The organism is Ewingella americana ATCC 33852, from assembly GCF_000735345.1.
GTDB lineage: Bacteria > Pseudomonadota > Gammaproteobacteria > Enterobacterales > Enterobacteriaceae > Ewingella > Ewingella americana.
The window spans coordinates 1-57671 of record NZ_JMPJ01000059.1 but is presented as its reverse complement, the minus strand read 5'-3'; the positions used below and the strand labels follow the sequence as shown (position 1 = coordinate 57671).

General features: G+C 53.3%; 43 protein-coding genes, 1 tRNA gene and 2 pseudogenes (1 of these 46 running past the window's edge). 32 read left to right on the top strand and 14 right to left on the bottom strand.

Features of this window, described 5'->3' with window-relative positions; translation table 11 throughout:
• Both GEAM_RS12505 and GEAM_RS12500 read left to right on the top strand, forming a co-directional pair.
• On the top strand, positions 1–424 hold the 3' portion of the coding sequence (locus tag GEAM_RS12505) for a multidrug/biocide efflux PACE transporter (RefSeq protein WP_034791973.1). Its footprint begins 80 nt before the window's first position; 424 of the gene's 504 nt are visible here — the last part of the coding sequence; its start codon lies off the left edge, out of view; it ends in the stop codon at positions 422–424.
• Between the two features lie 95 nt (positions 425–519).
• On the top strand, positions 520–1218 hold the full coding sequence (locus GEAM_RS12500; RefSeq protein ID WP_034791971.1) for an aspartate/glutamate racemase family protein: 699 nt from the start codon (positions 520–522) through the stop codon (positions 1216–1218).
• A 4-nt stretch (positions 1219–1222) separates the two neighbouring features.
• Here the strand turns inward: GEAM_RS12500 and GEAM_RS12495 are convergent, their stop codons facing one another.
• A complete protein-coding gene (locus tag GEAM_RS12495; RefSeq protein WP_034791969.1) occupies positions 1223–2488 on the bottom strand; it encodes an ion channel protein in 1266 nt (421 codons plus the stop codon).
• A gap of 309 nt (positions 2489–2797) precedes the next feature.
• Here GEAM_RS12495 and glk point away from each other — a divergent pair, with 309 nt between their 5' ends.
• Complete coding sequence (gene glk / locus GEAM_RS12490) at positions 2798–3763, top strand: glucokinase (RefSeq protein ID WP_034791967.1); 966 nt, start codon at positions 2798–2800, stop codon at positions 3761–3763.
• Positions 3764–3807: 44 nt separating this feature from the next.
• Here glk and GEAM_RS12485 read toward each other — a convergent pair whose 3' ends face one another.
• Both GEAM_RS12485 and GEAM_RS12480 read right to left on the bottom strand, forming a co-directional pair.
• Positions 3808–4545 carry a LytR/AlgR family response regulator transcription factor gene (locus tag GEAM_RS12485; protein WP_034791965.1) on the bottom strand — a complete coding sequence of 246 codons (738 nt, stop codon included), beginning with the start codon at positions 4543–4545 and terminating at the stop codon, positions 3808–3810.
• Complete coding sequence (locus GEAM_RS12480; RefSeq protein WP_034791963.1) at positions 4526–6229, bottom strand: sensor histidine kinase; 1704 nt, start codon at positions 6227–6229, stop codon at positions 4526–4528. The genes GEAM_RS12485 and GEAM_RS12480 overlap by 20 nt, the downstream gene beginning before the upstream one ends.
• 138 nt (positions 6230–6367) lie before the next feature.
• Here GEAM_RS12480 and GEAM_RS12475 point away from each other — a divergent pair, with 138 nt between their 5' ends.
• From GEAM_RS12475 to GEAM_RS12465, 3 genes are all read left to right on the top strand, one after another.
• Complete coding sequence (locus GEAM_RS12475; protein ID WP_246867340.1) at positions 6368–6937, top strand: GNAT family N-acetyltransferase; 570 nt, start codon at positions 6368–6370, stop codon at positions 6935–6937.
• A 116-nt stretch (positions 6938–7053) separates the two neighbouring features.
• Positions 7054–8268, top strand: coding sequence for an alanine transaminase (gene alaC / locus GEAM_RS12470; protein WP_034791959.1), 1215 nt, complete (start codon positions 7054–7056; stop codon positions 8266–8268).
• A 125-nt stretch (positions 8269–8393) separates the two neighbouring features.
• The gene (locus GEAM_RS12465; RefSeq protein WP_034791957.1) at positions 8394–8759 is read left to right on the top strand and encodes a helix-turn-helix domain-containing protein; all 366 of its coding nucleotides are present in this window, start codon (positions 8394–8396) and stop codon (positions 8757–8759) included.
• A gap of 89 nt (positions 8760–8848) precedes the next feature.
• Here the strand turns inward: GEAM_RS12465 and GEAM_RS12460 are convergent, their stop codons facing one another.
• The gene (locus GEAM_RS12460) at positions 8849–9097 is read right to left on the bottom strand and encodes a CsbD family protein (protein WP_034791956.1); all 249 of its coding nucleotides are present in this window, start codon (positions 9095–9097) and stop codon (positions 8849–8851) included.
• A gap of 245 nt (positions 9098–9342) precedes the next feature.
• On the opposite strand from GEAM_RS12460, the gene GEAM_RS12455 reads away from it, so the two are divergent.
• Positions 9343–9780 carry a nuclear transport factor 2 family protein gene (locus GEAM_RS12455; protein ID WP_034791952.1) on the top strand — a complete coding sequence of 146 codons (438 nt, stop codon included), beginning with the start codon at positions 9343–9345 and terminating at the stop codon, positions 9778–9780.
• 146 nt (positions 9781–9926) lie between these two features.
• Here the strand turns inward: GEAM_RS12455 and csgG are convergent, their stop codons facing one another.
• Genes csgG through csgD form a run of 4 tightly spaced genes read right to left on the bottom strand, consistent with a single transcriptional unit; the run spans position 9927 to position 12274 of the window.
• Positions 9927–10760 (bottom strand): curli production assembly/transport protein CsgG, encoded by an 834-nt coding sequence (csgG, locus tag GEAM_RS12450; RefSeq protein ID WP_034791993.1) that lies wholly within the window; start codon positions 10758–10760, stop codon positions 9927–9929.
• 58 nt (positions 10761–10818) lie between these two features.
• Positions 10819–11223 carry a curli production assembly/transport protein CsgF gene (gene csgF / locus GEAM_RS12445; protein WP_034791951.1) on the bottom strand — a complete coding sequence of 135 codons (405 nt, stop codon included), beginning with the start codon at positions 11221–11223 and terminating at the stop codon, positions 10819–10821.
• Positions 11224–11232: 9 nt separating this feature from the next.
• Complete coding sequence (csgE, locus tag GEAM_RS12440; protein ID WP_034791991.1) at positions 11233–11619, bottom strand: curli production assembly/transport protein CsgE; 387 nt, start codon at positions 11617–11619, stop codon at positions 11233–11235.
• Between the two features lie 4 nt (positions 11620–11623).
• Entirely contained in the window at positions 11624–12274 is a 651-nt protein-coding gene (gene csgD, locus GEAM_RS12435; RefSeq protein ID WP_034791950.1) for a biofilm master transcriptional regulator CsgD, read from the bottom strand.
• Between the two features lie 900 nt (positions 12275–13174).
• Between csgD and GEAM_RS22755 the strand changes: the two genes are divergently transcribed.
• From GEAM_RS22755 to GEAM_RS12390, 9 genes and pseudogenes are all read left to right on the top strand, one after another.
• Positions 13175–13702, top strand: a complete 528-nt coding sequence (locus GEAM_RS22755; RefSeq protein ID WP_072009897.1) for a hypothetical protein — start codon at positions 13175–13177, stop codon at positions 13700–13702.
• A gap of 51 nt (positions 13703–13753) precedes the next feature.
• Positions 13754–14191 (top strand): curlin, encoded by a 438-nt coding sequence (locus GEAM_RS12420; protein ID WP_034791947.1) that lies wholly within the window; start codon positions 13754–13756, stop codon positions 14189–14191.
• An 82-nt stretch (positions 14192–14273) separates the two neighbouring features.
• Positions 14274–14603: a curli assembly chaperone CsgC gene (gene csgC, locus GEAM_RS12415; RefSeq protein ID WP_034791946.1), complete on the top strand. Its 330-nt coding sequence runs from the start codon at positions 14274–14276 to the stop codon at positions 14601–14603.
• A gap of 382 nt (positions 14604–14985) precedes the next feature.
• Positions 14986–16698, top strand: coding sequence for a ShlB/FhaC/HecB family hemolysin secretion/activation protein (locus tag GEAM_RS12410; protein WP_034791944.1), 1713 nt, complete (start codon positions 14986–14988; stop codon positions 16696–16698).
• 17 nt (positions 16699–16715) lie between these two features.
• Positions 16716–25271, top strand: coding sequence for a two-partner secretion domain-containing protein (locus tag GEAM_RS23005; protein ID WP_167333535.1), 8556 nt, complete (start codon positions 16716–16718; stop codon positions 25269–25271).
• Positions 25272–25280: 9 nt separating this feature from the next.
• Entirely contained in the window at positions 25281–25484 is a 204-nt protein-coding gene (locus GEAM_RS12400; protein WP_034791942.1) for a hypothetical protein, read from the top strand.
• A 254-nt stretch (positions 25485–25738) separates the two neighbouring features.
• A pseudogene (locus tag GEAM_RS23560) lies at positions 25739–26035 on the top strand (VENN motif pre-toxin domain-containing protein); the annotation flags it as partial.
• A gap of 105 nt (positions 26036–26140) precedes the next feature.
• Positions 26141–26719, top strand: a complete 579-nt coding sequence (locus tag GEAM_RS12395; protein WP_419471230.1) for a toxin C-terminal domain-containing protein — start codon at positions 26141–26143, stop codon at positions 26717–26719.
• 4 nt (positions 26720–26723) lie between these two features.
• Entirely contained in the window at positions 26724–27161 is a 438-nt protein-coding gene (locus tag GEAM_RS12390; protein WP_034791940.1) for a hypothetical protein, read from the top strand.
• 40 nt (positions 27162–27201) lie between these two features.
• On the opposite strand, the pseudogene GEAM_RS22705 reads toward GEAM_RS12390, so the two are convergent.
• A pseudogene (locus GEAM_RS22705) lies at positions 27202–27333 on the bottom strand (SymE family type I addiction module toxin); the annotation flags it as partial.
• Positions 27334–27712: 379 nt separating this feature from the next.
• On the opposite strand from GEAM_RS22705, the gene GEAM_RS12385 reads away from it, so the two are divergent.
• The 3 genes from GEAM_RS12385 (at position 27713) to GEAM_RS12375 (ending at position 29835) form a co-directional block, all read left to right on the top strand.
• Positions 27713–28267, top strand: coding sequence for an Ail/Lom family outer membrane beta-barrel protein (locus GEAM_RS12385; RefSeq protein WP_034791938.1), 555 nt, complete (start codon positions 27713–27715; stop codon positions 28265–28267).
• A gap of 120 nt (positions 28268–28387) precedes the next feature.
• A complete protein-coding gene (locus tag GEAM_RS12380) occupies positions 28388–28924 on the top strand; it encodes a hypothetical protein (protein ID WP_128124458.1) in 537 nt (178 codons plus the stop codon).
• Positions 28925–29046: 122 nt separating this feature from the next.
• Complete coding sequence (locus GEAM_RS12375) at positions 29047–29835, top strand: hypothetical protein (protein ID WP_034791930.1); 789 nt, start codon at positions 29047–29049, stop codon at positions 29833–29835.
• 98 nt (positions 29836–29933) lie between these two features.
• Here the strand turns inward: GEAM_RS12375 and pbpC are convergent, their stop codons facing one another.
• Both pbpC and GEAM_RS12365 read right to left on the bottom strand, forming a co-directional pair.
• The gene (gene pbpC / locus GEAM_RS12370; protein ID WP_034791928.1) at positions 29934–32291 is read right to left on the bottom strand and encodes a penicillin-binding protein 1C; all 2358 of its coding nucleotides are present in this window, start codon (positions 32289–32291) and stop codon (positions 29934–29936) included.
• A 3-nt stretch (positions 32292–32294) separates the two neighbouring features.
• Positions 32295–38279, bottom strand: a complete 5985-nt coding sequence (locus GEAM_RS12365; RefSeq protein ID WP_034791926.1) for an alpha-2-macroglobulin family protein — start codon at positions 38277–38279, stop codon at positions 32295–32297.
• Between the two features lie 435 nt (positions 38280–38714).
• Between GEAM_RS12365 and GEAM_RS12360 the strand changes: the two genes are divergently transcribed.
• Together GEAM_RS12360 and chiD are read left to right on the top strand one after the other, a co-directional pair.
• Positions 38715–45218, top strand: a complete 6504-nt coding sequence (locus tag GEAM_RS12360) for an autotransporter outer membrane beta-barrel domain-containing protein (protein ID WP_051899497.1) — start codon at positions 38715–38717, stop codon at positions 45216–45218.
• 149 nt (positions 45219–45367) lie between these two features.
• The gene (gene chiD / locus GEAM_RS12355; protein WP_034791924.1) at positions 45368–46621 is read left to right on the top strand and encodes a chitinase ChiD; all 1254 of its coding nucleotides are present in this window, start codon (positions 45368–45370) and stop codon (positions 46619–46621) included.
• 236 nt (positions 46622–46857) lie between these two features.
• Here the strand turns inward: chiD and GEAM_RS12350 are convergent, their stop codons facing one another.
• Positions 46858–47229 (bottom strand): VOC family protein, encoded by a 372-nt coding sequence (locus GEAM_RS12350; RefSeq protein ID WP_034791922.1) that lies wholly within the window; start codon positions 47227–47229, stop codon positions 46858–46860.
• A gap of 179 nt (positions 47230–47408) precedes the next feature.
• Between GEAM_RS12350 and GEAM_RS12345 the strand changes: the two genes are divergently transcribed.
• On the top strand, positions 47409–48041 hold the full coding sequence (locus GEAM_RS12345; RefSeq protein WP_034791920.1) for a hypothetical protein: 633 nt from the start codon (positions 47409–47411) through the stop codon (positions 48039–48041).
• Between the two features lie 202 nt (positions 48042–48243).
• On the opposite strand, the gene GEAM_RS12340 is transcribed toward GEAM_RS12345, so the two are convergent.
• Together GEAM_RS12340 and GEAM_RS12335 are read right to left on the bottom strand one after the other, a co-directional pair.
• A tRNA-Arg gene (locus GEAM_RS12340) sits at positions 48244–48318 on the bottom strand.
• A gap of 90 nt (positions 48319–48408) precedes the next feature.
• Positions 48409–49329: a formate/nitrite transporter family protein gene (locus GEAM_RS12335; RefSeq protein ID WP_034791982.1), complete on the bottom strand. Its 921-nt coding sequence runs from the start codon at positions 49327–49329 to the stop codon at positions 48409–48411.
• 182 nt (positions 49330–49511) lie between these two features.
• On the opposite strand from GEAM_RS12335, the gene ccmA reads away from it, so the two are divergent.
• From ccmA to mlaA, 10 genes are all read left to right on the top strand, one after another.
• Positions 49512–50138 (top strand): cytochrome c biogenesis heme-transporting ATPase CcmA, encoded by a 627-nt coding sequence (ccmA, locus tag GEAM_RS12330; protein ID WP_034791918.1) that lies wholly within the window; start codon positions 49512–49514, stop codon positions 50136–50138.
• A gap of 22 nt (positions 50139–50160) precedes the next feature.
• Complete coding sequence (gene ccmB / locus GEAM_RS12325) at positions 50161–50820, top strand: heme exporter protein CcmB (RefSeq protein WP_034791915.1); 660 nt, start codon at positions 50161–50163, stop codon at positions 50818–50820.
• A 276-nt stretch (positions 50821–51096) separates the two neighbouring features.
• Positions 51097–51831: a heme ABC transporter permease gene (locus GEAM_RS12320; RefSeq protein ID WP_034791913.1), complete on the top strand. Its 735-nt coding sequence runs from the start codon at positions 51097–51099 to the stop codon at positions 51829–51831.
• Entirely contained in the window at positions 51831–52109 is a 279-nt protein-coding gene (gene ccmD, locus GEAM_RS12315) for a heme exporter protein CcmD (protein ID WP_034791911.1), read from the top strand. Before GEAM_RS12320 ends, ccmD begins: the two co-directional genes overlap by 1 nt.
• Positions 52106–52600, top strand: a complete 495-nt coding sequence (gene ccmE / locus GEAM_RS12310) for a cytochrome c maturation protein CcmE (protein WP_034791908.1) — start codon at positions 52106–52108, stop codon at positions 52598–52600. Before ccmD ends, ccmE begins: the two co-directional genes overlap by 4 nt.
• The gene (locus GEAM_RS12305; RefSeq protein ID WP_034791906.1) at positions 52597–54570 is read left to right on the top strand and encodes a heme lyase CcmF/NrfE family subunit; all 1974 of its coding nucleotides are present in this window, start codon (positions 52597–52599) and stop codon (positions 54568–54570) included. The genes ccmE and GEAM_RS12305 overlap by 4 nt, the downstream gene beginning before the upstream one ends.
• Positions 54567–55118: a DsbE family thiol:disulfide interchange protein gene (locus tag GEAM_RS12300; RefSeq protein WP_034791904.1), complete on the top strand. Its 552-nt coding sequence runs from the start codon at positions 54567–54569 to the stop codon at positions 55116–55118. The genes GEAM_RS12305 and GEAM_RS12300 overlap by 4 nt, the downstream gene beginning before the upstream one ends.
• Entirely contained in the window at positions 55115–55639 is a 525-nt protein-coding gene (locus GEAM_RS12295) for a cytochrome c-type biogenesis protein (protein ID WP_034791897.1), read from the top strand. The genes GEAM_RS12300 and GEAM_RS12295 overlap by 4 nt, the downstream gene beginning before the upstream one ends.
• Positions 55636–56847: a c-type cytochrome biogenesis protein CcmI gene (ccmI, locus tag GEAM_RS12290; RefSeq protein ID WP_034791895.1), complete on the top strand. Its 1212-nt coding sequence runs from the start codon at positions 55636–55638 to the stop codon at positions 56845–56847. The genes GEAM_RS12295 and ccmI overlap by 4 nt, the downstream gene beginning before the upstream one ends.
• Before the next feature lie 32 nt (positions 56848–56879).
• The gene (gene mlaA, locus GEAM_RS12285; RefSeq protein WP_034791886.1) at positions 56880–57644 is read left to right on the top strand and encodes a phospholipid-binding lipoprotein MlaA; all 765 of its coding nucleotides are present in this window, start codon (positions 56880–56882) and stop codon (positions 57642–57644) included.
• Positions 57645–57671: the final 27 nt, after the last annotated feature.

Genomic DNA, 57671 nt, shown 5'->3' with positions numbered 1-57671 from the left:
AGCCTTAGCGGTAATGATTTCCGCGCCGATCGCTGCATGGTTGTTGAACAAGTCGATGTTTGAAATGGGCACCTTGGCGATTTTACTCTCCACCACGGCAATGCTGTGGAACATCGTTTATAACTCGATTTTCGATCGCCTGTGGCCGGTCAGCCGCGTGGCGCGGACCCTGAAAGTGCGTGTCTGCCACGCCTTAGGCTTTGAGGGCGGCTTTATATTGATGGGTCTGCCGATTGCCGCAGGCTGGTTGGGCATTTCGCTGCTTAACGCCTTTATGCTGGAAATCGGCTTCTTCCTGTTCTTCCTGCCCTACACCATGTTCTACAACTGGCTGTATGACACCTTGCGCCAACGCATTGTTGAGCGCCGGGCAGCTCGCCTCGCGGATCAAGCCGCTGAGAAAGTCTGCTCTGCAAAACAGTAATTTTCTGCTCACCGGGCGCGCCTTCGTTTGTCAGCGAAGGCGCGCTCAGTTATGTTTTACCCTCACGCAAAACAGAGTCGGCAGGGGAACAGCAGATGAAAACCTTAGGATTAATTGGCGGCATGAGTTGGGAATCCACCGTGCCTTACTACCGCACCATCAATGAACACGTCAAACGGCAGCTCGGCGGATTGCACTCTGCGCGGCTGTTCCTGCACAGCGTCGACTTCTACGATATTGAAAAACTTCAGGCCCAAGGGGATTGGCAGCAGGCTGGGCAAATTCTCGGCGATGCCGCACAGGCGCTGGCGCGCGCCGGGGCTGAGATAATTGTGGTCTGTACCAACACCATGCATAAAGTGGCGGATGACATTGAGCGTATTGGCGGCCTGCCGCTGCTGCATATTGCCGACGCGACGGCGGAAAAGATCAAAGCTCAGGGGCTGAAGCGCATTGGCCTGCTCGGCACCAAATTCACCATGGAGCAGGATTTCTATCGCGGCCGCTTGCAGGATAAACACCAGATTGAGGTGCTGACCCCGAACGAGGCTGACCGCAACATTGTGCATCGCATCATCTATGAAGAGCTTTGTCTGGGGGAAATCAGCGACGCGTCCCGTGAAGAGTATCGCCGCATCATGGGCGAGCTAGAGCAGCAGGGCGCGGAGGGGATTATTCTCGGCTGCACCGAAATCACACTGCTGGTGGGCCAGCAGGATGCCAGCGTGCCGGTGTTTGACACCACCGCCATCCATGCACTGGCGGCGGCGGAGTTCGCGCTTTCTGACCAATAAGCCTTTATTCGGCTTCTTTATTCTCTTTGCGAGCAGGCAGATATTTGCTGACCAGCATTAGCGGTTTGCCTGCCAGCAGCAGCCACGCTGGCAGCATCACAATGCACAGCAGCGGCAGCAGTTTCAGGCCCGGCACCACGGCGGCGGCCATAAACAGGCTTAGCCAGCCGTCGCGGGTGACCACCAGTACCATGCCCATCACGGCGCAAGACACGGTGACCGCAGCAGGCACGTCGGGCGCGTATTGATGCAGCATCAGCCCAAGAGAAACCCCCACGAAAACCGCCGGGAAGATGCGCCCGCCCCTGAAGCCACAGGCGGCGGCGACGACTAGCGCGGCAAGCTTGGTCAGGGTTATCGCCAGCATCGAGCTAATTTCAAATAGCTGGTCAGATTCCGCCAGCTGTTTCATCTCATCCAGCCCTTTAAACAGAGTAATTTCCCCGCCAATCAGCGCCAGAAGGCCTAACACAAAGCCGCCAAGGCCAAGCATCAGAACCGGGTTTTTGATGCTGTGGAACAGGCGATGCACGTGTGGGAATAGCCAGACGGCGACCATGCCGATCGCAATCGCAATCAGCACCACCACCGAGCCGCTGAACACATCCACTAGACGCGATGCGTCGTAAGGGTCGATATTCAAAGAGAAATCTGGCTCGAAGAACTGATCGGTAGTCAGCGCACCCGCGCCCGCAGCGACCAGTGGCGCAAACAGCCTGTCCCACAGCGGAACGTCTTTATCTCCGCCGAGCATTTGCGAAAAAATCAGCGCGGCGGCGATAGGTGTGCCGAACAGCGCGCCGATGGTGCCCGCGGCGGCTAAAATCACCCAGTCCATGGTCGGTACTTTCGGCAATAAATAGCGCCCGGCGGTGGCGACCAGCGCGATATTAATCACCGTGATAGGGTATTCCGGCCCGAGACTCACACCGCCGGCTAGCCCCAGCATCAAGGCCAATGCCAAGCCCGGCAGGGCGTTCAGCGCAACCGGCGGGCCAATCAGCGATTCGGTGGCGGGATCTGGCCCAGCGTGGCCCGGCATATACTTAATGATTGCGCCAACGCCGAGGCCAGTTAGCGTCAGCATAAATAAGGTCCAGCTGGCGGAGCTGGTATCAATATGCAAAGCGGAAGGAATGTGTTGCCAGAGCAGGGTTTGCAGCGCGCCTGCCAGCATCATGATAGCGACCAGAATCAGGCTGGATAAGATGCCAATGAGCAACGCGGGCAGAGTAAAAACCAACATCGTTTTCGCACGGGGATGCAGCATGCACATATCCTTTTATGATGAGCTGCACTCGCTCGACGCTTCAGCACAGGCTTTGTATCGCAATGATGGCTAAGAATTTGGGCATAAGCGACATTATTTTAGATGCCGTGCCGCATAAATGCGCGTTGCCTCAAATGGGCGTTGCAGGCTATAGCAATTACCGCTATTTTGCCCACATTATTCTGTAAACTTTTATAGTCCTGCAAGCGGGTTTTAACCAGCCTCAACGATTGATAATAACGGTATTTATCGTTTTTACCCGGCCTCCAGACCAGACAGGATTGAGAATCTACTTTTTCGGAGAAGAAAATGACCAAATACTCCTTGGTGGGGGACGTCGGCGGTACTAACTGTCGTCTTGCACTGTGCGCGCTCGACAGCGGAGCCATCTCGGCTTCTAAAACCTTTTCTGGCTTGGATTACCCAAGTTTAGAAGACGTAGTGCGTGTCTACCTTGAGCAGCAAGAGCACGAAGTAAAAGACGCCTGTATTGCCATTGCCTGCCCGATCACCGGCGACTGGGTGGCAATGACCAACCACACTTGGGCATTTTCAATTGCCGAGATGAAAGCCAACCTGAAGTTGGATCATCTGGAAGTGATCAATGACTTCACCGCCGTTTCCATGGCGATCCCGATGTTACAGGAGCAAGACCTGTTGCAGTTCGGCGGCAAAAAGCCGTTAGACGGCAAACCGGCGGTGATTTTTGGCGCGGGCACGGGGTTGGGCGTCGCCCACCTGATCCACGCCGACAAACGCTGGCTGAGCCTGCCGGGCGAGGGTGGTCATGTTGATTTCGCGCCAAACAGTGAAGAAGAGGACATCATCCTCGAGCAGCTGCGCGCCGAAATGGGCCACGTTTCCGCCGAGCGCATTTTGTCTGGTCCGGGGCTGGTGAATCTGTACCGCGCGATTGTGAAAGCCGATGGCCGCGTGCCGGAGAATTTCGCGCCGAAAGATGTTACCGAGCTGGCGCTGAGTGACGAGAATCTTGACTGCCGCCGCGCACTCTCGCTGTTCTGCGTGATCATGGGTCGCTTCGGCGGCAATCTGGCGCTGAACATGGGCACCTTCGGCGGCGTGTATATCGCCGGTGGCATCGTGCCGCGCTTCCTCGAGTTCTTTAAGGCTTCCGGTTTCCGCGCCGCCTTTGAAGACAAGGGCCGTTTCAAAGACTACCTACATGACATTCCTGTCTATCTGATCACTCACGATCAGCCGGGGCTGCTGGGATCGGGTGCTTATTTACGCCAGTCGATGGGCATGACGCTGTAATCTGCCTCTCTTTTCTCCCCCGGCCTCGGGGGAGAATATTTACGTTAAAAGCGCATTAACGTTCTGAATTCCTTCACTTTGCTGCGACTCACCGGCACTTCGAAATCCAAATCGCTTAATCGCAAAATATAGGTGTTGTTGAACCACGGCACGATTTCGCGGATTTTCGACAAATTCACACAATATGAGCGATGACAGCGGAAGAAGTGCTCTTCCGGCAGGCGATTGCACAGCTCGGTGATATTCATCGGCATGGTGAATTCTTCTTTGCGGGTATAAACCTGCGTCACCTTCTCCTGCGCCGCCGCGTAATAGATGTCATTGATATCAGTGACAATGATCCGCTCATCTTTAATCAAATTGATGCTGTGGCTGGCGCGATTGCTGCTCGGCGCTGGCTGGGTTAGTGCCTGTTTGTCGCGTTTAAAATGCATCTCCAGTTTTTGCAGCATGGTGACAATCCGCGACTCGTGATAAGGCTTGAGAATGTAGTCGAAAGCCTCGATTTCATAAGCCTCGGCGGCATGCTCTTTATAGGCGGTGATGAAGATAATGTAAGGCTTGTGCGCGAACTTGCTGATGTTCTGCGCCAGCAGCACGCCGTCGAGCGACGGAATGTTGATATCAAGGAAAATCGCATCAACTTCATGGGTTTGCAGATACTTCAGCACGTCCAGCCCGTCGTCAAAGCTGGCTTCGATTTTGATTTCACTGTGCGCATTAATCAGATAACTCAGCTCCTCCTGTGCGAGGACTTCGTCTTCAACGATGATGGCTTTCATTAGCATTTTCCGAGGTGATCAAAAATGAAATTTCCGTGCCCGGCTCAAGGCGGCGGATGGTTAACCCGTGGCCATACAGCAGTGAAACGCGATGATGCACGTTGAGCAGGCCGATTTTATTGCCGGGCATTTCATTTGCCGCTACCCGGTCAATGGTTTCCTGATTTATGCCGTGTCCGGTGTCTTTAATCGACACTCTAATGTTACTGCCCTGACGCTTCACCGCAATCACCACCACGCCTTTACCGCTGCACGGCTGAATGCCGTGAACAATGGCGTTTTCAACCAAAGGCTGAATTAACAGGCTGGGGATCTGCACCGAGATATCGTCATCAATATCATAGATAACCGTCAGCTTGCTGCCAAAGCGCGCTTGCTCAATGGCGATGTAATCCTGCACCTGATGCAGCTCTTTACGCAGGTCAATCAGTTCGTCATTCAATTCCAGATTGTAACGCAGATAGCGCGACAGATTGATGATCAGCTGGCGCGCGGTGTCAGGCCGGGCGCGGATTGAAGAGGAAATAGCATTCAGCGCATTAAACAGGAAGTGCGGATTGATTTTGCTCTGCAGGGCGCGCATTTCGGCTTTATTGGCCATTTCGCGCAGTTGCTCAGCGCGCGACACTTCCATCTGAGTCGAGATAATTTGCGACAGGCCGACTGCCATCACTTTTAGCGAATAGGTGATGCGGTGGGCGTGGCAGTAATAGATTTTTAGCGAGCCGGTCACCACGCCGCTCTCCCACAGTGGGATAATGATCAGCGAGTGGATCTCCGGCGTGCGGTCCACTTCATCATTGTTCTTAATGGTGATTTGCCCCGACTCCAGCGTCGCCTTGGTGATATCGCTGATGATCTCGTGGCCGATGTTGTACTGATCCGCGCCCACGCCGACATAGGCCAGAATATTTTTGGTATCAGTAATGGCGACGGCGTCGGCGTTGATATCTTCGCGAATAATACTGCAAATCTTTTCCAGCGACCGGGCGTTGATATTTGGCCCTTCAATGTGGCGGAAATAGGGCAGGGTTTTATTGGCGATGTCCAAGGCCAGTCGCGCCTGACGGGCGGCAATCACCTCTTTTTCGTCGGCCACGCTTTGCACCAGCAGGATAATCAGGCCAATCGAGCTGGCTCCCAAAATCAGCGGCGCGGCGATGCTCATGACGATATCCACCCCCAGCGAAAACGGCTTCGCCATCAGCAAAATCAGCACCATGGTCAGGGCTTCGCACAGCATTCCGGCGGCGATACCCACTTTCCAATGGTTAGCTTTTTTCACTTTCAGGTTGATATAACCCGAGGTAAAACCGGCCACGATGCTGGTTATCAAGCAGGGCAGCGAGGTGACACCATGGATATCAATAAGATAGCGGTGCGAGCCGGAAATCAGGCCGGTAATAATCCCCACCCAAGGCCCAAACAGGATGCCGCCGGACATAATGGCGATGGTGCGCACGTTAATCAGCGAGCCTTCGACATTAATCCCCGACAGGGTGCCGAAAATGGCAAACAGCGAAAAAATCGCGGTAGCGGCGGCGAGTTCCAGCGCCGTGTGGTTATGGCTCTCTTTCTGTAGCAGCTTGCGAAACAGGCGGGTACGGGTGAGGAAGAACAGACAGATTAACATCAGGGCTGCACGGTCAAAGACCGCCAGCAACATTTCAAACACTTGTGGCACGGCAAGCTCCCTGTTTTGCGGCTTGGCCTATTATAACAGGGAATTATCCTAGGGAATGAAATGCACTAAAACCATAAATGGTATGAATAACCAATAATTCAATTGTAAGCTGAGTCGGTACCTACCCAGAGGAAAATAATGATGAAAACTCTGACCCCGTTACAGCTCACCAGCCCGCGTCTGGTGATGCAACCGATTGAAAATGAAGACTGGTGGCTGTTCCAAAAGCTATACCAAACGCCAGAGGTAATGCGCTTTATTGGTGATATCGACTCGCCGGCGCAAATCCGCAATCGCTTCGAGCAGCGCCTTGGTCACTGGGATCGCTATGCCGATTTTTGGCTCTGTCTGGTGATCCGCGAGCGCCAAACCGGCGCGGCAGTAGGGCTGACCGGCTTCTTCCCCGACTGGCGGCCTTATCAGCAAGGCGAAGTCGGCTTTATCATTTCTCCCGAGTATCAGGGCAAGGGCTTCGCAGTGGAATCACTAAAAGCCGTGCTGGATTTTGCTTTTGATACCTGCGGCTTTCATCGCCTACAGGCCAACGTGCTGGAGGGCAATTTCGCCTCACGCAAGGTGCTGGAGAAGTGCGGATTCAAGCTCGAAGGCTGCCTGCGCGACAGTTACCGCATCGGCGAAAAGTGGCATAACGACTGGCTGCTGGGAATTCTGGCCGATGACCCGCGCGGTGAATTGCGTGTTGATTAAAAATAGGTCGTCTGGGGTATCGACAGTTTTTTCTGCCTGAGATATGTTCTTGGAAGGCCGCATCGCGGCCAGCGTCGCTCGGACGGTCCGGGCGCTCACGTATCCTTGAGGAATTTATGGCTGACTCCAGTTCTCCACGTCGTTTTTCGCGTATCGATCGTCTTCCCCCTTATGTTTTTAACATTACCGCTGAATTGAAAATGGCTGCGCGACGTCGCGGCGAAGACATTATTGATTTCAGTATGGGGAACCCTGATGGCGCAACCCCGCCGCACATTGTTGAGAAAATGGTGCAGGTGGCCCAGCGCGAAGATACCCACGGTTACTCCACGTCACGCGGTATTCCGCGCCTGCGCCGTGCGATTTCCCGCTGGTATGCCGACCGCTATCAGGTAGAAATCGATCCAGAAAGCGAAGCCATTGTGACCATTGGCTCGAAAGAGGGGCTGGCGCACCTGATGCTGGCGACCTTGGATCACGGTGATACCGTGTTGGTGCCAAACCCAAGCTATCCGATTCATATCTACGGCGCGGTGATTGCCGGTGCGCAGGTGCGCTCGGTGCCATTAACCGACGGCGTGGATTTCTTTGCTGAACTGGAACGCGCTATTCGCGAAACCATTCCGCGCCCGAAAATGATGATCCTCGGCTTCCCGTCTAACCCGACGGCGCAGTGCGTCGAGCTGGATTTCTTCGAACGCGTAGTCGCGCTGGCGAAGCAGTACAACGTGCTGGTTATCCATGACTTGGCCTATGCCGATATTGTGTATGACGGCTGGAAAGCGCCTTCTATTATGCAGGTGCCGGGCGCGAAGGACATCGCGGTCGAGTTCTTCACCCTGTCGAAAAGCTACAATATGGCGGGCTGGCGCATCGGCTTTATGGTCGGTAACCCGGAGCTGGTCAGCGCGCTGGCGCGAATCAAAAGCTACCACGACTATGGCACCTTTACCCCGTTGCAGGTGGCAGCGATTGCCGCGCTGGAAGGGGATCAGCAGTGCGTGAAAGATATCGCCGAGCAGTACCGTCAGCGCCGCAACGTGCTGGTTCGCGGCTTGCACGAGGCGGGCTGGATGGTGGATAACCCGAAAGCCTCGATGTACGTTTGGGCTAAAATCCCTCCCGCTTACGCACACTTAGGTTCGCTGGAATTCGCCAAACGCCTGCTGGCCGACGCCAAGGTTTGCGTCTCGCCGGGCATTGGTTTCGGTGACTACGGCGATACCCACGTGCGTTTCGCTCTGATCGAAAACCAGGATCGCATCCGTCAGGCGGTGCGCGGCATTAAAGCCATGTTCCGCGCAGATGGCGTGATCCCGGCTAAATCTTAATAAACTCTTCGGTTCGCACAAGGCGCCGCAATCATGCTGCGCCTTTTTTATTTCTGGAATGTTTCTTCCAAAACGCACTCGAAACGCTTATCTTAGTCCCATATTGGGAGTAGGGGAGTGAAACCATGACCATTCATCCGATTCGAAATGAGCAAGATTATCAAGCGGCGCTTAAAGTCGTTTCACCTCTCTTTGATAATGAACCAGAGCCCGGCACGCCTGAAGGGGATTTCTTTGAGGTGATGATCACCTTGATTGAAGCTTATGAACTCAAGCATTTTCCAGTCGATCTGCCTGATCCGATTGAGGCGATCAAATTTAGGATGGAGCAGTCGGGCCTGACTGCCAAGGATTTACAGCCCGCGATTGGGCGTACCAATCGGGTTTACGAGGTGCTCAATGGTAAACGTAAACTCACGTTACCGATGATTTGGAAGCTGCATACTTTGTTTGGCATTCCTGCTGAAAGCCTCATCAAACCCATCAATTAGCAGCCCAAAACAACAAAACCCGGCATTGGCCGGGTTTTTTTATGGCATTAGGTTATGCCGTGCTCATGCTTATCGAGCAAACAAGCTGATTATTTACGGCCTGTCAGTTTCGCCAGCAGGAAACCTACACCGGCTGCGATAAGCAGGGCCGGGACTGGGTTATCTGTGGTTTGGCGTTTCACCGTATCTACGGCATCGTTCACCGCGTAGGAAGCCTGAGAAAGGTTTTTGCGGACTACGCCCTCGGCTTGCAGACCACGGTCTTCTGTTGCACGACCAAACTCTTCCTGACCTTTGCCAACCAGCTCTTCAGCTTTATCTTTCGCTTTATCAAACATAAGCAGTTCCTTTTGTCTGGAGGACGGGCAACATGCCAGCCCAACGCACTTCAATTTATACAAAACGCACTTTAATTCATAAAAGCGTCATACCTCATTAACTGTAGACCATGAATTGAAGAGAACAGGGGCCGATTTGCTGAGAGTTATCTTAAATCTTGTGGGAAACCAGCAAAACCCAAGCGAGTCACTAGTCTTAGACAGGTGGTCTTAGATTTCACTCGTTGAGTGATAAGAGGGGGAAAATGACACAGGACGCGCTAAAAAAAAGTCGCATTGAGATAGTGAAGCAGTTTTACAGCAAGCTGGATCAGGCAGATGCGACACTGCTGGACCTGTTTACCGACGATACTGAGGTGTTTTTCCCAAAATTTGGTACGGCGAAGGGAAAATCATCGCTGGGCGAGTTGGGTAAATGCTTCGCGCTGGAAATCGATAAAATCCAGCATATGCAGGATAAGTTTCGCTTTATCACCGATGGCGACACGCTGGTGGTCGAGGGGCAGATGCGCGGCGTGATGCAAAGCGGCGAACGCTGGCCTACGGCCGAGGCGGGCAGTCACCACTTCTGCGCGGTATTTGAATTTAATCAGTTATTGATTCAGCGGCTGAGTATTTATCTCGACCCGGATTTTAATCTGGAAGATAAAAAACGGGTCAATAATTACCAACAATCTGAATAACATTCCGAGTAAAAACTGAGCAAAAAAAAGAAAGGAAACCCGCCTCAATCGTTGGGTTTCCTTTCGCCAACTATTGCCAAAACCCGGCGTCATCACGCTACAGGGGATCCGATTTTCTGGGATAACGTGAATCAACGGCTCCGAATTCAAGAGGCAATAGGGACAATCAGGTTCTTATACTTTTCGAGCACCGGCGCTTTGGCATCCTGCGGATTTTGCAGTTGCCACAAGTTGCGGCTGATACCGTCATTCACCAGATAAATTACGCCGGTTTCAATCGCCGACATCAGACAGAGCATCACAGGTTCATTGGTGGTGTAGCCTAATTCTCCTTCCAGTAATCGTTGATAATCCACAAACCGGAACACCCCGGCCTGCACCTCATAGGACAAAATGGTTTTGCTGGTATTAACAGACGACAGAACTTCCCCGGTATTGACGTCGACAGCGCGCAGGTTCACAGCTATCTGGTCTAACTGGTACTGCGTGCTGGCCCCGATACCGAAGTATCTGGCACCTACGCCGCCGGATTTCACATTGCTTTCGTAGCCAATGATTGACCCTTCAATCAAAATATTCGCCGCCACCAGTGAGGAGAGGGCGCGGGCGTTGTTCTCCGCCACGCTGCCATTTTCCTGCGCGGCGCGGATGATCTTGCGTTCATTCAACAGGTTCTGTAGCCCCTGGCGCTCTAAAGGAATAAACCATTTGGAATCCTTGAGCGCCGACACCAGCATGGCGGTGGCGCTTTGCGGCACGGCAGTCGAGAAGTTACTGGCCGGATAAGGTTTGAACTGGCCGGTTTCATCCTGAATGTTGTAAACCGAGACAAATATTTTGCCGCGCGCTGGAGGCAAGTTCGTCAGGTCCTGATAGCTCTGGGCGCGAGGTAGCAAGGTCGGTTTTGCTGCCTGATTGGGTGGTGCAGTCAAACAGCCCGTGAGGGCAAAAATCATCAGAAGTAAAAACAAGCTGCGCATAGTGGTCTTCCCGCTGGTGTTATTGGCAATAAGTTTGGGGTGAAATTTATTTTGGTTTTTAATTAGAGCCACTGATGCCCTGAACCTGGATGGTCGAAATCTTCCCGGTTTTGCGGTCGGTGACGTTCATCACCAACTGACCGTCGGTGTTTTGCACATCAACAATAAAATCTTGGGTCACCATCCGTCCCGGCTTGCCCTGATTCACATTGCCCATCAGGGTGCCCAGCAGCTGTGACTGCAGAGCAGAGGTGAAGTTGTCCAGCGCCGACGGGTTATAGGCATCGAAGTTATAGCCGTTCGGATCTTTATAAGAGTTCTGCGCATTGGCCGAATTCAGCAAAAAAGCGCCATTGTTTGGGTTGCCGCCAAAGTTGGGGTTCACAAACTGATGCACCATATTTCCCGCCCACGTGAGAGGGGAGAGAAGTAACAACGATAAAAGCGCGACAGATATTTTCACGGTGTGCTCCTAGAATTCATCGCCGGTGAGGTCACCGGTGCCTAATAAGGCTTTGTCGATTTGGCGGCGTGACAGGGCTTCATGCACACTGGCCACGGCGGTATCGACCTCTTTGCTAAAATTGCGCCGGTTAGGAAACAGCAATATTTGGTACAGCGTGTCTTGCCCAACCTTGATGCTTATCCAGCTTCCCCAGCGGGCGCTTGGCCGCTCGCTGATGGTGATTGTCTCGGCATAATTAATGTCCCAGCGGTCAGCAAACCCACGGTAGAAGTCGTGACCGACGGATGTCACCGTGTGGTCGGTTATCAGTCCGGGGTCTTTAATTTCTGCCGCAGAGGCATATTGGCCTAACACTAATGTCAGGCCGAAAAGCAGACAGATGACGGATTTCATCATGTCAGCGCTTTAAATTATCGTTAGCCCAAGAGACGGCCTGAGTCCGGTTTTTAACGGAAAGCTTGCGGAACAAATTGTATAAATGCGTTTTGACCGTGTTCTCACTGATAAACAACAGCCGGGCAATTTCAGTATTTGAAGCGCCGACGCGTAATTTATTCAGGATCTCTTGTTCACGGTGTGTCAGACCGGTTTCGCTATGATTGAGATAGCGATATTGCCCTGACTGACTAATGAGATAACTGGCAAATCCTTGAGTGAAATAACATTCTCCATTGAGAACGTTATTAATGCCTTCTACCAATTTATTTTCTTCCGTGGAGTTATAGAACACGGCGCTAATGCGCGGCCAGGCTTCTATTTCTCTAAACTGATAATCACTCGGGGTGTTAAATAATAAAAGCTTCACATTATCGTCATAGCGGCGAATCACCGATTGCCATAAGACAACCTGCCGTTGGTCAGCTTCCATCATGTCAAACAATATGAGTGCCTGGTTTAATGAATCATCTTCTAAGGTCTTATTAATGTTATGTAGTTTGGTGTTTACACTTAACTGATGTTTTAACTGCTGTAATAAAGCACTGGCCTGAAGTGACGGCTTAGTAATTAACAATAGAAGATTGTTATTTAATATTGCTTCATTAGTCATAATGAAACTCCACCTAATTTTTTTTGGCAGCCTACTGATGCCTTATAAATGAAGGCATTAAATAGGTTGCTTTGCTGCTGGATGTAGCATGTGCAAGCCCGTGGTGTATTAACCAAAAACAAATAAAGAAAACCGGAAAGTTGAATAACCACTGCACACGCAGGTTTGTCATTATTAGAAATAGGATTTTTCCTACATCATCAATCTATCCATTAGACATTCTAAATCAAGGCTTATTTGTGTTTCAAAATGTAACTGAAAATGTGCAAATTTTGCTGTGTGCTTTAGTTATTAAAAGCAGGCAATCTGTTAAGACCCCTTAACCTATCTTCCGAGGCGCGCATAGCAAGGTTGCAGATAAATAGAGCTAATTCATCCGTCTAGCTAGCAGGTTAATGCACTAACGAAACGCACTAAGTGAATTTTTCTTCTGATTTATCTCAAATATTATACTTTTGTTGGTATTTTCATCACTGGTTTGACCTCGTAAAGATTGTCTTTAGTCCAGCCATCCTCACCTAAAAAAGAGTGACAAGATGCACAATCTCACCCGTCTGTCGCATCGACAGGAGGAAAACTTTGGTCTTAGCAGGCTAAGTTTTTTGTTAGGAAAATAACAATTGATGCAATTGTATGATGAATTTGTTTGTTGAAGGTTTATTTAAGTTACTTATCTTTGTTAATCATTTTTTAAATTTCAGGTTGATGGAATTACGGCATATTTTGGGCTTTTACTCATGCTTTTTGGTGAGGATTAAATTAAAAATACGACTTACAGGTGAGTTTTTTATTTTTACGAATATCCATACTCAACTCGTCCAGCAAACAAACCTGACTTCCTCATCGAGTTTGTTGATTGCCATTGTTTGAATGCAAAAGAAAGTCAATCAGGGCCGAAAAATGAAAAAAATGATTTTTACCGTTGCGCTGCTTTCATTACCTTTTATAACGATGGCGCAACCGAACGATCTCGCCCATAGCGAATTGGGCTTTAGCGCCAACACCAGTGATATTTACTATTACAACAATTCGTTTGATAACGCCGTAGCAGGGGGCTATTCATCCTCGGGCAATGCCGCTTTTATCTTACAAAAAGGCAATGGCAATACCGCGGTCACTCAGCAAAACGGTAATAGTAATCGGGCGAATATCACCCAGTTTAACAATGACAATAATGCGGTTGTTAATCAGCGGGGTAATGGCAACGCTGCCGATATTGTGCAAAGTGGCAGTGAAAATACCGCCGTTATTGCCCAGCTTGGAAATAGCAGCTCGGCATCTATTGAGCAAAAAGATTTTGGCAATACCGCCGTTATTCTCCAGCGAGGTAGCCGGAGTGTGACGCAAATTAGCCAAAGTGGTACGGACCGGTCCGCCGGTGTTGTACAAAATTCGTCAGGAATGGCGATCAGAGTCACACAGCGTTAATAACTTTGTCTCAAATGAAGATCATCCAACTTTAACCAATGGGGTAGCACCATGAATCTTTTGAAAATTGTGGCAGTATCTGCGTTAGTGATCAGCGGCAGCGCGTTGGCAACAACGCCTCCAACTTCTTCTCTGCCAGTATTCCAGACCACCAACTGGAACGCAGAAATTCAAATTTACCAAGCGGGTACGGCTAACCGTGCTCAGGCTAATCAGAGTGGCGTCTCTAAATCGCTAACGTCGATTGACCAGCGCGGCTCGCAAAACAAAGTGGGCAGCAACCAAACCGGCAACAACAGTCTGGTAAAAGTTTCCCAAGCCGGTGACTGGAACAACGCCAACGTGTTGCAGGCGGCGAGCAGCAGCATTACTCAGATCAGCCAAAACGGGACGGGTAACTACGCGCAGTCCAATCAGTATGCTAACGGCAGTCTGGCAAATATCCAGCAGTTCGGTACAGGTAATCAGGCTTACGCGAGCCAGCACTGATTCGCCTGACTTTGACTGTCATGCAATATGTTCGTCGCAAAACAGGGCTTATGCCCTGTTTTGCTATTTATAAGGAGGAACAATGCAGATCTTGTTGATTGCCGCCGTGATGTCTAACCAACTGTGGTTCGACACCCAAACCGAAGCCGACTTTTATATTGTCCGGCCCATGGCGACTCTGAGCCAAAATTGCGCCTGTCAGGTCTCCATCGACGTCTTACATCGCGCCGCGCAGGGGCAGAGCACCAGCCGCCAGCAGGGCAGTGTGAATCTTGCCGCCAACCAAACCCTCTCTCTTGGACAGATGCGAATCGCGATGCAAAAAGGGGATTGGACACAAGTGACCGTCACGCTCACTAATGGCCAAGGTTTAAGGCTGGAAAGACAAATCATTGTGCCAAATAATCGTTAATAGTGAGTGAGAACTAAGGGACATGTATTTTTTCAATGAGTAACTGGCTGGGGATAATATTTTAATGGTTTTAAATATAATTAATTTGTATATGTTTCACGAATGGCATGTATATTAAAAATGGATTTTATTGTTGGCTTGTTAAGCTTTCTATTTAACCAAGATCTCATTATGAAATTTGATTTAATTATTTAAAATCATATAGTTATGATTTTAATATTAACGGTTTCAATAAGTTTATATATTAATTTCTCTACTGATTCTTCTGGATTATTTCTTTTGACAAAGAGAATAAAAGATATTGTAAATTGACTTCGCATGGTCATAATGCAACTGGATTAAGGATGATTTACCCATGGATTAATAATAAGGATGTTTTTACGTGCGCAGCCCCGCTATTAATATTGCCTGCCAGTCGCTGACTGTTTTCCTTAGTCTGTTTATTGCCAGCAGCTATGCTGAACCTCTTATCGGCCCCTCTCCTTTTCGTGAAGCAGGGGATCAACAATTTATTCATCAGCAGGAGCAGCAACGCGCTCTGCAACAGAGCCTGACCCCCGAGGCACCGGATGTCCGTCTTGCACCTCCTGTCGGTGCTTTTGGGCGCATCAATTTCCCGCAGGAAACCCCCTGTTTTACTCTCTCGCAAGTGCGGCTGAGTGGCACGGAAGCCTTACCGCATTGGCTGCCGCTGCAACGTATTAGTAATCAAGCTGTCGGCAAATGTTTGGGTAGCGAAGGTATCAACTTGCTGATGAGCACCTTGCAGAACCGGCTGATAGATCACGGGTATATCACCACGCGCGTGTTGTCTCCGGCGCAGGATCTGAAGAGTGGGGTGCTGCAACTGGTGGTTATCCCCGGCAAAATCCGCAAGGTGGAATTGACGCCGGACAGCAATCGCTATCTCAGCCTGTATAGCCCATTTCCAGCCCATGCTGGCCAGCTTTTAGATTTACGCGATATTGAACAGGGCTTAGAGAATCTTCAGCGCCTGCCGACGGTGCAGGCTGACATGGAAATCCTTCCCGGCGAGCAGCCGGGAGAAAGTGATATTGCGCTGCACTGGAAACAGGAAAAGATGTGGCGCGTCGCGACGGGCCTTAATGACTCAGGCACGCGCAGCACGGGGCGTTATCAGGGAAACGCGACCCTGTCGCTGGATAATCCCTTTGCCCTTAACGATCTGTTCTACATTTCCGGCACCAGCAGCCTGCCTCACAAAAGTGGCAAGAGCACTGGCAACGTTACCGGGCACTATTCAGTGCCTGTCGGTTATTGGATGTTTGGCCTAACTGCCAACAGTTATCAATATAACCAGACCAGCGCCGGGCTGAATGGTGATTATCGGTATAGCGGTAAAAGTAAAAACCTCGATTTTCAGGTCAGTCGCCTATTGCACCGCAATGCTAGCCAGAAGACCACGCTGACCTACGACGTGCTGGCGCGCGAGTCCAGAAATTATGTCAATGATACTGAAATCGAGGTGCAACGCAGGCAAACCGCGGCGTGGCGCTTGGGGTTACAGCATCGTCACTATATTTCGCAAGCCACGCTCGACATGGGGGTCAGCTACCAGCGCGGCACCCGTTGGTTTGGCGCGACTCGCGCACCGGAAGAGTATGGCGGCTACGCGACGGCGCTAAGCAAAATCGTCCAGCTTTCCGCCCAACTTGATCTGCCTTTCACCATCGCCAATCAGAAATTTCGCTACAACACGCGATACCAGCGGCAATACAGCAATACCCACTTAACACCTCAGGATCAGTTTGCTATCGGCAACCGCTGGACGGTGCGTGGCTTCGACGGCGAGCTGAGCCTGAATGCCGATCGCGGCTGGTTTGTGCGTAATGACCTTGCATGGGCGACCCCGCTGCCTTCCCAAGAGCTTTATCTCGGCGCGGACTACGGCGAAGTGGGCGGCAACGGCACGCAATATCTGGTGGCTAAGCACTTGGCGGGCGGTGCGGTCGGGGTTCGCGGCAGAGCCTTGAAGGTCGGTTATGACCTGTTCGCCTCAGTCCCTTTTTCAAAACCTGATGGTTTCTCGACGGACCCCGTCTCGCTGGGCTTCAACCTCAACTGGTCGTATTAGAGTAAGGACACTCTGCTATGAATAAACATCTGTACCGCATCATTTTTAATAAAGCCCGTGGCCTGTTGATGGTCGTAGCGGAGATTGCTTCCGCGGGCCGCGAAGGCGGACGCCGCGTGCGCCGCAGCAAAACGGCTGTATGCCAGTGCCGTTTGAGCAGCCTGTCATGCGCTATGCTGGCGCTCTTTAGCTCGGTGCTGGTGGTCAACAGTGCCTTTGCGGGTATTGTAGCCGACGGTCAGGCGCCGAATAATCAGCAGCCGCATATCGTCAGCACCGCCAACGGCACCCCGCAGGTCAATATTCAAACGCCCAGCCAAGGGGGCGTTTCCCGCAACACTTACAGCCAGTTTGACGTGGGCCAAAATGGGGTGATCCTCAACAACTCCCGCCAGAACACAGCGACGCAGCAGGGCGGAATGATACTGGGCAACCCGTGGCTGGCGCGCGGCGAAGCGACGGTGATCCTCAATGAGGTGAACTCTCGCGACCCAAGCCAGCTCAACGGTTATGTCGAAGTGGCGGGCCGTCAGGCGCAGGTGGTGATCGCCAACCCGGCGGGGATCACCTGTGACGGCTGCGGCTTTATCAACGCTAACCGTGCCACCATGACCACCGGGCAAGCTCAGCTCAACAATGGCCAGCTCACCGGTTTTGATGTCGAACGGGGCGAAATTGTGATTCAGGGCGCGGGGATGGACAACAGCCGTCAGGATCACACTGATATCATCGCCCGCTCGGTGAAAATCAACGCTAGCTTGGTGGCGAAAGATCTCAAGGTGACGGCAGGGCGCAATCAGGTGGATGCCAGCCATCGGCAAATCGATAAAAAAGCCACAGGCGGTTCGAATCGCCCGATGATGGCGGTAGATGTCGCACAGCTCGGCGGCATGTACGCTAATAAAATTCGCCTGATGGGCACTGAAAACGGCGTCGGCGTGCATAACGCAGGCAATATCGGCGCGCAGGCTGGCACGCTGGTGGTCACCGCCGATGGCCGAATCGAAAACAGCGGGCAGATGAGCGGCCAAGAGGGCGTTTCAATTGCATCTAATGGCGCGATTGAAAACAGTGGTGCGGTGCGTTCAGGCGCGGATGCCAACTTGACTGCCGCGGGTGACCTGCACAACAGCGGCGCTGTTACCGCCAATAACCATCTGCAAACTAAAAGCGCGACGTTAAATAGCGAGCGGGGAAGCGTGCTGGCGGCGGGGGTTAATCAGGATGGCAAGCTGGTAGGGAGTAGCAATCTCACTCTCGATGCCTCGGGGCAATTACGGGCTCAGGGGCAGAATTTGGCTTCTGGCGACCTGACGGCTCGCGGTCAGGGTGTAGATATTCGCCAAAGCTCGACCAGCGGCAATAACGTCACTCTGGACGCCGGGCAGGAAGGTCTCCATACAGGCGGTGCGCAGGTTGCCGCGCAGCAGCAGCTAACCGCGCGCAGTGGCAAAATGCTCAATAACGACGGCGGAAAGCTGCTCGGCGACAAGCTGAATATCAGCGCGAACTCCCTATCTAACCAGCAAGGTGCAATCGCGCAGCTGGGCAGCGATTCCCTGCAATTCTCCCATAAAGGCTCGCTCAATAACCGTGGCGGCAGCATTGCCAGCAACGGCGAAGATCTCAATATCAAAGCCGCTCAAATCAACAATCAGGGCGGCAAAATCCTCCATGCTGCCGACGGCAACCTGACCCTTGAAAGCGCCAGCCTGCAAGGTGAAAAGGGCCAACTGCTTTCCAACGGAAAACTCACCATTACTGGTGGCGATCTCCTGCTGGATGGCGCCACCACTTCAGCGGAACAACTCACTTTGACCGCCAATCGCCTCTCTAACCGCCAAGGCAAAATCTTGCAGACCGGCAGCGGCGCGATGACCCTCAACGTGTTTGACGGCGTGGATAATCAAGCCGGGAAAATCGCGGGCAATGGCAATCTCGACTTCAAAACCGCCAGTCTAAACAACCAGCAGGGGCAGCTCGGCGCAGGGAAAGCCTTCACCTTAAAGACTGGCGCGCTGAATAACCAACAAGGCACTATTGCGGCCCTTGGCGACATGCAGTTGACCAGCGTTGGGCTGAACAATGACGGGGGGCTGGTGCAGTCGGGCGGTGGTATGGCTCTTGATCTACAGGGTGGGAGCCTGAGTAACCGCGACAGTGGCGATAATCGCGGGATTGTCAGCCGTGGGGCGATGTCGATCAACAGCGGCTCACTCGACAACCAGCAAGGCTTTATCGCCAGCACGGGCGATTTACGACTGAGCTCTGCTGAGTTCAACAACCTCAACGGCACGCTGGCAAGCAACAGCGCGCTTAACCTCACAACGGGCAAATTCAATAACCAGCGCGGGCTGGTTCAGGCAAATCAAAACCTTAATTTTAACTCACAGAATCAAGCGGTTGATAACAAAAGTGGCGCTCTGATTGCCGGTAACAACCTGAACTTATTGAGCGGGGCGCTGCTCAATCAGACTGGGCAAGTCCGCGCTGGCGGTAATGCCATTATCAACACTCAGGGGCAGGCGCTGGAGAACGCGCAGGGTAATATTTCTGCCGGCGGTAATGCCCAACTTGATATTGCCGGGCTGAATAACCGGGGCGGGCAGCTTCAGGTTGCGGGCAATGCATTGATCAATGCATTCAACGGCTTGGTAGATAACACTGCCGGTTTGATTCGAACTGGCGCTACAGCCACCCTGAATGCCGCGCAGATCGTCAATCGTGATACCCAAACTCAGGACATCGGGCTGGAAGGGCAGTCGGTTCGCCTAAACAGCGGCTCTGTGGACAACACGCAGGGCGCGCTACGCGCCAATGACCTGCTGGATATCAATACCGGCTTGCTGAACAATTCCCAAGGCTTGCTCTCTTCCGCCGATACATTAACGCTGACTGGCAATGGGTTGGCGCTGACAAACACCGGCGGCACGCTGATCGCCGATAAAAATCTGCAACTGTCGGCCTCATCATTGACCGGCGACGGCAGCCTGCTGTCGCAAGGGAACATGGTGCTGAATCTGGCGCAAGGGTTCAACAATCAGGGCAAGGTGGTCGCCAACGGCGACCTGAACTTCAACATCGGCCAAGGGCTGGAAAACAGTGCGCTGATCAAAGCGGGTGGCACGCTCAACCTCAATGCCGCCAACGTGAATAACAGCGCAGCGGGCGAAATCAGTGCCGCGCAGAACCATATTCTCACCTCGGGCGAAGTGACAAACCGTGGGCTTATCGACGGCAACCTGACCCATATTCAGTCTGCGACGTTGACCAATACTGGCAGCGGGCGCATCTATGGCGACCATATCGCCTTGCAGACCGGTACTCTCAATAATCTGGCGGAAAACGGTACTGCGGCAACCATTGCCGCCCGCGATCGTCTGGATATCGGCGCGCAGGCCATCAGCAACCGCGATCATGGCCTGATTTTCAGCGCTGGCGATGTGGCCGTGGGTGGACAGCTAAACGATCAGTGGCAGGCGACCGGTCAGGCGTCAGTGTTTAATAACCACAGCTCGACGCTGGAGTCGGCTGGCAATATGGTGTTGAACATCGGCCAGATAAACAACCTCAACGATCACTTTGCAACGGAAGTGGTGGTAACCGAGGATTCGCCACATCACGAGGCGGTGTTAAAAGGTTCGACTCAACGCTATAACTGGGATGACGTTGATACTTCATGGAAAAATAAATACGGCGTCCATGACGCGATCATGCCCGATGGCTCCCGCAACAATGAGTTTTATGAATATCAGTACCAGCGCACCGTCACTGAGACCAAGGTCAAAGAGAGTGAACCGGGGCAGATTATCGCCGGGGGCGATCTGGCCATTTACAGCAACCTGCTCAATAACCTCGACAGCCGTATCATGGCGGGCGGCACGCTAGGTGGCGTAGTCGCCGAAATACATAATGAAGCCACGCCGGGTCAACGCACCATCACCGATGTCGGGACTCAGACCCGCTGGTATGCGAAAAAAAAGAAACGCCGACACGGCCGTGGAACCGAGACCTCACAAGGCAAGGATAGTAATCGCTACAGCCCGGAAATCATCATTCAATCTATTGATTTAAAAGCGATGGTTTATGCCGAACATACTCAGGCCACGGGTAGCGGAACGACCATCGTTAAGAGAGATACCTCGACGCTTAACCAGCAGGCAGGCAGTGCGGGCGCGGTAAACAATGACTCTACGCCTCAGCCCATCCAGCCTCCAGCCGGGCAGATATTTGAGACTCAGCCAAAGAACCATCTGGACTCGGTGGTGCGCATCACCAGTCCCAACCTAAAGCTGCCTGACAGCAGTCTCTTCCAACTGCATGGCGAAGCGACCCGTCGCTATTTGATTGAGACTGACCCGCGCTTCACCAACCAAAAGCAGTGGCTCGGCAGCGACTATATGCAGAACGCCCTTCGCCAAAACCCTGACCATATGTTGAGGCGTCTGGGTGACGGCTTTTACGAGCAGCAGCTGATTCGCCAACAGGTCGCTGACCTCACCGGCCAGCGCTATCTGGCGGGCTACAACAATGATACCGACCAATACAAAGCCTTAATGGATGCTGGGATTGCTTTTGGGGAGCATTACAACCTGACGCTAGGCGTGGCGCTGACTGCGGAGCAGATGGCCTTGCTGACCAGCGATATAGTGTGGTTGGTCAAACAAGATATCACGCTGCCGGACGGCACGGTGCAAAGCGTACTGGTGCCGCAAGTCTATGCGCGAGTGAAAAAAGGCGATCTTGAGGGCAGTGGCGCGCTGCTCTCTGGCAACAATGTAGTGCTCAATAGCCAGCGCGACATCACTAATAGCGGCAACATTGTAGGTCGTGAAGTGACGCAGATTAATGCGAATACGCTCACCAACAGCGGTTTTATCGGCGGCAATCGGCTAATCATTAACGCGCGTACCGACATCAATAACCTCGGCGGCACGCTGCAAGGTGGCGACAGTCTGGTGGCGATTGCCGGGCGCGACATTAATGTCAGCAGTACCCTCGCGGGCAGCGACACGAATCGACATCTCGACCGCGCGGCGGGTATCTATGTGCAGAACAAAGACGGCAAGCTTGGCCTGCAAGCCCTGAACAATATCAACCTGACGGCGGCGCAGGTCAGCAACACTGGCGCGAACAGCCAGACCCAAATCATTGCGGGTAAAGACCTCAACCTCTCGACACTCAGCACGACGCATACTGAGAACAGCGACTGGGACAAAGATAACTATCGCCACCTGACTCAGACCCAAGACGTTGGAACGCAGATTAACACTGGCGGTAGCCTTGGCCTTAGCGCGGGGCATGACCTCAATGCTAGAGCCGCGTCGGTGACTGCTAAAGAGAGCATCGCGGCGGTGGCGGGAAACGACATCAACCTGACCGCCGGTAATGACTCATATCATCTGACCGAGCACAGCAAGCAGAGCAGCAAAGGTATGCTTTCCAGCATGTCGCTGGAGACTCACGACGAAGTGCGCAACCAGAGCGCGCTGGGTAGCAACATCAGCGGCGACAGGGTCACCATGCAGGCAGGGAATAACTTGCTGGTGGATGGCAGCAGCGTAGCGGGAACTCGCGACGTGAACCTGCTGGCGGGTAATGACCTTAATATCACCGCCGCCGACCAATCCCGTCATGAAACACACCTGCGCGAAGAGAAGAAATCCGGCCTGTCCGGCACGGGCGGCGTCGGCGTGAGTTACGGCAGTCAGAGCACCAAAATTACCGATGACGGCAGAACCCAGAGCAGCGCGGGCAGTACCGTTGGCAGTACGCAGGGCAACGTCAACCTCAGCGCGGGCGATGGCCTGAGGGTAAAAGGCTCAGATGTCTTGGCGGGTAAAAACCTCAACCTGATGGGCAAAGAGGTGAACATTCTGGCGGCGGATAACCAGAGCGTGCAGACCCACACCGTTGAACAAAAACAGATTGGATTGACACTGGCGCTGTCCGGCGCGGTAGGCAGTGCCATCAATAGCGCGGTGTCCAGCGCCAACGAAGCGAGCACCGCCAGCAGCGGGCGCCTTGCCGCGCTGGATGGCATCAAGTCAGCCCTCGGAGGCGTGCAGGCTTATCAAGCCTCGCAGCTCGGCGAAGCGCAGGGCGAAGATCAGCAGAACCTGTTTGGCATCAACCTCTCATACGGCAGCCAGTCGTCCAAGTCGGAGCAGACCCAGACCAATAGTCAGAGCCAAGACAGCACCCTGACGGCGGGGAGCAACCTCAACATTCGTGCCACGGATACCGACATTAACGTGCAGGGCAGCCAGCTGCAGGCGGGCAAAGATATTGGCCTGATGGCTAACCGCGACGTGAACCTGATTTCGGCCACCAACACCTCGGTGCTGGACGGCAAGAATGAGAGTCACGGCGGCTCGGTGGGCGTCGGCTTAAACTTCGGCGGAAATAACAGTGGCTTCACGGTGAATGCCAGTGCCAATAAGGGCAAAGGTTCGGAGAGCGGCAACGGCGTGACCCACACCGAGACCACCCTCAATGCCGGTAACAATCTGAACATCGTCAGCGGCCGCGACACCACGCTGACGGGAGCACAGCTTACCGGCGACAAAGTCACGATGAATGCTGGCCGCAACCTGACGCTTTCCAGCGAGCAGGACAGCGATAACTACGACTCCAAACAGCAGAACGTGAGCGGCGGTGTAAGCGGCGGGTTGGGTTCAGCCAGCGCGTCAATCAACCTCAGCCGCGACAAAATGCATAGCACCTACGACTCGGTGAAAGAGCAAACCGGCATCTTCGCGGGCAAGGGCGGTTTCGATATTACCGTCGGCGAGCATACCCAGCTCAATGGCGGGGTTCTGGGCTCCACAGCAGAAGCCAGCAATAACAGACTTGATACTGGCACTCTAGGCTTCGGCAACATTGAAAACCGCGCGGGGTATGAGGTCGAGCACCAGAGCGTGGGGATGAGCACTGGTGGCAATATCGGCGGCCAGTTTGTCGGCAACATGGCAAGCAGCCTGCTGGTCGGAGTCAATGGTAAGGGCAGTGACAGGTCGACCACCCAATCGGCAGTCAGCGATGGCAGCATTGTCATCCGCGACGAAAGCAAACAGAGGCAAAATGTCGCCAACCTGAGCCGCGACGTCGAGCACGCCAACCAGACCCTCTCGCCAATCTTCGACAAAGAGAAAGAGCAGCGCCGCCTGCGGGAAGCGCAGAAGATTGGGGAGATTGGGAGTCAGGTTAGTGATATTGCAAGGACTCAGGGTGATATTCGGGCTACAAACGCTGGTAAAGCCGAGCTGGCAGAAAAAGGTATTACAGAACCAGAGAAAGGCGCGAAGCAAGAGGCTTGGGATGAGTATCATGCACAATTGGTCAATACTTCTTCCTATAGGACTGCGCAAGCTGAATGGGGTACAGGAAGTGCTATCCAACAGGGGATGCAGGCGGCCACGGCAGCGATTCAGGGGCTTGCTGGTGGGGATCTTAAAGCCGCCCTGGCAGGTGGCGCGGCGCCTTATTTGGCTGAAGTGATTAAACAGACGGCCCCAAATGAAACTAGCAGGGTGATGGCACATGCTGTGGTGGCGGGGGTTCTGGCTGAAATGCAGGGCAACAATGGCTTGGCAGGTGCTGCAGGTGCGGGTACATCGGCATTGGCTGGAGAAGCTATCAAGAAAGCGTTGTACGGTGATACATCAGTTGACCAACTGACAGAGCAACAAAAGCAGACTCTAGTCGGACTGAGCACATTGGCGGCAGGGTTAGCAGGCGGCCTAGCTGGTAGTGATTCGTCTGGTGCGATAACAGGGGCTCAGGCAGGTCAGAACGAAATCAGTAACAATATGACGAGTATTGGTTTGGTTCAGCAGATTATGGCAAACCAGATTCTGAACTCGGCAACTATGGCTGAAGCAGGCAGCCAAAATCCAAATGATCAGGCGGCTCTAGCCTTGACCAAGCAGGTCAAATCAGGGTTAGATTCGGCATGTTTAGCCAACAGTGCGTGTTTGATGTTGGCAATAGTTAAGGCGCAGAGCCAGCAGCATACAGGTGGAGCGGGCAGTAAAACCGAAACCATACCGGCGGCTAAAGATGATTTAATCGGTGGCAAGTTGGAAAATCCAGTAGCGGATCCAAATAAGGACACGGCACTGGTGACACCGGATCAACGTGGTGAGCAAGGTGCCACTCATACTGGGAATTCGGATGGAAAATCAGATACCGATGGGAATGTATTAGTAAATCCAGGAGTTGATCCGTTTACTAAAAAAGATGTTGTGTATCTATCTGAAAACTCAAATGCCAAGATAGATAGCATCATTAATGAAACTATGTCAGGGAAGAAAAACTTCACCAGTTCTACAACATTAACAACTGATGAGGCTTTGGCTGCAGGTTTAAAATTCCTCGGTTCAGGTTATAAAGAAATTGGTAAATCAGGTTCTGGGATTTATCACAGTGCTGATGGAACGAAAGAGTTTAGGATCGATTCAGGATCTATAGGCGGAGCCCATGCTCCTGGTGTACCGCACGTGCATTTTGGTTTAAAAAATCCTGAAACAGGTAAATATGTCTCGAATAATCATGTTCCTTATAAAGATTAAGGAAAATCAATGGTCTTAAAAAATGGTGTTGTAGCTAGTGGAGAATATCAAGGATGGAGCATCAAGATAATCGATGATACTCAAGGGGATACAGGTGGGTTTTATTTGATATTACGTGATCCTACTAATATAGAAGTCTTTGATTATTGGTTTGAAAAAGAGGAATTCCTTAAAAATCAGATGGTTGACTTTGATGTTTGTTGGGATTTCTAAAGTATCCCCCCGACTATAGTGTGGGGGATATTGTATTTACGTCTCAAAAGCAACCTTAGCTCGCTGGGTAATCACCATCTTGCCCGACGAGGAGGTACGGTAATATGTGCTGCCTTGTGAGGTCAAACTCGCTCAACCTCTCTTATGGCACAGTCGTCCAAGTCGGAGCAGACCCAGACCAATAAGCACCCTGCCGGCGGGGAACAACCTCAACATTCGTGCCACGGATACCGACATTAACGTGCAGGGCAGCCGTTAATAAAGAAGCCAACTTGATGGCGCATGCTGTGGTCGGTGCCGTGGTTTCGCAGATTAACGGTAATAGTGCCCTAGCGGGGGCATCCGGTGCTGCTATGGGTGAATTTATTGCCCAACAGCTTTATCCTGATATTAAGCGTGAAGATCTGACTGAAGAGCAGCGACAGACAATCAGCGCGTTGGGCACGATGGCGGCGGGGCTTGCTGGCGGGCTGACGGGGGACAGTTCGGCGAATGTGGTTGCTGGGGCGCAGGCGGGTAAAACGGCGGCGGAAAATAATAACCTTGCTGTCATTCGTACCTGTGTAGCGGCTTGTGCGGAAATACCTGCGTGTCGTAAAGCTGTCATTGATATTGGACTCGGCGCTCTGGTCGGTGTTGGTGTCGCCACCTCGGCGATGGAAGATCTCTCAGGATCGCAGAAAACCAATGTTATGCTCGCAGCGATGTCGGGCGATCAGAATCTTATGGACAATCTGTCACCGAGCGAGCGTGCAGCTTATGAGGAATGGAAGGGAAATCAAGGCCTGATCACGGCGTTCCCTGCGGGAGATAAAGATCCAACCGGTGGTAAGCTTGAAAATCCTATCCCAGGCCAGAATAAAGGAACGTCACTGGTTACGCCGGATCAGAGTGGCGGGCAGGGCGCGATTAATACAGGTAATAGCGACGGTGCACCGGATGTAGGTGGGAATACCACTACGCCGGTTGCTGAGCAGAATCCGGACGATTTGGCTTATTTGGCCTTGAAAGGCAAAGAAGCCCAAGAAGCGGCTAAGAACTTAGGTTTTGGACAACGAATCCCACCGCAAAAAGCACCATTTGACTCACACGGTCAGCCGGTATTTTACAATGGGAAAAATTATATTAGCCCCGATGTTGACAGCCATAATGTGGCAAATGGTTGGAAGATGTTCAATAGTAAAGGTAAGCGTATTGGCACTTACGACAGTGATCTGAACCGGATCAAGGATTAATTATATGTTTGGTATATTCCCCGAAGATACACCAGTGACAATGGAAGATGAGCCGGTTTTTCCTGCTGAAATTATCATTGATGATTTTAAAGAAAAACTAAGTATCCCAATAAGTTACTGGGGTTTAAGTGATTACAAACAAAGTTGGCTTAAATCACTTGAGAGCGGCCTTGCTAAAAAAGATCATGCAGTCCTAGCTGTTTCAATGTATGAGCCTGGGCAAAGTAATTTTATTTTTGTATGGGTGATATATTTTGAAGAGAAAAATGCTTACTTACAAAACAGTATCCTTTTTTTAGATGAACATCCGGATTTCACGCCGGATAAGATAAATGAATTTATAGAGCCTCGGATTACCCATGATGAAGACGGCATGAAAATCTCTGAGTGGAATACGGATCTAGATAGTGTTCGGGATTTTTACAATCGCCTAAAAAAATAACAATAATCCGGCCTTCGAGCCGGGATTATTCTTTATAACCTCAGCCGCTAATCTCAGCCCTAATAACCAAACACCCGTTTTCAGTCGTAATACTCACCGGCTGGCCGGTACTAAACCCCAGCTGTTCCAGCCACTTACCTGTTATCGTCAGCTCTGGGCTGGGGTTCGGTCTGCCCTCATTTTGGTACCGGAGGGAAAGTACAGCGAGCTATTCAGGCAGCAACCGCTGCGTAACATCCACAAGCCAAGCTTAGCGGATACCCATATTATTCAGCTAACCGCACAAATTGATGACACCCATACATAAAATGGATAATCAGCTGTTCGTTTGCGGCTAGGATAATTCTATCCATAACTAAATTATTTCTTATAAGTAGCCTTAATTAGTTGAATCGGTATTTTAATTAAAAAACCCATTTGGTACTATTTACACCGATTGTATATCCACTTATACAATTTTATTTATACTTTCTACAAGTTACCAATCTATGGTGCTAATCCATATCGGGTATGGCTCATTACTTTCTTATAATTTTAGTTAAGGATAACACATGAAGTATGGCATTTTATCTCTGGCAATCTTGGCATTAGTCGGCGTATCAAACGTTGCAAAGGCCGATTCACAAACCATCAGTCTGGGCTATGCACAAAGTAAGGTGCAAGACTTCAAGAATATTCGCGGTGTGAATGCTAAATATCGCTATGAATGGGACTCGCGGGTAAGTATTCTCGGTTCATTTACTTATATGTCAACGAGCGGTAATTTATTTGATAGTGAATATAATGAATATACTAACTATGATGATCATATAAAAGTAAAATACTACTCTCTGCTTGTTGGACCGGCTTATCGCATTAATGAATATGTATCGTTTTATGCGTTGGGTGGTGTTTCTAAAAACAAAAGTGACTTAAGCCAGAATTACCACCACAGTGATTATACTTACACAGAAAATTCCAACAATGGCGAAACTGCTTTCGCATATGGTGTCGGTGTCCAAGTTAATCCAACAGAAAATATCGCAATTGATGTGGGTTATGAAGGCAGCAAAATCGTAGATGCTAAGATTAATGGGTTTAACGTAGGTATTGGCTACCGTTTTTAATCAATAATTTTGAATATTAAAAGGAGTAACATAATGTTGCTCCTTATATATTCAGTTTACTACAATAATAAATAATATTTTGATTGAAAAATAAATCATAATTTAATGTATGAGGTTGTAATGTTTATCTGTAAGAATGCTATGGATGGTTTTTTGAAATTAATGGGATGTGCTTTCCTAGTCTCAATGCTATCAGCTTGCACTGGTTATAATTCACTTTATCCAAAATATTCAAGTTATCAAGGGGATGATTCTGCGATATTGTTTGTTATGGATGATAGCTATAATCAATCAATTTATACCTATGAATTAACTAAAGAGGGGTGCTTTGACCAGAAACAACGCCGACTACTCACTCGCAACCTTGCTTTAAAAGGTACGGGGAAGGATATTTACCAGTACAAAATAAAAGCAGACCAATACTATATTATTGGTGTTCAGAGTCCAGGTTATTTCCATTATAGGACTTTCATTCCAAAATCAAACAAAATATATGGGATTTATTCTGGGTATGTGATTGAGCTATCGGCTACTAAAGATATTAATAATGTCACCCCGGAAGATTTTTATACTACAAAGGTTGAGCCTAGCCAAATTAATAGCTGGAATATAAAAAATGTTTGCCCAGGATTGTTTGGCTCTAAAACTATAGGTTAAAATAAATGACCATGGAAATAGATAGGATTTGGAGTGCTTTATTCAAGGTTAACGCCGCATAATGGGGTAACTGGTAATGGGGCGCTCACAGATTCTTGCACTAAAAATCACGGGCCTAAACAATGACTGATACAGCAAAGATTGAAAAGGACATTAATCGTTTTGTTAAAAATGCCTGGGGGGCGGCGATACTGTCGGCGGCTATTAACCTGGGATTTACGCTCTACTTTTGGTCGGGGCTAGGGCATGGGTTGTTAGCCAATATTTATAGTATTGGTTACACCCTTGCTGCTGTTGCTTTGGCTTATGGGATTTATCGTAGAAGCCGTATTTGCGCGGTGGCTATGTTGCTGCTTTTCCTTTTCGTAAAAGCCCTAAATATATCGGCTCATAACACAGGTAGCACAATTATTGTGACGATGTTTATTCTTATGTTTTGTGGCGGGGTGGTGGGGACCTTCTTCCATCATCAGAACATAAATTCTAAAAACATTGTCAGCAAACACATGACCCTTACTACCGTAGTTTGTGTTTTAGTCTCTCTTGGGGTGATGTTTGGAATGGGGGCTTTATTAACCAAAAGTGCCGATCAGGCTTGGGCGGCGTTTGAGGCACAGAGTCAGGCTGAAATCTCTAAATTATCACTGCCAGTCAGAATGGATTATTACACGGTTTTAAAAAGTGTTGAGATTAATAATAAGAAACTCATTTATACCCACGGCGTCGAAAATATAGATTTCAATGAGGTGGATTTTTCAGCGCTGGATAAAAATAACAGAGCCATTTTTATTAAAGGCTTTTGCGCTACGCCGATGGTACAACAATATGGTCTGACGGTTGACTATGTTTATAACCAAGGCTTGAGTGAGAAGACCTTATCTTATGACAAAACGGACTGTCCGACTGAATAGCCGGAGAATCTAAACAGTCTGCACCTCTCTCGGAAATAGATTTTCAGTCAAACCTCCCCGAAATGGGGAGGAATAAACCCCGACGGTTTCCTCGCCAACTAATTCACAATCTCAATTTTTATCAGCCTTGAATCGCCGCGCCCGTGATCGTCCACGGCCCGGATGCGATATTGGCCATTATTTTCAGGTCGCCACTGAAGCGCGGTTTTGCTGGCGCTGCTGCCGAGATAGATATCATCCACAAACCAATACACCGTTTTGCTGTCCGCGTCGGTGGTGGCGTTGAAGACAATCGCATCGCGGCCTTGCTGCGACTGGCGCAGGGTGTAAGTGGTATTGCGCAGTGGAGAAGTGATGCGCGGCGGCGAACCGCTGACCGAATTAATGTCACTCTTGCAGCGGCTGTTGTTCGGCGGCGTGCGTTTGGGTAAACCGGCCTGTGCGAAAACGTTCGCCAAGTCCGACGGCCAGAACTCAAACACCTCGGTGCGCGTCTGCTCAGGGTCATAAGGCGGGCAGGCGACTTCCCCGGTCTGAATATCCAGCACTACCGGGCGGTAAATGGTATCGACCTTAATTGGCGATTTGCCCGGAATAAACCAAGTTTTACCCTGCTGCTGGCACCAAGGGGTCGGCAGGTCGCCGCTGGCGAGGCAGATATCCACCCGTTTTAACTGTTTCGGCCACGGGTGTTTTGGCTCGCGCAGGGCTGGATAATTTGCCTGCACGCTGTCGATAATGTTGAAGAACAGCGGCGCGGCGGCATCTGCACCAATGAAAGCCCCGTTGCCCTTACTGTCGAAATTCCCCTCCCACACCACCAGCACGTAGGGGCCGAAAATCCCCGCCGTCCATGCATCGCGAAATCCCCACGAGGTGCCGGTTTTCCAATACACCGGCAGAGAGGTCGGCCTTTGCGCCAGCGTGTCGCCCGGCCTGCGGTGCTGGCGCAGCATATCCAGCGTAATAAAACTGGCTTCATTACTCAGTAGCCGAATCGGGGCAGGGGAGGCGTCCTGCTTTTGCAGGCGCAGCGGTTTGAGTTCGCCACGGTTAGCCAGCAGCGCGTAAAGCCGCGCCAGCTCTTGCACCGTGACTTCGCCGCCACCAAGCACCAGCGACAAACCATAGTGACTTTCACTCGCCATATTGGCGACACCCGACAGCCGCAGAAACTGATACAGCGTCGGGTTCTTGAGCTGGGAGGCGATATACACCGCCGGAATATTGCGGCTGAAGTTTAAGGCATCGGTGGCAGTGACCGGGCCGAGAAAGCGCCGATCAAAATTCTCTGGCGCATAAGCCCCGAAGGAAGAGGGCACGTCTTTGAGAATGGTCATCGGGTGCAGCACGCCCTGTTCCAGCCCCAGCGCATAGATAAAAGGCTTGAGGGTCGAGCCGGGCGAACGCTTGGCATTGGTGCCATTCACCTGCCCCTGAATATCCCGATTGTAGTAGTCAGCCGAGCCGACCAGCGCCCGCACGCCCATATCGCGCGTATCGACCAGCAGCGCGGCGGCGTTGTGGATCCCCCGGCTGGCGTTGCGGGTGATGAAGGCGTCGACCTGACGCTCGACCAGCTTTTGCAATCCTGCGTCCAGCTCGGTATCGACCCGGCTTTGGGTGCCTTGCAATGGCGGATGCTCTTGGCAAATCTGTTCGATAAAGTGCGGCGCTATATAGGGCATCTGCTCCGGCTGGCGCAGGCTCAGCGGCAGTTGAAATAGCGCGTTTTGGCTGCTGTCGGTGTCGTAGCGCTGCTGCCAGCGGGCAAACAGCCGGTTGCGCGCCTGATTTAGCGCCTCGCCGAGCACGCCGGTTTTGGTGTCAATGCGATAGCTTGGCGATTGCGGCAAGACCGCCAGCGTCAGGGCTTCCGGCAGGTTGAGATCGCTCGGCGACTTGTTGAAGTAAATCAGGCTGGCCGCGCCGATGCTCTCAATGTTCCGTCCATAAGGCGCATAGTTGAGATAAGCCTCGAGAATGTCGTGCTTGGAATAACTCAGTTCGAGCTGCACCGCGCGGACAATTTGCCAAAGCTTGCCGGACGGCGTGCGGGTGTTGAGATGCCAGTGCATGCGCGCCAGCTGCATGGTCAGCGTCGAGCCGCCTTGCTGCTTGCCGCCAAGAATATAACTGCGCCAGAAGCCGCGCAGCAGGCTGGCAGGGTTGAAGCCGGGATGAAAGTAGAACCAACGGTCTTCATGCAATTGAATGCCCTGAATCACGCGCGGGGAAATTTGCTCCAGCGGCGTCCAAGTGCGGTATCGCTCGTCATTGGCGAGCGTGATACGCAGCAGGGTGCCGTTGCGGTCATAGTAAGTGCTGGAAAACGGCAAGCCGTGCGACAGCGGCGGGTGAGGCCACAGGCGGCAGCCGACAAAGAAGATAGCCAGCAAAAAAACGGCCATAAGGCCGTTTTGTAGGAGACGTTTTAGGCTAAAAGTCTGAGTCATGCGTTACTTTTTAGCATCCGCCGGAACCACCACGATATTTCCCGAACCTACCGACAGGGCCTGAACCTCGCGGTCGTACATGGCTTCGCCGAAGGCTGGAGGGATCATGAAGCTGCCGGTATTGGTCGATTTAATCTGATATACAAACTCCTGCACCTCGGTGCTGGCGCTGCCATAGATAATCACCCGATCGTCGCGCACGTCGCTGTAGTCCGGCTGCCATGTTGAGCCGTCGGCAGCGATTGGTGAGCGCCAAACATTGTCGGCCTGCGCTTCGCTGTCACCGTTCTCACCTTCGTTTTCCGGCTCTGGCGCGGCTTGCTGCACCACTTCAAAACCGCCCGGCAGCAAATCGACAATCGCCAGATTACTTTGGCCTTCTTTAGCATTGGCGCGGATCTTCAGATGGACATTAATCTTCTCACCCAACGTCACCTGAGTAACCGGCTTGCCGTGCTCGTCGGTGTAATCGCGAGTAATTTCCAGTCCGCGAGAAATGGCTTTCTGCGGCGCGGCCACGTCGTAGCCCGATTGCGTCACCACGTACCACGCCGGGGCGTTGTTCTGGTTGCTGAACTCAATCGAACGCGCCGAGGCGTTGAAATCACCCTTGGCGAACAGCCCTTGCAAGGTCGAGATAACTTCCGGCTGCGCCTGCTTCTCTTTATTTATGGCGCTGATGCTCAGGCCATCGGCACTTGACTGCTGGGCGATTTGGCTAGAATAACTGTCCAGCGCCAAAATGCTCATGGCGGAGGAGTAAGTGGTGTAACGCTCCTCTTTCAGCGCTTTCACCATATTCTCCAGCACCTGCGGCGGAATCGACGCGGCTTTCTCCGGGAAGTGGCGCGTGATCAGGTACAGGCGAGTGGCGTCCTGCACCAGCGGGTCGAAGTAGTTCTGCGACCACCATGCGCTGTTGTACGCCTTGCCCAGCTCATTCCAGCTTGGCTGCAACAGCTTATTGGCTTCGTCATCCATTTTCAGCAGGCGGTAAGAAGAAGCCAAATAGAGCGCGCTCAGGTCAGTTTGCCAGCTGGTGGCATAACCTTTTTGCAGGCTGTCCTGCACCGATGCCAGCGAGTTGGTGGTGACTTCCCCCTGCAGCGTCAGCAGGTAAACCGCAAAGGCGCGCAGGCGCAGATGGTACAAGTCCTCATAACCGCTGGCGGCCTGTTCGCGCAGGGCGCTGTTGGCCTCTTCCAGCATACCGGCAGGGATGGCGTAGCCAGACGATTTTGCCAGCAGCATATATTGCACGACATATGGCGTGATGAACGGATCGGCGACTGGCGAAGCCTGCCACAGACCAATCGCGCCGCTGTCGTTCTGCCGCGAACGCAGGGTGCGCAGCATGTTGTTCAACTGGCTGTTCACCTCGGCCTGACTCAGCTTGCCCTTGAGCTGCGGATATTTGCTTTGCAGCACCAGTGGAATCGAACGACTGACAATCTGCTCAGAGCAGTAATACGGGTAGTCCGCCAGATAGTGCGCCAGCCCGCTGGTCAGCACCAGCGGTGAGTTCGACACCACCGCCTCACGCTGGGCGTAGGCATCAAACATGCTGCGCAGGTTATCGACACTCTGGGTTTTACCGCTCATACGACCCATCACCGACTGGGTGCGGAATGGCATCGCCGGGCGTACCGAGGTGCTGATGGTGCGGCGGCTGCTTTTGTCGGCGTATTGAGCGTCGAAGACCAGCGGCGCGTCTCCCAGTTCAGCTTTGGCGCGCAGGCGGAAGGTCAGATTGCCTTCGCGCTTGGCGGCCAGCGACAGCGACTGCTGGGCATTGCCCACCACCTCAAGCTGCGGCGGCGGGGTTAGCTTAACGGCGATATCCACCGGCTGGTCGCCCATGCCTTCAAGGTTGTTGCTCACCCCGACGCTGACGTCAAACTCATCGCCCGGTGCCACCATAGAAGGCACATTTGGCGTCATGATGAAGTTGTCACGCACCGTGGCGTTGGTCTGCGCCATGCCGATTTTGTCCGGCGTGACCGAAATCGCCATCACGCGGATTTTGCCGTTAAAGTAGTCCGGCACCGGGTAGTCAAAGCGCGCCTGACCATTGACCGGCACGATGCCAGACCAGTAGGCCACCGGCTTATCGCGTTTACGTTTGAACGGGTTGAGATGCAGATCCAGCCCTTCACCGGCATCACCGCCCGGTGCTGACGTCAGCGACATGATTTTACTGAATTCCGGCAGGATCAGGTCGAGGATCTGCGCGCTGTCGACACTCAACTCGCGCTTGCGGAAGAAGAACTCCAGCGGATCTTTCAGCTTGTAGCGCGCGACCTGCAAAATCCCTTCATCCACGGCGAACACCACCACGTTTTGCGGCGAGTCGGTGTTGACGGTGATCGGCAGTTTCTCTCCCGGTTTAATCACCTCCGGCGTGCTGAGTTGTAACCCGGCTTTGCGCGCGCTGGTGCTGATTTTGAATGGCATCACGCCGTAGCTCAGCGGGCTCATGAAGATCTCGTCGGAATTCACATCGCGCACGAACTGCACGTTGATGTAGCCATTCCCTTCCATGCCTGCCGGAACGCGAATCTTCTGTACTGAACTCGTGGTGGAGCTTTTAAACCACTGCCAACTATAGACTTTATCTTTTTCGATGGTGATTAGGCCGCTGCCGGTGTAAGGCGCGTTGATGGCGATTTCAATCTCTTCGCCCGGCTGGTATTCAGCCTGATTAAGCTTCAGTTTTAGCTCGGCATTGCGGTCCAGAGAGCGGCTGAGGTTGGCGTTACCGGCCACGCTATAAGAGACGCGGTTAAGCACCTGACCCTGCGCGGTTTTCACCACCAGCACGAAATCGCCCGGCTGCTGGGTCGGCAGGCGGAAGTCGCTGCCTTCTGCGGCAATCGCCAGCGGCTGCTCTGAGAGCTGCACTTCGCGCATTTTCGACTGATATTTATAGACACCTGAGTCCTGCTTAGTCAGCACCGACACGGTTTTTTGCTCAATCAGCGACAGGCTGAGGTTCGGCAGGGCAATCTTCGCCAACGACGGATTAATCGCAATCAGATTGAGATGGCGCTCGGCGTCCTTATTGATGTAACCCAAGTCACCGTCGGCCTTCACCCCCACCAGATAATCATAAGGCGACACCAGCACGCGGGCGGTGGCGGCTACCGAGCGGCCACTTCCGGCGGTGAACGCTTCAGACAGCAGTTGCAGCTGATAGGTAGCATCAGCATAGGCTTTGAGATCCAGCGGGATCGCGGCTTTACCCTCCAGATCGGTGGTCTGCTCCTGCAACTCGGTGTCGAACCCGTCGTTGTTGGTGCGGTTCTCGTAGAACAGGTAATCGGGGTATTGATCAAAGCTCGGGTACATTGGGCGCAGAGTCAGTTTGGAGGTCACGCGGCGGTTCTGCGCCGGGGTGCCAAACAGGTTTTGCACATCAATATTGGCTTGCAGTTCCGACGGCTTGACCCAGCCCTGTTTGCGGTCCGGCGTCAGTTGCAGTTTAACCTTCAACTGGTCCGGCTCGAACTCTTTGACATTGACCGCCACGTGGCCGAGCAGGGTAGTGGCGTCGTTATTTTTGCCAATCAGGTAGAGATAGACATTCCACTCGCCGGTCGGCGAACTTTCGCTGGTGGTGTAGCTCAGTTCGTTAAAGCCGCTGGCGGTGAGTTTAAGCGGCTGGGTGCTCATCAGCGTGTCGCGCGGGTCGCGGATTTCAGCGCGAACCGGCACGCCCGCCAGACTGTTGCCCCACTGGGCGGTGCGGGTGATCAGGCCGATGTTGAAAGTGTCGCCGGGGCGATAGACGCCACGGTCGGAGAACAGATAGCTGCTCAGAGTGCGCGGGTCAGACGGCGTTTGCTCGCCGCTGACGTCAAAGCGCGATAGGTCTAAGCCGCGATCGTTGTAATCGCTGGTCGGCAGGAAGGAGACGTCTCCCTGCTTTTCGACCAAGAACATCACCGGCTGGCGCTCATTTTTGTAGACGTCGAGCACCGGGAAGCGCGCGTGGCCGTCAGCATCCGTGGTTTGGGTGAGCAGCGCCACGCCGTTTTTACCAATCACCGACACCTTGGCGTCGCTGACCGGCAGGCCGGATTGCACTGACTGCACGAACACGTCGCGGGTTTTGTCCTGCGAGCGCTTGCTGATAATGCCCAAATCGGTGATCACCACGAAGCGCGAGTCGCCGACCTGCGCGTCGCCGCTCTCATCGTCTTCGCTGTACTGCTCTTCTTCTGGCTGATTTTCTTCAGACTGCTCGGCCTTTTTCGCCGGGTCCCACGGGGTCAGGGTGAGTAAGAAGACGCCACGACGGGCGTTCGGGTTATCTGATAAATAGCGCGACAGGTCGATGCCCTGATAGCTCACTTCGCCCGGCTTCTGATTGTCCACCGCGTGGGTGTATTCAAAGTGCTCGGTAAAGTATTCATCGCCCAGACGGTTGAACTCCGCCGAAGAGTATTGGCTGCTTTTGAAGGAGACGATGTGCTGCAGCTGGCTCGGAATAACTCGCTTGATATCCAGCTTGAGGCCCGGCACGTTGCGAGCCGCCACGCTAATTTGCTTCTCACCGTTCATGGAGAGCAGCGAGCCTTGCGACATAAAACTGAGCGAGGTCGGGTAGTCCGGCACCGCCACCACGCGATACTGCTTCTCCGGCATCTTATAGCCGCCGAAAGAGGTCAGCGCGTTATTGATTTCCACCAACAAGTAGCGATGAGCCGGAGCGTCAAAGGTGAAGCTAAACTGCGGCTGGTACTCCTGCTCGGCGTCGTTTAACGCCAGCTTGACCGGCGCAGACTGGCTGATGATGCCGGTATCGATGTCGGACATCGACCACGGGTAGATAGCATCTTGGTCATCATCGCCGTATTTCGGGTTCTTTTGCGGCAGCAGCCAAGCTCTTACGGCGGCGCCGATCTCTTTGTCTTTCACGCCGTCGCTCAGGGCGACCACCAGCGCGCGGCTGCCTTGGTTGTCGTCGGAATTCACCACCGTGGCGGCCACGTCGGCCACGCTGAGGCTATACAGGCTCGGCACGCTGACCCAGTTGTCTTTCTTGCCCGACGTCGGCTGCGAAGACACGCTGGCCTTGACGCCGCTATCAATGGCGACGTGAACCGAGCCGCCCTGTTCTAAGGCTTTTAGCGGTTCAGAGTGAACCCATGCGTTGAGCTTTTTCTCGTCATACACCAGTGAGAAGTTGAGTTTTTTCTCCGGCGTCTCTTTCCCTTCAATCAACCCCAGTGAGATGCGTTTTTCGAAGCTCGCCACGTCCACCGGCGCGTTGAACTGCACGCGGAAAATCGCGCTGCGCTTCTGGGCATCCTGCGGATCTTGGTAGTACTCGGCCTGACCTAATTGATAGTCAAATGACGGCGCGTTGGCGCTGTATTCGGTCTGGTTAATTTTGATTTGCGGGGCCAGCAGCTTGGCGGCGTCGAGCTTGATTTTATACGCCGAACCCATTGGCAGCGCGCCTTTCGGGGTGAAGACCAGCGTTGCGGCATTGCGCCACGCCCATTGGCCTTCAACGGCAGGCGATAGGCTGACGCCTTGCTCGACGGTTTTACCCACCAGTGTGATTGGCGCGGCGGCATGGCTGAAATAGAGAATAATTTCCTGCGGCGGGCGGTTCTGCGCGTTGTAGTTAATCAGCTGCGGCCCGGCGACGCGCACCGTGGTTTGCTGGTAAACCATCGGCGCAGGTTCAATAGGCTGCGGGCGGTTGAGCCACGCGTGATAGCCATAAAACCCGCCAACCGCCAGCGCAATCAACAGCACAACGGCGGTGGTGACGGATTTCGGGTGGTTGTCTACACCTCTTTCTGTAGCGAGAAACCCCTTCTTCACGCCAGCGACCCATGCCGGAGAACGCCACTGAATATTGCCAATCAGCGGGCGCAGCACCAGCCCTAGCAGCCAGAAAATTTTGGCCAATAGCCAGCACACACCTTTAACTAAAGTGAAGGGCAGACGAAGCAAAAACCGTAATAAATCCATTATTTGAACCTTGTTCCACATGCTAAGGATCGGTATCACTGCGCGCGGCGAGCAGCCAAAACGGCAAAAAAACTCAGGCTATCGGGCTGGCAGGAAGGCACACCACATTTGTAAGGAATGGTAAGTAAAAGCAAGGGAAATAGCGAATAAAACTCTCTCTCGAAATGACAGGTCAATGACGAACAATTTTGTCTGTCTTTGACTTTCAAATCCCACCGACTTCTCGAATTAACACAATTCTCTAAGACATTTTTTGTACATTTTTCTTACCTAATCTATACGTTTATTTAACTTAAATTTATCAATAAAAATCCTTCCAAATACTTTTGGTGAGTTGCCCTGCAAATCATTGGGCTAACCAAAGGTAAATTTTTAGTGCTTATAGCTAGCCTCACGGATGAGTTACCACCTTTTAATACTCATCTGGGAGTTTTTATGAATCGTAGACCGGCGTTGTCAAAAGTAGCGCTTGCTGTCCTTTCCGTTATGTCATTCCCTTCTGTTTTGCTTTACCCACATCCCGCCACCGCCGTGGTGTTAGAGCCTTATAACCCTGCCGACAACGACCAGCTTGCGGGACGGGTAACTGCCAACGGTAACACCCTCGACCTTACCGGCGTGCAGCGTTTTCAAACCGGCGTAGATGGCGCGGTAAACACCACGCTGGGCGATCTTTTAAATAAAAATCTGGTGGTTAACGGCAACACCTTTATTAATGCCGACCGGCTGGATATTGGCCCACAGAATTTCGGCATCACCATTCCTGACCCGACCACCGGCGGCAATACCACTTTTCAGGTCTACAACCCGAGCAGCCTGACGGCGTTACCCAAGATTGATAGCAGCACGGCGGTGGCGGATATCGTCAATGTCGGAGACAACCAGTACATCAACGCCCGTGTTGCCGATGTGAACAACGGCGGCACCTTAAATGTGAATATCGGGCAGCCGAATTCAGCCTCGACCGCGAGTTCAAACGGCTGGAGCATGGCGGCCAAGCAGAGCACGCTGTTTAATGTCGACGGCACCGCCGGCGGCGACTCGACCCTGAATTGGAACTCCAACAACCGCATCACCTTTACTGGCTCCGCGGCCGACCCTACCGTGCCGCGCCAGTATGCTGTGACTAACTTGATCACCTATAACGGCGCGTTCAACGTACAGACGCTGGATGGCAAAAGTAACAGTTTCAACGTCACCTCGGCGGCAGGGCTTAAAACCTATAACGACTGGCTGATCACCCAGCTTGAGTCGGGCAATCTGGACAAAAGCGCCTATCTGACGGAGTTCAACAAAGCCTTTGTGCGCAGCAGCGGCACCATTGGCTATAAGATTTCCGCCGATGACCCGAATGACGACGTCGCTCAGGCGATTGGCAACCGAATTGTCATTAACGCCAGCGGCGCGGGAGCCAAAGTCAACGTAGCGGCGGGCAAAACGCTAGAAGTCATTGGGGCCAACGGCGGGGCGATCCGCGGTTCGAACGGGGCTGAAGTCACGGTTAACGGCAAGGTCAGCAGCTCGGGTTCGATTGGCTCTGAGGGCGCGGCGGTTTATCTTACCGACACCAGCAAAGGGACCAACAGTGTAACCGGGGTGATCAACGGCGGTTTTGTGAATCGCAACGACGGCACCGGCGTGACCTCAACCGGCTATGGCTCAAGCGCCGTTCAGGTGCAAAATAGCAGCACCTTTGATAACCAAGGCATTATCAACTTAGCCACCACCGGCGGCACCACCTCGGGCATCAATCTTGGGGGCGGATCTACCGCTTCTAACAGCGGAAATATCAATGTCGGCGTCAACGGTTCCAGCGCCACCGGCAGCACAACCGGCGTGCTGGTGGGCGACGCCGCTTCATCCTTTATCAATAACGCGGACGGGGTGATCTATCTTGGCCGTGGCCCGCAAAACAACAAGTCAGATACGCCGGCCGATACCGCGCTGAACCAGAGTGATTTGGCGGCCGGCGTGCAGGTTAACAGCGGCGGCAGCGCCACCAATAATGGCAGTATCGTGCTGGGATCGAGAGTCCAGAATGGCGCGGGGATGTTTGCCAACGGCGGCGACACCACCACGATGGTCAACAACGGCACTATTGATGTGAACGGCCGCGCGACCACCATCCCGCGTGAAAATATCGGTATGTCGGTAGTCAATGCGGGCAGCGGCGGCAATATCAATAACGCCGGAACCATCAATCTGAACGGCGTAAACGGTACCGGGATCAAAGTGATTGCCACGGCGGGCAATACGGCGTCGGCGAAATCCACCGGCACCATTAACGTGGCGGGCGGCGCGGACGCAGCCAGCTCCACCCGCAACTTCGGCGTATGGGTTGAAGGGCAGGGAACCGGCACGGCCACCGCGCAGGTCGACGGCCCGGTGAATTTGTCCGGCAATGGCGCGATTGGCGTCCACGCGCGTGGCAACGCCACGGTCGACGTCTCCTCCACTGCGATCCCGACCTTCAATCAGGGCAGTAATCAAATCGCCTTCTTCGCCTATGGCCCGAATGCCAGAATTAACACCATTGGCAACAATGCCTTTGACGTCACAACCACCGGCTCGACGCTGTTCCGCCTTGAGCAGGGAGCCGATTTTGATGGCACCGACCTGACCTTAACCACCTCGGGCGCGAACTCGGTCGGCGTGATGGGAACCGGCACCGGCGGCACCAACGTGGTGACGCAAAATGCCACCTTTGACGTCTCGGGCAATGGCGCGACCGGCGTGATTGTCGAGGGCGGTGCGGTGGGCGTGATTGATGCCGCCACCACCATTAACCTCACTGGTGAAAACTCGGTGGGAGCCATTGCCGACGGCCAGAAACACACTCTTACCGGCGCGAACAGCGGCACGGCTTCACCTAATACCAACTTGACCTCAGCGGCGGCCCTCAACTCATCACAAAATGGCCTGACGGGTTACATTGCCCGCAACCGCGCTTCGCTGACTAACTCCGGCGACATCAATTTCACCGGCGCAGGCGCGACCGGCATCCGCGTCGAAAGCGGCGCGACCGGCACTAACACTGGCAACATCGCCATTGGCGACGGCGGTACCGGCATCGTGGTCAACAGCGGCACCGGCACGCTGAATACCACCGCCAGCACCAGCGGCACCATTGATGTTAACGGCGGCAGCACCGCCAACCGTACGCGCGGCGTCAGCGCCAGCGGCAACCGCGCCACCGCGACGCTGAGCGACGGCTCTTTAATCAACCTCAATGGCGTCGGGGCGATTGGTGCAGAAGCCATTAACGGCGGCAAGGTCAACGTGTCCGGCAGCGCCACGCCAGCCTTCAACAATACTGACCAGATTGCTTACCGCGCCGTCGGTGCGGGCGCGGCGATCAACAGTGCCACTTCCACTTTGAATGCCAGCACTGACCGTTCAACGCTGTATCGCATTGAAGATGGCGCAGCGCTGGCCTTGGCGAGCGGCTCGACCCTGACAGCCTCGGGGGCCGACAGCCAGTCACTGGTCGGTTCCGGGCTGAATACTCAAATCAACACCACCGGCTCAAGCCTGATTGCCAGCGGCAACGGCGCGCGCGGCGTGGTGGTAGAAGGCGGCGCGACGGGTAATCTCGACGCGGGCAGCTCTATCTCGCTGACCGGCGTGAACAGCATCGGTGGCGTGGCCGACGGCCAGAAACATGATTTAAGCGGCGCTAACAGCGGCGCACCGCAGGCAGGAACCACCCTGACCAGCGCCGCGACGCTGGTGGGCAATGCGGCGGGCGCGATAGGCTTCGCCGCGCGTAATTTGGGGCAAATCGTCAATAACGGATTGCTGACACTTAATGGCGCGGGCAGCACCGGGCTGTTGGCCGAGCAGGGCGGGACAAGCAGCAATAATGCGAACATCAATATCAGCGGCACCGGCGGGACGGGCCTGCTGGCGCAGCAAAACGGCATTGCCAACAATAATGGCCAAGTGAATGTGACGGGCGCTTCGGGCGTCGGGATGTCAGCCTTGCAAGGTGGGGCGAGCAACAACAGCAGCGCCATTAATATGAGCGGGGCAAACAGCATCGGCATGCAGGCCGAGCAGGGCGGCGTTCTCACCAATAACGGCAACATTAATGTCATCGGCGGCAATGGGACCGGCGTGCGAGTCGCGTCTGGCAGCAGCGTGACCAATAGTGGTGCGATTCAGGTGGCGAACGGTACGGGTATCGATGCCAGTGGCAGCGGCACTTCTATCGCCGTCGCTGGGAAAATTAATGTCGATGACGGCGTGGCGGGCATTCGCATCGCCGATGGCACCCAACTGGTGTTAAACGGCGGTAGCGACGCCATTAACGTCGGCGGAACGGCGCACGGCGTATTGCTCGATAGCGGCGCGGCGGGCTTGTCGACCAACAATATCAACTTGAATATCAACGGCACGGGCAACGGCATTGAGAACCGCGCCGAGACTGGCAACGTTCTGCTGCAAAACAGCGTTATCAACGTGGCCAACGGCAGTGGGGTGCGCACCGCCACCTCTTTCGACCCGGCTTCTGCATTGCGGGTGAACGTCACGGGGAGCGGCACCGGTTTTAACTTCACTCAGGCCGACCTTTCGACCGCCTCTGGCAATTTGGTGCTAGGCAATAATTATCATTTTGAAGTCAGCGGAGCAGGCGGGACGGGGATCAATGCCAATACCACCGGCAACGTCGTCACCTCGGCGACGGTCAATGTGACCAATAGCGCGGGCGGCGCGGCGCTGGTGGCGGGGAAAGCGGGAACCGTGTTGAACACCGGGGTGCTGACCTCGGCAAGCTTGGTCGCGCCGGTGGTGGACCTGAGCAATGGCAGCACGGCGGTGTTTGAGAACCAAGGCACCATCACGCCATCCTCGGCCAGCGCCGTGGCGGTGCAGGGCGGCGCGGGGAATGACAACGTTCTCCTGACCTCCGGCAGCGTGTTTGGCGATATCAACACCGGCGAGGGGGATGACACCATCACTTGGAACGGCGGCACGCTCGACGGCAGCCTGTCACTCGGCGCGGGCAATGCCAATCGCGCTTACATCAACCATGTTGACCTTTCTACGACGCGCCACATCACCAGCGGCATCGGCACGGATAATGAGCTTAACTTCTCGCAAATCACGTCGCGCGGCGGCAGCTTCGCCAGCGACGACCCGTCGCGCGGGGTCAATCTGGGCAATGGCTGGAACGTGATTAACTTCAGCAATGGCACTGAGTGGGAGCTGACCGGCGACCTGTCACTGGCGCACAGCAACGTCAACATTGATAGTAGTTCAACCCTGTATGCCGGGAATGGCGTCAACCCGATTATCTCGGGGGGCGAGCTGAACTCGGCAATTGTCACCAACAGTGGCACCATCGACCTGACCAACAGCGCAGGCTCGCCGGGCAACCGCCTGTCGATTAATGGCGATTTAGTCTCTAACGGCGGGGTGGTGAAGATGATCACCGACCTCAACGAAGGCGGCGTGGTGAGCAACCAGTTCACCGACTCGCTGCGCATCGCGGGGAACGCCAACAGCGGCGTCACCACCCTGATTGTCACGCCAGCGGACATTAGCACCGGCAAACTCACCGACCTCAACCACACCTCATCGATGGATGCCTATGAAGGTATCTCAGTGGCGCAGGTGGCGGGCAATGCCAACGCCAACAGCTTCGCGCTACAGGGCGGTTATCTGGCGCTCGGGCCTTGGAGTTACAAGCTTTATAGCTTCGCGCCGGGCAGCAGCGACGCTAACCAACGTCAGGTCGCTGGAGGAACCGATAACACCTTCTGGGATTACCGCATCGGTAACGTTTATGTCTGTGAAGGGGATGACTGTAACAAGGCCGCGCAGCCGGTGGCGGTCACCCCGACCAACCCCGGCACGCCTGAACAGCCGTCAGTACCGGTAGATCCAAACGCCCAGCCTTTGGTCAATCCGCCGGACGATGGCTGCGTAGTTGACGGAGTCGACAACTGCGCGCCGGGCCGTCAGGCCGTTACGCCACAGGTGCCGTCTTATATCTCTGCCCCGGTGGCGCTGGCTTATTACAACGCGGCAATCATGGATAACTTGCACAAGCGCCTTGGTGAGTTACGCCACGAGGAGAGCCGTCCTGATGGCAACGGTGGCGAGATGTTCCTGCGCTATATCGGCTCCAACATGACCTATAAAACCAATGTCGGCTTCAAGCAGTTTGGTTATGACTTCGACATGGATTACAGCGCGGTACAGTTGGGCGGCAACCTGCTGCGCCTCGACGGCGACAAAGACAGCCTGCGCGGCGGTCTGGCTTATACCCACGGTAATAACCGCGTGCGCCCAAAAGCCGCCGATGGCTTTAGCAGCACCACCTTCAACTCGGACAGCATCGCGCTCTATCTGTCTTGGCAGCGCCAAAACGGCTTCTACATGGACGGTGCGCTGTCGCTGGATAGACATCGCGGCGAGACTGATATTCCACGCCAAAAAGAGGTGGGATCGTCGAAAGGTAAGAGCTGGAGCGCCTCGCTGGAGTCGGGCTATCCGTACCTGTTCGACAATGGCCTGAAGCTCGAACCTCAGGCGCAACTGATGTACACCCGCATCAATATGGATAACTTTATTGATGAAGATCGCACCACGGTGGATTACCAAAATTACAGCCAGACCATTGGCCGTTTGGGCCTGCGCGCCGACCGCACTTGGGTGGATGACGCAGGACGCCAGTACACGCCTTATGTGCGCGCGAACTACTATCGTGGCTGGGGCGGCGAGGCGAAAACCACCATTGGCGCGGAAGGTTTCGACGTCAGCCACACCTTCACCAGCGGCAAGTTCGGCCAAATTGGCGAGCTAGGCGTGGGCGGCACGGCGACCTTCAAAAAAGACGTGTCGCTCTATGCAGAAGTGGATTATCGCAAAGAGATAAACAGCAATGGTGCCAAGGGTTGGGGCTATACCGGCGGGGTGCGCTGGACGTTCTAACCATGACTGATTAAGTCCATAATATCGGTCACAATTCTGTCATGAATATCTGCTTTGACAGGCCAGCGATGCTAAGGTTAGGTGGTTGTTTATTCGCCACCTACTTTAGGTCGCGGTATTTGTTTTTAAAATGTCAAAGAGGCTTATTTATGAAACTTTTACCCCTTCTCGCGGTATTACCCTTGCTGTGCGCGTCAGTTGCCTCAGCTAACTCTCTTATGTCAGTGGGCTATTTCAACGGCGGCGGCGACGTCACTGCCGGGCCCGGTGGCGACATCGATAAACTCGACGTTCGCTTGATAACCCATCTCAACTACTCATTTGGTCTGGTTTACAACAATGAAGCGGGCGAGACCAACGCCGCGCTGAAAGACCCTGCCAAACTGCACCAGATTTGGCTGTCACCCAAAGTTGAAGCCGATCTGGCAAAAATCCCCGCTTTGCGTAAACAGAACCCGAACCTGAAAGTGCTGCTTTCGGTCGGTGGTTGGGGCGCGCGCGGTTTCTCTTCCGCTGCCGCTACGCCGGAAACGCGCAAAATCTTCATTGATTCTGCGGAACAGATCGTAAAAAAATATGGCCTTGATGGCATCGACCTCGACTGGGAATATCCGGTCAACGGCGCGTGGGGGCTGGTGGACAGCACGCCTGCCGACAAGGATAACTTCACCGCCATCTTGAAAGAGCTGCGCGAAAGATTTGGTAAAGAGAAGCTGGTGACCATCGCCGTCGCCGCCAGCGCGGAAAGCCCGAAAAGCTGGATCGACGTCAAAGCCATTGCCCCGTCGCTGGATTACATCAACTTGATGACCTACGATATGGCCTACGGCACGCAGTACTTCAACTCCAACCTGTATGACTCCAAAGAGTGGCCAACCGTCGCGGCGGCGGATAAATACAGCGCAGATTTCGTGGTGAATAACTATCTTGCGGCGGGGCTGAAGGCCAGCCAGATGAACCTCGGCATAGGTTTCTACGGGCGTGTACCAAAACGCACCATGGAGCCAGGGATTGACTGGACCAAGCCAGACGCGCAGAAAAATCCGGTCACCCAGCCATCGTTTAGCCCAACCGAGGTCGCCTTGTTCAAGTCGCTGGGCTATGACCTGACCAAAGATACCTATGTGAAGTACAACGATATTGTCAGCAAACTGCTCAACGACCCACAAAAACGCTTCACCCAGCACTGGGATGACGAAGCGAAAGTGCCGTGGTTGTCGATTAAGTCCGCCAAGGGCGATCCGCTGTTCGCTATCTCTTACGAGAACCCGCGCTCGGTGGCTATCAAAGGGGAGTACATCAAAAGCAAAGGGCTGGCTGGGGCCATGTTCTGGGAGTTTGGTGCCGATGATAACAACCAGTTAGCCAGAACGCTGGCTGACACGCTGGGTGTTAAGCACTAAATTAGACACGCCTTAAGTCATCAATGTAATCAGCCACTTACTGGGTAAGTGGCTTTTTTATCTCTGAAGCAAAGGTAATCAAAGAGAATCAAGATAAGTCATGAACTCGCTGAGCTTTACCGACATCCCGCCGACGTTAAACAGCAGCGCAATCCACAGCAGTAACAGTAAAAATACTAAAATCTCTAAAAACCGGTAAAACACGCGCTTCCCTTGCTAATTGTTTAGTTCTCAGCTTAAGCTGATAAGTCCTCACCAATCGCCATCCGATGCCCGTCCGGCGTCGCAATGGTGAACTCACGCATGCCGTGCGGCATGTCGGCAATAGGGTGCAAAATAATCGCGCCCGAGGCAGTAAATTCTTCATAAAGGGCAGTCGCATCATCAACATGCCAATAACCAAAGTAACTATGGTCGCCTAACGCCGAAGGCGCAATCGCGTCCGGGCAATCTCCCAGCATAATTCGCACTTCCCCCCGCACCGCCAGCTGCCAGCCACCTCCATCCGGCCAAGCAAGTTTAAACCCCAACGCATCACGAAAATAAGCCGAAGTTTTGGCGAGATTGGGCACGGCAAGGACGTGGGAGAAGGGGGTTAGGTTGGGCATGTTGGGAATCCGAAGCAAAGATAAGGATTTTAAATATAGTAATGATAGTTAACTTGTTCAAGTTAAATGGGTTTTGTATCTGAATGGTTATGTCTTCGTAAGATTTTATTATATCTAGCTAAAGTTTTTAAAATAATTGCCGACAATAATTTCTCTATATATTGGTCTATGAGGTGATAATGGTATTTCAAGATTTTGATAACATCCTTAAATTGGCTACAAGTATCCTGACTTTACCAGTGGTTGGTTTAATGGTTGGTTTTTTTCTTTCAAGAAGTAAGAATAAAATCAAGAATATAGAGAAACTCATAACTGTTGTGTCTTCAGATAAAATAAATAATATTTTAGTGGAGGCACTATTCCAAAGTATCTATAGGTCAAAATATGTTTCTGCTGAAGAAGTTAAAATTCTAATGCAACAAGAAAACCAAACGAGGCTTATCCAGTGTTATTCTAAATTAAATATGCTTCTAAAAATCACTGAGTTAAAGTCTGTTGATGGTGATTTGATTATTAGATATTCACAGGGGTTACATACGCTAAAACGTAGAATTTTTTGGGGCGCAGGAACAGTCCTTACATCAATCTTACTGTATGTTTTATTTTTATATGTGGAGATTGATTTTATCCAATATTTAGATGGTAATTCTTATGGGAGTCAATTGAATAATATCTTTGGTGTTACCTTGAATATACTTATTTCAGCGATGGTTCTCATTGCATATAATTATATCTTCCTATTAGGTGCTCAAATTTTGATATCAAAAAGGATAATTAATAAATTTAATTTTATTCTTTTTTCAAGACGATAGGAAGTTGGAGAGTCAGTGCTCAAAATGTCTGTATATTGAATTTAATGTATATATAGATGGGTTAATGAATCCAATTTAAGACAAGGGATTGTTTGACTTCGCGATTTAAATGCGAAATCTAATACGTGTTTAAACTATCACCAGGTTTTAGGACCTGCATACTTCTTCAATTGGGGGGGGAGAAAACGTTCTGTCAATGAAATGGTGTCCCCTACAGGAATCGAACCTGTAACTAGCCCTTAGGAGGGGCTTGTTATATCCGTTTAACTAAGGAGACACGGGCGGCTTGGGAAAGCGCCCGCGTAGTATACTCGTTTTTGCCACAATAATAAGGCGTTAGGCGGTCGTTTGGTTGTTTCGTCGCCAGTTATTGCGCTTTCTGCTGGTTTTCCTGCTTGTTGTTGGCTCTCTTTTGCTGCTTGGCCTTGTTCTGGTTGCTCATGTCATTGCGGATTTGTGCATGGCTGATGAGCGCGAAGATAAAGGTGCCGCCGATGATATTCCCAGTGAGGGTCGGCAGGGCGAAGGGCCAGATGAACTGGTGCCAAGGGATTGCGCCGGTAAAAACCAGATAGAGGATTTCCACCGAGCCGACCACAATGTGCGTCAGGTCGGCGATGGCCACCAGATAGGTCATCAGCATGATCACCCACACTTTTGCCGCGCCCGCCGAGGGCAGCATCCACACCATGGTGGCAATCAGCCAGCCGGAAATAATGCCGCTGACAAACATCGCCGTCGGGTCTTTCTTCATGATCTCCAGACTGATGCTGCGAAAGGCCGCGTCGGTGTCGGCGTCGAAAAACGGTACCAGATGGAAAGCCAGCGCGGCGCAGGCGCAGCCAATCAGGTTGCCTCCGAGCACCCAGCTCCACAGGCGCAGCAGCAGGGCGCTGTTTTTTAGCGTCAGCTTATGCATCACGGGCAGCACGGCGGTGACGGTGTTCTCGGTGAACAGCTGCTGGCGGGCCATAATGACAATAATGAAGCCCGCGGTGTAACCAATATTCTCGATGAAAAAGCGCTCCGGCGACTCCGGCAGGCGAGCGTGCAAAATACCTTTCGCCATCATGGACGCACTAATCGACAGTCCGGCGGCCACCGCCGACCAGAACAGCGCCAGTCCGTCGCGCTCCAGCTCTTTCTCTCCCTCTTGGCGAATCTGCTCGTGAACCGCCGCCGCACGCGAGGGCAGGTTCTCTTCATCAACTTCAATCTCAGTGCCTTGCGCGTGCTCCTCGCTGTCGACATCGTTCTCTATATTCTGCTCTTTAGTGGCTTGATTCATGGTGTTTCCCCAGAAGTTTTGCGAGGCGTCGCGGAAAAATAAAACCGTTTTAAGCATAGGCGAGGGATGGTGGTTATGCTGCAACACAGACTGGCAGTGGCAGGAACCACTGTAACCTCTGGCTGCGACGCATAGGATGCTTATGATATGATGTACCCTTGTGAATTTTACGGGATATTCCGATGTTTGAAGCCGTTAACCTGAGCTGCGTGCGCGATGAGCGGACCCTGTTTAGCGACCTAAGTTTCACCATCGAGCCCGGTGACATGGTGCAAATTGAAGGCCAGAACGGCGCCGGTAAAACCAGCCTGCTGAGGATTTTGGCCGGGCTCTCCTCGCCAGACTCCGGTGAAGTGCGCTGGAAAGGTGAAAATACGCGCCGCCAGCGTGACCTCTTTCATCAGGATTTACTGTTTCTCGGCCATCAGCCGGGAATAAAGTCAGTACTCACTGCGTATGAAAATCTGGCGTTTTATCAGTCGGTTGACGGCAAAGTAGATAGCGACGCCCTGTATCAGGCCTTAGAGAATGTCGGCCTGCTGGGCTATGAAGATGTCACCGTGGCGCAGATGTCTGCCGGGCAACAGCGCCGCGTTGCCTTAGCTCGGCTGTGGCTGACCCGCGCGCCGCTGTGGATCCTTGATGAGCCTCTGACGGCTATCGACAAGCAGGGCGTGGCGACACTGATCGAACTGTTCGAAATGCATGCCGGGCGGGGCGGTATGGTAGTGCTTACTACACACCAAGACTTACAGGGAGTGAACCGCGACGTGCGTAAGCTCCGTTTAACTAGCGCAGAACTGCTATGACTCGATTAGGGAAGTTGGTCTAATGTTTATTAAAGTCCTGCGGCGCGAACTGAAAATCGCTTTTCGCAAAAGTGCGGAAATCATCAACCCGCTGTGGTTCTTTATCATCGTGATCACCCTGTTTCCGCTGGGACTGGGACCGGAACCACAACTGCTGGCGCGCATCGCGCCGGGGATAGTCTGGGTCGCGGCGCTGCTCGCCTCGCTGCTGTCTCTTGAGAGGCTGTTCCGTGATGACTTCCTCGACGGCACGCTAGAGCAGCTACTATTGTTACCATCCCCGCTGGCACTCACGGTTCTAGGCAAAGTATGTGCTCACTGGGTGGTTACCGGGCTGCCGTTATTGATTTTGTCTCCGGTGATTGCCTTGCTGCTGTCATTGGATTTCAACACGTGGAAAGCCGTAGCGCTGACCATTTTGCTAGGGACGCCGACCCTGAGTTTTATCGGTGCGATTGGCGTGGCGCTGACCGTGGGCCTGCGTAAAGGCGGGGTTCTGCTCAGTTTGCTGGTATTGCCGCTGTACATTCCGGTGCTGATTTTTGCCACCGGTGCCATCGACGCCGCCTCTATGGGCATGCCGCTCGGCGGATATCTGGCAATTCTTGGCGCGATGCTGGCGGGAAGTGCGACACTCGCGCCGTTCGCTACGGCGGCAGCTTTGCGAGTTAGCGTTCACTGACCGGTCATACTTCGAGCAGCCTTGCTGAACTCGACTTATTTAGGGTCAATATTATTTCGGTCAATTTGGCTAAATTTACCTGTAGTTACAAATTGGCAGAAAAAGCGCAACCTTTGACTAACATCACACTTCTCTATAGGGAACAATATAGGGAAGGGGTATTCAGTGCGAATAAATAAGTGCGGATAGAAACCGGTTCCATCTCTTACCGCGCAATAGGCCAATAACGGTCCACGCGCCCCAGTGAAAGTCTTTTTAGAGTGAGCAACGATAACAATGTGGAAATGGTTACATCAACTTGCGCGACCCGAGCGTCTTTACTCGGTCTGCGGCCGGTTTATTCCGTGGCTCGGCATTCTGGGATTAGCCTGTTTGCTAATTGGCTGGGTCTGGGGCTTTGGCTACGCGCCGCCTGATTACCAGCAGGGTAACAGCTATCGCATCATGTACATTCACGTCCCGGCGGCTATCTGGTCGATGGGAATTTACAGCGCGATGGCGATTGCAGCCTTTATCGGGCTGGTGTGGCAGATGAAAATGTCTGACTTAGCCATGGCCGCCATGGCACCCGTCGGGGCCGTCTTCACATTTATTGCGCTGGTCACCGGCTCCGCCTGGGGCAAACCTATGTGGGGAACCTGGTGGGTGTGGGACGCGCGCCTGACTTCCGAGCTGGTGCTGCTGTTCCTCTATCTGGGGGCTATTGCCTTATACCACTCCTTTGAAGATCGCCGCCTTGCCGGGCGAGCTGCGGGCATTTTGGTGCTGGTCGGCGTGGTCAACATTCCTATCATTCACTACTCGGTGGAGTGGTGGAACACTCTGCATCAAGGCTCGACCAACATGCAGCAAACCATCGACCCGAGCATGCGTTACCCGCTGCGCTGGGCCATCTTCGGCTATCTGTTCTTCTTTATTACGCTGACGCTAATGCGCCTGCGTAACCTTATTCTTATTCAGGAGCGCCTTCGCCCGTGGGTGGCCGAATTGGTTAATAAGGAGCGCCGCTGATGAACGCCGCATTCTCAAGCTGGCAGGCATTCTTCGACATGGGCGGCTACGCCTTTTATGTCTGGCTCTCTGTCGCCGCCACGCTGATTTCTCTGATTGCCTTAGTGGCGCACACCATGGTGCAGCGTCGGCAAATTCTGGCTGACGTTCGCCGTCGTCAGGCGCGGGAAAAGCGCATTGTGCAATCCAAACGAAACCCTACTAATGAATCGCCAGCCGCGACGAAGCCGGCTGTACCTCGGTTGAAACCGGACGCGTCCGGGGAGAAGTTATTGTGAATCCACGTCGTAAAAAGCGCCTTTCGCTGGCGCTGGTGGTGCTGGTCGGCCTTGGCCTGAGCATCTCTCTGGTGATGTACGCCCTGAGATCCAACATTGACCTGTTCTATACACCGACCGAGATTCTGCAAGGTAAAGGTGAAAACCACGAGATGCCGTTTGTCGGCCAGCGCCTGCGCATTGGCGGCATGGTGATGCCTGGCTCGGTGAAGCGCGATGCCAAGAGTTTGCAGGTCAGTTTTAAAATTTATGACGCCCGTGGCGCGATTAGCGTGACCTACAACGGCATCCTGCCGGACCTGTTCCGCGAAGGGCAGGGCGTCGTGGCGCAGGGTGTGATGGAAGCCGGTAACGTGGTCAATGCTCAACAAGTGTTGGCGAAGCATGATGAGAAATACGTTCCGCCAGAAGTGGAAGATGCAATGAAAGATGATAAAAAAGCCCCGGCTGCGGCCTACGCGGGTAACGATAAAGGAAGTGTTCGCTCATGATGCCGGAAATAGGAACGTTTTCCCTCTGTCTGGCTTTAGGTCTGGCGATACTGCTGAGTATTTACCCGCAATGGGGCGCGGCGCGGCAAGATAACCGCATGATGGCGATGGCGCGCCCGCTCTCTTACGGCATGTTCGCCACCATCACGCTGGCCTTTATCATTCTGGTTCACGCCTTTGTGGTGAATGACTTTACCGTCACCTATGTGGCGAATAACTCCAATACCCGCCTGCCGCTCTATTACCGCATGGCGGCCACGTGGGGCGCGCACGAAGGCTCGCTGCTGCTGTGGGTGTTGCTGCTCAGCTGCTGGACGCTGGCGGTGGCGCTGTTTAGCCGCCGCATGCCGCAAGACGCGGTAGCCCGCGTGCTGGCCGTGATGGGGATGATCACCGCCGGATTCTTGGTGTTTATCCTGCTGACGTCTAACCCGTTTATTCGTACTTTGCCGGGCTTTCCGGTGGACGGCAGTGACCTTAACCCCGTGCTGCAAGATATCGGGCTGATATTCCACCCGCCGCTGCTGTATATGGGGTATGTCGGCTTCTCCGTGGCCTTTGCGTTTGCCATTGCCTCGCTGATGGCGGGCCGTCTTGATACCGCGTGGGCGCGCTGGTCGCGGCCTTGGACGACGGCTGCGTGGGTATTCCTGACTATGGGCATCGTACTGGGTTCGGCATGGGCTTATTACGAATTAGGTTGGGGCGGCTGGTGGTTCTGGGATCCGGTAGAAAACGCCTCGTTTATGCCTTGGCTGGCAGGCACCGCGCTTATCCACTCGCTGGCGGTGACTGAAAAACGCGGTACCTTCAAAGCTTGGACCGTGCTGCTGGCAATCACCTGTTTCTCACTCTGCCTGCTGGGGACTTTCCTAGTGCGCTCGGGCGTGCTGGTGTCGGTTCACTCCTTCGCCTCAGACCCGGCGCGCGGCATGTTTATTCTGGCCTATCTGGTGATCATCATCGGCGGCTCGCTGCTGCTTTACGCCATCAAAGGGAACTCGGTACGTGCGCCAAGCCGCCACGAACTGCACTCGCGCGAAAGCTATCTGTTAGGCAATAACGTGCTGCTGGTGGCCGCCATGCTGGTGGTGCTGCTCGGCACGCTGCTGCCGTTGATCCACAAACAGCTCGGCATGGGCAGTATCTCCATTGGCGAACCCTTCTTTAATACCATGTTTACTTGGCTGATGGCTCCGCTGGCCCTGCTGTTGGGCATCGGCCCACTGGTGCGCTGGCGTCGCGACGAGCCAAGCAAGCTGTGGCGTCGCCTCGGCGTGGCCTTAGTGGTGACGCTGCTGCTGTCGATTCTGCTGCCTTGGCTGCTGCAGGACAAAATCGTCGGCATGACGGTGGTCGGCCTGCTGATGTCAGTGTGGGTAATTGTCCTCACGCTGATGGAACTGCACGAGCGCGCTACCCATCGCCACACCTTCTGGCGCGGCCTGACCCACCTGTCCCGCAGCCACTGGGGCATGGTGCTGGGGCATCTGGGCGTTGCCGTCACGGTGATTGGTATCGCCTTTAGCCAGAACTACAGCGTCGAGCGCGATGTGCGAATGAAAGCGGGTGACAGCGTGGATATCCACGATTACCACTTTGTATTCCGTGACATGCGCGATATCCAAGGCTCCAACTATTCCGGCGGCGAAGCCAATATCGACGTCACCCGCAATGGCAAGCCTGTCACCACCTTGCATGCTGAAAAACGCTATTACAGCGTGGCGCACACCATGATGACCGAAGCGGCAATTCACGGGAATCTGGCGCGTGACCTGTATGCCGCGCTGGGTGAAGAGATGGACGACGGCTCGTGGGCCGTGCGCCTCTACTACAAACCTTTCGTGCGCTGGATCTGGCTCGGCGGCATCTTTATGGCCTTTGGCGGCGTGCTCTGTATTCTCGATCCGCGTTATCGCATGAGCAAAAAGCTCAAGCGTCAGGGCAAAGCGGAGGCTGAAGAGGCATGAATCGCAAACTGCTATTTATTCCACTGGTGCTGTTTCTGGCGCTGGCCGCGGCCTTTATGGTGCAGCTGACCCGTAACGCCAACGGCGATGACCCGACTCTGCTGGAGTCGGCGCTGATCGGCAAACCGGTGCCGGTATTTAAGCTGGAATCGCTGTCGCAGCCGGGCAAAACCTACGACCAGTCGGTGCTGCGCGACGGCAAGCCGATTTTGCTTAATGTCTGGGCGACGTGGTGCCCGACCTGCCGCGCCGAGCATGAATATCTCAATACGTTGGCGGTCAAAGGCATCCGCGTGGTCGGGCTGAACTATAAAGATGACCGGCAGAAAGCGGTTAACTGGCTGAATACGCTGGGTAATCCTTATGCACTGAGCCTGTATGACGGCGACGGCATGCTGGGGTTGGATCTGGGCGTGTATGGCGCGCCAGAGACCTTCTTGATCGACGGTCAGGGCATCATCCGCTACCGCCATGCCGGTGATATGAATGCTAAAGTGTGGCAAAATGAGGTCCTACCGCTGTACAAAAAATATGGCGGTGACGCATGAGAGCCGTCACTTCGCTTTGTGCGCTGATCCTCGGCCTGAGCCTGAGTTGGGCGGCCTTTGCCGCCATTGACACTTACCAGTTCAAGTCAGAGGCGCAAGAGCAGCAGTATCGGCAAATCACCGAGCAACTTCGCTGCCCGAAATGCCAGAACACCAGCATCGCGGCCTCGGATTCGATTATCGCTGCCGATATGCGCACTAAGGTTTATCAATTACTTAACCAAGGCCAAACGCGCGAGCAGATTGTGCAGTATATGGTGGCGCGATACGGTAACTTCGTCACTTATGAACCGCCAGTCACGCCTTCCACGCTTATTTTGTGGCTTGGTCCTTTGCTGTTTGTCCTGATTGGCGCGTCGGTGATTATCATGCGCGCGCGTCGCCAGAATGGGCAGACAGGGTCAGATACATCGGTGAAACAGGGCGTGTCAGCGTCAGAGCTTTCAATAAAAGAACAACAGCGGCTGGCGCAGTTACTGACTGATGTCACGAAGACAGAGAGCGACGGGAAAGGATCATGAGTATTTTTTGGCTGACTATTGTAGTGATGCTTATCATTGCGCTGGCACTGTTTTTGGTGCCGGTGATGCGTCGCGACAAGGCAGAACACACGTCGCGCGATGCGTTGAACAAAGTCTTTTACCAACATCGTCTGAGCGAACTTGAGCAAGACGAAGAGCAGGGCGTGGTTGACGAGCGCCCGCAGCATATTCGCGAATTGCAGGAAAACCTGCTGAGTGATATTCCCGAAGAGCAGCAGCGCGCCGCGCAGCCAATTGGCCGCTGGACGCTGGTGCCGGGCGCACTGTTATTAGTGCTGGTCACGCTGGGATTCTACCTCTATTCCGGCGGATTAACTCAGGTCAGCGCGTGGAATAACGTCATGCAGCGCATGCCCGATTTACGCCATCGCGTCGCCGATGACAACTCGCCAGCGCTAACCATTAATGACGTGCAGGATCTCGGCTTAGGGCTGCGTACCGAATTGCAGCGCGACCCGAACAATGCGCAAGACTGGATGATGCTCGGCCGCGTGGGGATGGCGCTGGATAATGCCAATACCGCGACCCAGGCTTTTGCTCACGCTTACCAGCTTTCGCCGAACAATATGGACATCAAGCTCGGATATGCGGAAGTGTTAACTCGCTCCGGCGATCCGCAAGATAACATTAGCGGCGGCAAACTGTTGCGCAGTATGCTGGAACAAAATCAGGGCAATCTTCGCGTCCTGAGTTTGCTGGCCTACAATGAATTTGAACAGGGGCATTACCCGCAGGCGATTGGTGCTTGGGAGTTAATGTTGAAAATTCTGCCAGCCGGGGATAAACGCACTGAAATGGTTCGCGCCAGCATTGAGCAGGCAAAGGCTAAATCGGGGCAGAACTCCGCCAAACTGGCAGTGAATGTGTCGCTTTCTGACAACGCCGCGAAGAGTATTCCGCAGCAAGGCACGGTATTTATCTCGGTCACCGATGGTAGCAGCCCAGTGCCGATTGCCGTGAAGAAACTGCCTCTAAGCCGCTTCCCGCTTGCCATGACAATGGATGATTCCAATGCCATGATGCCGGAAAGATTGCTTTCTTCGCTGCATCAGTTAAAAGTACGCGTTCGAATTTCACAAAACGGACTGGCAACGCCAGCCGCAGGTGACTGGTACGGCGACAGTCCGCTGACTGATTTTTCCGGCAATGGACAGGTCAGCATTGAGATCAATCAGCAGGTTCCCTGATAGCGGAACTGAAGAAAAATAGGGAGATATCCATGAACTTACGCCTGACTGGGCTGGCGTTTGCGACCGCGCTGCTGGTGGGTTGTGCCGGTACATCATCGGACAGCCAACCGCAGGGACGTTCTGATCCGCTTGAAGGTTTCAACCGGACAATGTTCGACTTCAACTACAACATCATGGACCCTTATGTTCTTCGTCCTGTTGCTGTGGCGTGGAGAAACTATGTGCCTGTGCCAGCGCGTAACGGGATGACTAACTTCTTCGATAACCTCGACGAACCTGCCAGCATGGTCAACGCCTTCGCACAGGGTGACCCCTACCGTGCGATGATCCACTTTAACCGTTTCTTCCTCAACACCCTGCTGGGGATGGGCGGCCTGATTGACGTGGCGTCAATGGCTAACCCGAAACTGGCGAAAGAAGAGAAGCGCGGCTTCGGCACTACCTTGGCACACTATGGCGTAGGCTACGGCCCGTACGTGCAACTTCCGGCTTACGGCAGTTTCACCCTGCGTGACGAGGGCGGCGACACCGTCGATTACCTCTATCCGATGCTCAGCTACCTGACCTTCTGGATGTCTGCTGGTAAGTTCGTGCTTGAAGGCGTTGAGACTCGTGCTGAATTGCTCGACTCCGATCCTATCCTGCGTAACTCGTCTGACCCTTACCTGATGGTGCGTGAAGCTTACTTCCAGCGTCACGACTTCTTGGCCAGCGGCGGCAAGTTAACCCCGCAGAATAACCCGAACGCCGCGGCGATTCAGGATGATCTGCAGAGCATCGACTCAGCCAACTGATTCAGATTCTGCTCACACAAAAAAAGC

Bases quoted from the DNA above. Each gene is read 5' to 3' on its own strand.
- GEAM_RS12350 (WP_034791922.1), bottom strand. From the start codon at position 47,229: ATGCCCAACCTAACCCCCTTCTCCCACGTCCTTGCCGTGCCCAATCTC.
- GEAM_RS12395 (WP_419471230.1), top strand. From the start codon at position 26,141: ATGGAAGATCTCTCAGGATCGCAGAAAACCAATGTTATGCTCGCAGCG.
- GEAM_RS12375 (WP_034791930.1), top strand. From the start codon at position 29,047: ATGACTGATACAGCAAAGATTGAAAAGGACATTAATCGTTTTGTTAAA.
- GEAM_RS12400 (WP_034791942.1), top strand. From the start codon at position 25,281: ATGGTCTTAAAAAATGGTGTTGTAGCTAGTGGAGAATATCAAGGATGG.
- GEAM_RS12485 (WP_034791965.1), bottom strand. From the start codon at position 4,545: ATGAAAGCCATCATCGTTGAAGACGAAGTCCTCGCACAGGAGGAGCTG.
- GEAM_RS12385 (WP_034791938.1), top strand. From the start codon at position 27,713: ATGAAGTATGGCATTTTATCTCTGGCAATCTTGGCATTAGTCGGCGTA.
- glk (WP_034791967.1), top strand. From the start codon at position 2,798: ATGACCAAATACTCCTTGGTGGGGGACGTCGGCGGTACTAACTGTCGT.
- ccmI (WP_034791895.1), top strand. From the start codon at position 55,636: ATGAGTATTTTTTGGCTGACTATTGTAGTGATGCTTATCATTGCGCTG.
- GEAM_RS12500 (WP_034791971.1), top strand. From the start codon at position 520: ATGAAAACCTTAGGATTAATTGGCGGCATGAGTTGGGAATCCACCGTG.
- GEAM_RS12455 (WP_034791952.1), top strand. From the start codon at position 9,343: ATGACACAGGACGCGCTAAAAAAAAGTCGCATTGAGATAGTGAAGCAG.
- csgE (WP_034791991.1), bottom strand. From the start codon at position 11,619: ATGAAATCCGTCATCTGTCTGCTTTTCGGCCTGACATTAGTGTTAGGC.
- pbpC (WP_034791928.1), bottom strand. From the start codon at position 32,291: ATGACTCAGACTTTTAGCCTAAAACGTCTCCTACAAAACGGCCTTATG.
- GEAM_RS12295 (WP_034791897.1), top strand. From the start codon at position 55,115: ATGAGAGCCGTCACTTCGCTTTGTGCGCTGATCCTCGGCCTGAGCCTG.
- GEAM_RS12475 (WP_246867340.1), top strand. From the start codon at position 6,368: ATGATGAAAACTCTGACCCCGTTACAGCTCACCAGCCCGCGTCTGGTG.
- GEAM_RS12365 (WP_034791926.1), bottom strand. From the start codon at position 38,279: ATGGATTTATTACGGTTTTTGCTTCGTCTGCCCTTCACTTTAGTTAAA.
- GEAM_RS12335 (WP_034791982.1), bottom strand. From the start codon at position 49,329: ATGAATCAAGCCACTAAAGAGCAGAATATAGAGAACGATGTCGACAGC.
- GEAM_RS23005 (WP_167333535.1), top strand. From the start codon at position 16,716: ATGAATAAACATCTGTACCGCATCATTTTTAATAAAGCCCGTGGCCTG.
- GEAM_RS22755 (WP_072009897.1), top strand. From the start codon at position 13,175: ATGAAAAAAATGATTTTTACCGTTGCGCTGCTTTCATTACCTTTTATA.
- GEAM_RS12305 (WP_034791906.1), top strand. From the start codon at position 52,597: ATGATGCCGGAAATAGGAACGTTTTCCCTCTGTCTGGCTTTAGGTCTG.
- ccmD (WP_034791911.1), top strand. From the start codon at position 51,831: ATGAACGCCGCATTCTCAAGCTGGCAGGCATTCTTCGACATGGGCGGC.
- GEAM_RS12360 (WP_051899497.1), top strand. From the start codon at position 38,715: ATGAATCGTAGACCGGCGTTGTCAAAAGTAGCGCTTGCTGTCCTTTCC.
- csgD (WP_034791950.1), bottom strand. From the start codon at position 12,274: ATGACTAATGAAGCAATATTAAATAACAATCTTCTATTGTTAATTACT.
- GEAM_RS12495 (WP_034791969.1), bottom strand. From the start codon at position 2,488: ATGCTGCATCCCCGTGCGAAAACGATGTTGGTTTTTACTCTGCCCGCG.
- GEAM_RS12420 (WP_034791947.1), top strand. From the start codon at position 13,754: ATGAATCTTTTGAAAATTGTGGCAGTATCTGCGTTAGTGATCAGCGGC.
- ccmB (WP_034791915.1), top strand. From the start codon at position 50,161: ATGTTTATTAAAGTCCTGCGGCGCGAACTGAAAATCGCTTTTCGCAAA.
- GEAM_RS12380 (WP_128124458.1), top strand. From the start codon at position 28,388: ATGTTTATCTGTAAGAATGCTATGGATGGTTTTTTGAAATTAATGGGA.
- alaC (WP_034791959.1), top strand. From the start codon at position 7,054: ATGGCTGACTCCAGTTCTCCACGTCGTTTTTCGCGTATCGATCGTCTT.
- csgC (WP_034791946.1), top strand. From the start codon at position 14,274: ATGCAGATCTTGTTGATTGCCGCCGTGATGTCTAACCAACTGTGGTTC.
- GEAM_RS12465 (WP_034791957.1), top strand. From the start codon at position 8,394: ATGACCATTCATCCGATTCGAAATGAGCAAGATTATCAAGCGGCGCTT.
- GEAM_RS12390 (WP_034791940.1), top strand. From the start codon at position 26,724: ATGTTTGGTATATTCCCCGAAGATACACCAGTGACAATGGAAGATGAG.
- GEAM_RS12300 (WP_034791904.1), top strand. From the start codon at position 54,567: ATGAATCGCAAACTGCTATTTATTCCACTGGTGCTGTTTCTGGCGCTG.
- mlaA (WP_034791886.1), top strand. From the start codon at position 56,880: ATGAACTTACGCCTGACTGGGCTGGCGTTTGCGACCGCGCTGCTGGTG.
- GEAM_RS12320 (WP_034791913.1), top strand. From the start codon at position 51,097: ATGTGGAAATGGTTACATCAACTTGCGCGACCCGAGCGTCTTTACTCG.
- chiD (WP_034791924.1), top strand. From the start codon at position 45,368: ATGAAACTTTTACCCCTTCTCGCGGTATTACCCTTGCTGTGCGCGTCA.
- ccmA (WP_034791918.1), top strand. From the start codon at position 49,512: ATGTTTGAAGCCGTTAACCTGAGCTGCGTGCGCGATGAGCGGACCCTG.
- GEAM_RS12460 (WP_034791956.1), bottom strand. From the start codon at position 9,097: ATGTTTGATAAAGCGAAAGATAAAGCTGAAGAGCTGGTTGGCAAAGGT.
- GEAM_RS12345 (WP_034791920.1), top strand. From the start codon at position 47,409: ATGGTATTTCAAGATTTTGATAACATCCTTAAATTGGCTACAAGTATC.
- csgG (WP_034791993.1), bottom strand. From the start codon at position 10,760: ATGCGCAGCTTGTTTTTACTTCTGATGATTTTTGCCCTCACGGGCTGT.